Genomic DNA, 57,344 nt, shown 5'->3' with positions numbered 1-57,344 from the left:
AAATTGCCGCGAACCACCTTGCGGCTGCTGCAGCGCAGGCAATACATGCCGCGCACGGTTTGATTGAACATTGGTGCTCCCCGCCCAGTTAAGGCTACCGCTCACATGGTACCAACGGCCTGCCGTGCGAACGGGGCCGGAGCTCCTGGCGGGCGGTTCATTGCAACTGGCCAGGGGTGGAGCCGAAACGGCGCACGGGAATGGAGTCGCCATCGGCTTCGGGCGGACTCAGGAAACGGATCGCGCGCTGGGCCTGGTCATCCTCCACCATCAGGCCCTGCAACGCTGCGTCGAGCGCCGCAAAATCTCCGACCTCGCTACGGCGGCTACCCACCGCCACGGTGAACCGCAGCGCCATGGAGGTGGGGTCGTCGGCATCACGCATCAGCCCCAGGGCCACCAGCCGGGACAGGCGGGCCCTGAACGCTTCACCCGGCATCACGCCCTCCATCACAATGCCCAGCATGTTGCGGCCAAGCCGCCCCACGGTGTCGAAGTCGCGCGTGATGGTGCGTACCAGCCGCACGCTGCGGGCCAGCAGTTCTTCGGCCTCAATGATGTTCAGCCCGTCCGGGTCGGCCGGCTCCACAGAAACATAGATGATGGCCAGGTCACGCTTCAGCTCTGGCGCGGCGTTCCAGATGCGGGCCGCGCGGTCGCGAAAGGTTTTCCTGTTAAGGAAACCGGTGAGCGGATCGTGCTCTTCGGCCGCCTGCTCGCGCACTGTATCGGCGTGGCGCAGACGGCTCCAGGCGTTGATGCACAGCATCATGACCACCACCTCCACCAGGGCAGCGGCGACCGGAGTTTCGCCGGGCAACCAGGGCGCGTTGATAAGCCCCGAGCTTTCGGCAAGGGCGAGGGCCACGCAAACAAGGTAGGGCAGGTACACCAGCAGCCAGTAGCCGCCGAAGGCCACACCACGCCGCCAGGCACGCCAGGCGCAGGTGATGGTGAAGGCAAAAACGCTGAGTGTGATGGCGTGAAACATCGGCACCATGCGGTCGTACTGCTCAACGAAGGGGCTGGCCGTCATGTACATGAGGCACAGCGCAACCAGCACGCGCGCCATGCGGTGAAAGTTCCGCCCCTGCAGCCCGCCGAAGATGGACCGGGTGAACTGGAGGTTGAAGGCCAGGGCGCCCATCACAGACAACACAATCGCGTGGCTGGCAAAGGTTGTGGCGTGGGGCCACAGGTAACGCTGGGCCGCGCCGGTGTAGCAGAGGGTGGCCATGACGGTAAACACAAGGTAGCCGGCATACCAGGCATAGGTGCGGTCGCGATAGGCCAGCGCCATCTGGGCGCAGAAGAGAACCAGCGTGATGATCACCCCCAGCTGCAGGCCCACCCACAACATCTGCACCACATCTCGCCGGGACGCCTCTGCCGTACCTACCAGCACGGGACTCAGATTGACGGGCAAGCGGTGTACCACGCGGACAAAAATGTCCTGCGCGTCCGCGCCGGGCTGCGGCAACGGAAAACGCGGCCGCAGCGAATCGACAGGCCACCGCACATGCGCCACAAAATCGCCGGCCACAGCCATGCGCCATGCACCGCCCGCATCGCGCTGGAAGAACTCATACCGATCCACGATCACGGTGGGAAATTCCAGCAGCCAATCGGCGCCATTCACCACTCCCCCCGGCGCCAGCGTCATGCGCAGCCAAAGCGGCGAGGCCGCACTCACTGCATAACGCTTGCCGCTCACCAGGGGCTTGAAGAGCGCGGCATCCATGGCCGCAACCTGCGCAACGGTGGCGCTTGCGGGCAAGCCTTCAAGCACCTGCAGCGGGGCGGGGTAGGACGCCGGACTGCCGGCAGTGGCGGGCGGGGAATTCAGCCCGAGCAGAAACACCAGCCCCAACACACCGGTCCAGAGCAGCGGATTGCACTGCCGCCACGAAGCCGAACGGGTTGCGCGCTGTTCTTTCATGAAATCCATTCTTCACCCGAGATGCTATTAATACAGGAGCAACCAGAACTCGTCAATTAAGGGCTTAAAGCACCTTTTATAGCTCATCACAGGTGGTCGCCGTCGACGTAGTACCAACGACCTAACTCGAGAATAAAGCGGCTGCGTTCGTGCAGGCGCACGGCCGGACTGCCTGGGGTTTTCTGGCGGGCGACGAATTCGACCTCGGCGTGGGTGTCATCGATCTGGCGATGGCTGCGCACTTCGAGGCCCAGCCATTTCACGCCGGGGTCAAACTCGATGGAAGCGGGCCGATGGCTGGTGTGCCAGGTGGCGAGCAGGTAGTCGGCACGCCCGGCCACAAAGGCGGTGTAGCGCGAACGCATGAGGGACTCGGCGTCGGGCGCGGGCACGGTGTCGAAGTGACCAAGGTAGCGGCCACAGCAATTTGCGAACGGCAACGGCTTTTTGGCCGGACCGGTGCGGCCGCAGGGGCACGGCTGAGAGGGTGACGGGCCCGGCATCACCCGCGCATCAGCCGCAGGCGTTGTTGTTGGCGCGCGCCTTGCGCTCTTCCAGCGTTTCGGTGGGTGCGCCCTGCTTCACCCATTCGGCATAACCGCCGTCGATGTGGGCCACATTGCGCATGCCCATGTCCTGCAGGGTCTTGGTGGCCAGGGCGCTGCGCCAGCCTGCCCCGCAAAAGAGGATGAACTCCTTGCCTTCGTCGGCAAACAGGGGCTTGTGGTATGGCGACTCGGGGTCTACCCAGAATTCAAGCATGCCGCGCGGCGCGTGAAAGCTGTCCACCACAGTGCCGGCTGCCAGCTCGCGCACATCGCGGATATCGACGATCTGTACCTTGGGGTCGCCGAGTTTTGACCTGGCCTCTGCAACGGAATAGGTTTTGACCTGCGCCACGGCCTCGTCGACCAGTGCGCGGAATCCTTTGGTAATCGGCATGCTCTGTCTCCTGCTGTGGATAGCCACTGAATTAACAAGTTTACGGCGTGCACTCCATGCGCAGTGCGACAAATCCCGCAAACCCAGCAGGGGCCGCGGAACCGGCTTTGCCGGGCCGCAGGCGCCGCCCCCTGCAAGGGGGGAGGAAGCTACACGCAGTGAGCTTCAACGGGGGTGTGCTCAAAGTCCTCGTTGGATAATTATTTTTTGCACGTCGGAAGTGCCTTCATAGATCTGGCACACCCGCACATCGCGGTAGATGCGCTCCACCGGGAAATCGCTCACATAGCCGTAGCCGCCCAGCGTCTGGATGGCGGCGCTGCAAACCTCTTCGGCCATTTCGCTGGCAAAGAGCTTGGCCATGGCGGCTTCTTTCAGGCAGGGCAGGCCGGCGTCGCGCAGGCTGGCGGCGTGCCAGATCAGCTGGCGGGCCGCTTCGATCTTCGTGGCGCAGTCGGCCAGGCGAAAGCCTACTGCCTGGTGGTTGAATATGGCGGTGCCAAAGCTCTGGCGTTCTTTGGCATAGCTGAGCGCAAACTCAAACGCGCTGCGCGCCATGCCCACGCTTTGCGCGGCGATGCCGATGCGCCCGCCTTCGAGCGCACCCAGCGCGATCTTGTAGCCTTCGCCTTCGTTGCCGATCAGGTTCTCGGCCGGGATGCGGCAGTTGTCAAAATTGATTTGCGCGGTGTCACTGGAGTGCTGGCCCAGTTTGTCTTCAAGCCGCGCGACGACATAGCCCGGCGCGCTGGTGGGCACGATGAAGGCGCTCATGCCTTTTTTGCCGGCGCCCTTGTCGGTGACCGCAATCACGATGGCGGCGTGGCCGTTCTTGCCGCTGGTGATGAACTGCTTGACGCCGTTGATCACGTATTCGTCGCCGTCTTTGACTGCCGTGGTTCGCAGCGAGGAAGCATCGCTGCCCACATGCGGCTCCGTCAGGCAAAAGACACCGAGCATTTCGCCCTGCGCGAGTTTTGTCAGCCACTGCTTTTTCTGTTGTGCATTGCCGTAGCGCATGAGGATGGCATTGACCGGGCAGTTGGTGACACTGATGGCCGTGCTGGTGCCGCCGTCGCCGGCGGCGATTTCTTCGAGCACCAGCGCGAGCGTGAGGTAGTCCAGATTGGCGCCGCCGAACTCTTCGGGCACGCAGATGCCGTAAGCGCCGAGCGCGGCCAGGCCCTTGTGCGCCTCGACCGGGAAGTGGTGCTCTTTGTCCCATCGCGCGGCGTGGGGCCAGAGCTCGGCCTGCGCAAAGTCGCGCACCGCGTCGCGGATCATGGTTTGGTCTTGGGTCAGAATCATCGAAATCTTTCAGTGGAGTGCAGGGCTCACCATGTGCTGAAGCGGCGGCCGTCGTAGTCAAGAAAGGCGCCCTTGTGTGCGGCGGTCAGCCCAGCCAGGGTCTTGCGCATGCCCGAGACACTTTGAACCGTGGTGAGCGGCGCGTCCAGGCCGCCCATGTCAGTTTGAACCCAGCCGGGCGACAAGGCCACCATGATGGCGCGCGGGTAGTCATGCTGGGCAGACGCCACGGCCATGTTCAGCGCAGCCTTGCTGACGCGGTAGGTCCAGCTGCTGCTGGACGGTACCTCGCCAATGCAACCCATGCCGCTGGTGATGAAGGCAAAGCAGCCTCCCTTGCCTCCGCGTGCGGCTTCGACCATGGGCGCGACCTGCGGAATGGCCTGCATGGCGCCCAGCACATTGGTGTGCAGGGTGTGGTCAAACGCCTCACGCGTCGGCGGCGAGAGTGCATCGCCCTGCGGAAAGACGCCGGCCACGTAGAGGGCGATGTCGATCTCCTCGCCGTCCAGCAGCCAGGCCAGGCCGCTGATGCTGGCAGGCTGGGCCACGTCCAGCCGCAAGGCCTTGGCGCCCAGGGCCTTGAGGCGCTGCAGGCCTTCGTCGTTGCGCGCGGTGGCTATGACGTTGGCACCGTCGGCAAGGTATTGGCTGACGAATTCAAGGCCTATGCCGCGTGATGCGCCGATGACGAGGACTTTCATGGATTAGGGCCTGTTAACACTGTGTTTGCAAGCCCTAGCCCGCAAAATTGAAATACTTCGACCAGGACGGATCGAACGCATTGCTCAGCTCAACGTCGGCGAACGATGCGCCGCGCAAGCTGGTGTCAATCACGCCGAGTGCGGCAGGCAGGTCGCCCACGTAATAGTTGGCCAGGCGCCGGCCGTTCCTGACCACGGTGTGGGACAGAATACCGGCATGCTGAAGCTCCAGGCGGGTGGCAATCTGCTCCTGGACTTCGCGGGCACGCTCCAGTGCCGCATGGTCATCCACGGGCAGGCGCAGCTCGATCGCGTGGCCCAGGTCAGGCCGCGCTGCAATCGCATTGGCGCTCTGGTTGACCGCCACGATCGCCTTGTCGCCCTCCTGGTCATCTTCTTCGTCGCCCTCTTCGTCACCGTCCCCGTCGTTGCCAAAGACGACTGTCATGACAGACCACCGGTGTTCGCCGCTCGGGAACAAGCCTGTGTGCCCCAGTTCGTTCGTCCAGAACGCGTCGAGCACAGCGCCGAACTTGTCGAGCGTCGTGGAGCCGGCCACTTCGTCCGAGAACGCATCGACGAAGTCCACAAAACCCACCTTGACCGCGAAGTCGTACTCGCCCAGCACATGGTCGAGCATGATGAAGGTCATGTTGCGCGCATGGTCCTGCATGTCGCTGGGCAGTTCACGCGCAAACATGACTTCGATGCCCACCTGCCCTTCATCGGCGACGTGGCCGATCAGCACGTCGGAGGTTGCCAGCTCAAAGTTATCCATCCGCATGGGGAAGTCGGGGCTCTCCGTGCGGGCGCGAAAAGCGGTGAGGCTGTAGTGCTTCAGCGGCGGCGCGCGCTTGACGAAATCCAGCAGCAGCGGAAAGGTTTCGGTACTGCCGTGCGCGGTGGCGATCAGTTCGACCTGCTGGTCACCGTCGTCAGCCGACATTTCCAGCGCCAGCCCCTCCAGGTACTCCTCGAGAACTTCATTGATGTTCTCGACCTGGTCGCGTACCGGCTGGCGGACAAGCTCCGCCTCGCCCTCCTGGAATTTCAGCCAGAAGGCATCAATGCGCTGGGCGAGCTCAGCGGGTGAAAGCGTTTGTGGTGCTTCTTGCGTCATACCAGCTCGATCGCCATGGCTGTGCCCTCACCGCCGCCGATGCACAAGGTGGCAACGCCTTTCTTCAGGCCGCGGGCCTTGAGCGCGTGGATCAGCGTGACCAGGATACGGGCACCGGACGCGCCGATGGGATGGCCCAGCGCACAGGCACCACCGTTGACGTTGACGATGTCGTGGCTGATGCCGAGCTCTTTCATGGCCGCCATGGGCACCACGGCGAAGGCTTCATTGACTTCCCACAGGTCCACGTCTTTGGCGCTCCAGCCGATTTTCTTGAGCAGCTTGTTGACGGCGCCGACAGGGGCGGTGGTGAACCATTCAGGGTCTTGCGCAAACGTGGCGTGGCCGAGGATGCGCGCGATGGGCGTGGCGCCCAGTTCTTTGGCGGTCGATTCGCGCGCCAGCACCAGGGCGGCGGCGCCGTCGTTGATGGACGAGCTGGAGGCGGCGGTGATGGTGCCGTCTTTCTTGAAGGCCGGTTTGAGCGTGGGTATCTTGTCGAGCTTGACCTTGCCCGGGCCTTCGTCGATGGAGATCACCGTTTCACCGCTGCGGCCCTTGACGGTGATGGGCGTGATTTCGGCCTTGAAGGCACCGGATTCGGTGGCGGCCTTGGCGCGGTTGACGCTGGCGGTGGCAAAAGCGTCCTGCGCCTCGCGGGTGAACTTGTACTTGTCGGCGCACTGCTCGCCGAAGGTGCCCATGGCGCGGCCGGGTTCATAAGCGTCTTCCAGGCCGTCGAGCATCATGTGGTCATAAATGCGGTCGTGCCCGATGCGGATGCCGCTGCGGCCCTTGAGCAGCAGGTGGGGTGCGTTGGTCATGCTTTCCATGCCGCCGGAAACCATCACGTCGCGGCTGCCTGCGATGAGCTGGTCGTGCGCGAGCATGGTGGCTTCCATGCCGGAGCCGCACATTTTGGACAGCGTGACGGCACCCACGCTGGCAGGCAGCCCGCCCTTGAAACCGGCCTGGCGTGCAGGCGCCTGGCCCTGGCCGGCCATCAGACAGTTGCCGAACAGCACTTCGTCGACCTTTTCAGGCGCGATGCCGGAACGCTCGATGGCGGCCTTGATGGCGTAGCCGCCCAGATCATGGGCCGACAGGCTGGCGAAGTCGCCCTGGAAGCCGCCCATGGGGGTGCGGGCTGCGCCGAGGATGACGATGGAATCAGACATGAGGTTCTCCTTGAAAAAACTGAGGTAGTGAAAAAGCGAATGGAATGCGGCGGGCTTTACGGCTGCGCCGCAACGCGTGTGAAAGTGCCCAGGCCTTGCTGGTTGTAGTGCTCGAGGGTGATCTGGTTGCCGCTGAACGTGGCTTTGGAAAGCGAGCCCGGCGGCGCGCTGTCGTTGAGCGGCACAAAGGTATAGGTGTCGCCGTCCCAATGCTGCAGGGGAAAGACCAGCTGGGGCGCAGCACCTATGCGCAGCTCAAGCGCACCCTGCGCCGTGCGCACGACCTGCAGCGGGCCGAGGTAGTCGTTGCGCCAGGTGCCCGTGTTGGCCTGCAACGGTGGTGCGGGCTGCGCCGGGCGGGGCTTGCCCGCGAGTTCGCCCTGCGGCGTGAAGACCTCGGCCATCTGTGCGGCGGCAATGGCGTACCAATCCTTCTTCACGGCGCGGAACTCTACCAGGTCGTAGAACTGCGCCACCAGCCCCTCGGCCACACCGGTGGGCCAGGCATTGGTGAGCACCACGATGCCCAGATTGGCCGACGGCATGACGGCGAAGTTGGTGGACGCGCCCCAGGAAAATGCGCCGTTGTGGCTCAGCACGGGGCGGCCGGCTTCGGTGGTGCTTATTGCGAAGCCATAGCCGTAAAACACGGGACGCTTGCCCGGCGCGGAGGCTTCCTGGGTGAGGTTCTTGGGTGTGAGGGCCGGCGTCAACGCAGCAGCCGGCACCAGTTGCCCGCCAGGGCCGATGCCCCCTGACAGCACAAAAGACATCCAGCGCGCGACATCCCTGGCCGAAGAACTGACGCCGCCGGAGGGTTGCTGGCGGTCGGTGTTGAAACCCGTGGACCAGTTCTGGCGGCCGGGGATGTAGCCACGCTCGGGACCGATGACAAACACGCCGTTTTCCTTGACATGGCCTGGCGCGCGGTTCGACCTGGCCAGGAAATCCGCAAACCGCGAGCTGGTTGATGCCATGCCCAGCGGCTTGTAGAGCACCTGTTCCGAAAGGCTGGCCCAGTCCGTGCCGGCCGCCGCGGCGACCGCCATCGCGGCGCCGGTCATGCCGTAGTTGGTATAGGCGTAAGAAGCGCGAAACGGTGTCAGCGGCAACTGGCTGAAGCTGCGCAGGATGTCCTGCTGCGGGTAACCGAGCTCTTCGAGCATGTCGCCGGCATGGCCGGGCAAGCCGGAGCGGTGCGCGTACAGGTCGCCGATGGTGATGTTTTCGCTGACGTAGGCATTGCCCAGGGCAAAGCCGGGCAGGTGCTTGCGCATGGGTGTTTCCCACTTCACCTTCTCGGCGCCGACCTGCTGCGCGACAACCGTGGCGCCAATCGGCTTGGACATGGAAGCGAGCTGGAAAACGGTGTCGGCATCGACAGGCTGCGGGGAGCCGGCCGCACGCACACCAAAACCCTTGGCGTAAACGATGCGATCGCCCTCCACCACGGCCACGGCCATACCCGGAATCCCCGAGCGCCGCATCAACTGCTCAGCCATGCCGTCAATTTGGCCAATGGCGTAGGAAATCTGCTCAGACGCGGGCGGGCTCTGGGCGTAGGTGGGTGCAACCAGGGAGCCGGCAACGACAGCCATGAGCCATGCCAGAGGCAACAAGCGCGGGGAAAAGAGGCCGGACATCATCAACGTCTCCTTCAGGTCACAGGGTCTGAAAGGCATCCATCGCCATTCGCTTGTCCGTGCACCGTCGCCTCAAGGCGTCAGGCCGCTGAGGCCAGTGAGCACGGGCTCGGGCGGCAGTTGCATGAGGACTTCATCGTGGGGAGCACCGGGGCTGTGCAGCGCGACAAAACGTTTCTCGCGCTCATAAGGAAATACGTCGTGCACGTGGCCGGCCTGGATGCGTGCCTGGTGGCTTTGCCAGAAATGGGCGTCGAGCAGGTCGCCATGGTGCTTCATGAAGACTTCGCGCACCGCGTCATTGCCGAGCAGGAAGGGGCCGAAAGTTTCAGGAAACACGTCCTTGGGGCCGACGGTATACCAGACCTCGCCGCTCATCTCTTCTTCCTCGTTGCGCGCGGCTGGCACCTTGCGGAAGTTGCAGTCGGTGATGTATTCGATCTCGTCGTAGTCGTAGAACACGACCTTGCCGTGGCGCGTGATGCCGAAGTTCTTCCAGAGCATGTCGCCGGGGAAGATGTTGGCGGCTACCAGGTCCTTGATGGCGTTGCCGTATTCGACGACGGCGCGCTCGATCTGGTCCTGGGCTGCCGGCTCTTTCACGCCGGCATCAAAGGCTTCCTGCAAATAGATATTGAGCGGGATCATGCGCCGCTCGATGTAGACGTGCTTGATGATGACTTCGGTGGCACCGTCGCCGTCGCGGTCGCTGATTTCAAGCTGGCTGGGCGCGAATTTCTCGATCTCGGCGATCAGCTCATCATCAAAGCGCTCGCGCGGGAAGGCCACTTCGCTGTATTCCTGTGTGTCGGCCATGCGGCCTACACGGTCGTGCTGCTTGACCAGCAGGTACTTGCCCTTGATCTGTTCGCGCGTGGTGTCTTTTTGCGGCGGGTAGTAGTCCTTGATGACCTTGAACACGTAGGGGAACGAGGGCAAGTCGAACACCAGCATGACCATGCCCTTGATGCCGGGCGCGATGCGGAACTTGTCGGTGGAATGCCGCAGGTGGTACAGAAAGTCGCGGTAAAAAAGCGTCTTGCCCTGCTTGGCCAGGCCCAGCGCGTTGTAGATTTCAGCGCGCGGCATGTGCGGCATCATGCTGCGCAAAAACTGCACGTAGGCCGATGGGATGCCCATGTCGACCATAAAGTAGGCGCGAGCAAAGCTGAACAGGATGAGCAGGTCGTCTTCACCAAACAGCGCGGCGTCGATGACCAATTTACCGGCCTTGTTGTGCAGCACCGGCAGCGCAAACGGCACTTCGTTGAAGCCGTTGATGATCTTGCCGACGACGTACGCGCCCTTGTTGCGGAAAAACAGGCTGGTGAGCACCTGGATCTGGAAGTTGGCGCGCAGCTTGACGTCGGTGAGCCGCCCGCTGATGGCTTCAAGCACATAACCCGCGTCGCGCTCGAGGTTGTCAAACGGCAGGCGCAGGTCGAAGTCGCGCACCAGCTGCAGCAGCACCTCGCGCATGTTGTCGCGCGTGGGGTAGTAAGCGCGGTAGGTCGGCTGCGAAGCCAGCTCGTCGTTCTCGATGTATTCGGTGCTGACGGCGGGCCGCACGAAGATGAAGTCGTTCTGGAAGTAGCTGCGGTGCAGGATCTTGGTGGTGACCGAATTGAAAAACGTTTCGGCCAGCTCGGGCTGGTGGTGGTTGACCAGCAGGCCGATGTAATGGAGTTTGACCTGCTGCCAGACGTCCATGGGCTGCTCGCCGGCCTTGAACTCGCGCTCCAGGCGCATGGACGCTTCGCGCACGCGCAAGTCGTAAAACTCGATGCGTTCGCGCTGGGCACGCTGCTGGCCATGCCAGTCTGCGGTTTCAAAGCGGTGCTTGGCGCGCGCGGACTCGGTTCGGAACAGTTGGTAGTGGCGGTTGAAGCCGTCCATCATCGCCTTGGCGATGTCGTAGGCAATGCTCGAGTCCAGGCGCTGGGGGAACATGGCTTGCTTTGCGCCGTTCAGACCAGCTGCTGCTGTTCACCGCCGCCGACGCGGGCGTTCCAGGTGTCCCACACACGGTCGATGGCCTTGCCGTAGAACTTGTTGAGCTCGTCGGGGGCCGACACGCTCATCTGCAGGTCCTGCAGCAGGCCGTCATGCACACCGAAGGCCCAGCCATGCACGGTGACCTCCTGGCCGCGCGCCCAGGCATCAACCATCACGGTGCTGACGGAAACATTGACCACCTGCTCGATGACGTTGATATCGCACAGGGCTTTGGCACGCACTTCCTCGGGCAGGCTGTCGAGGAGCTGGCGGTGGCGGTGGCGCACATCCTGGATGTGACGAAGCCAGTTGTCGGCCAGGCCGATGCGCGCGCCTTCCAGCGCGGCCTGCACGCCCGAGCAGCCGTAGTGCCCGACCACCATGATGTCCTTGACCTTGAGCCGCTCGACGGCGAACTGGATGGCCGAGAGTGCGTTGAGGTCGGAGTGCACGACGATGTTGGCGACGTTGCGGTGAACGAACACCTCGCCGGGCTCAAGGCCGGTGATCTGGTTGGCGGGCACGCGGCTGTCAGAGCAGCCTATCCACATATACCTGGGCGTCTGCTGCTTGACAAGGCTGGTGAAGAAGCCTGGGCGCTCGGCTTCCATCTGCGCGGCCCAGGCGCGGTTATGGGCGAAGAGGTCTTGGAGCGAAGTGGTCATGGGCGTATTTTCGCCTGCCCGCGGGGATGCCGTCCGGCAAGCGGCTGAAAGTCATGTTTCATCGATCGCCCTCGCCTTCAACAGCGCTTTTTCGCCCAGGCATTTATCGGTCAGGGTGGCGAGCTCTTTGTCGCTGAACGGGGCCGAGGGTGTGGGGTTCGGCCCGGACTTCACGATGGATGCATCGACCAGCAAAGGGCCTTCTCCGGAAAAATCACAGACAAAACGGTATTTGCCGTCAGTGAGCGACGCGGTCAGCATCTTCCGGGTCTGGTGCAGCTTGCCGCTCTGGTAGCACCACCTGTCCACCTCACCGTCACCCTGGACCAGTCCGGTCAGGCAGCGGTCTCCTTCGCGTTCATAGAATACGCCCTTGCCTCCCGCAAGGAGTGGGCGCAGGTTCTTGAAGTCAGGCGTTGCGCCGTGCGAATACATCAACTGCTGGGCGGGATAAGGATTTCCGGCGCCATGGGCGTATTCAAACAGCGTGAGGTTTCCCATGCTGGCCCACTTGAACTGCTCACATCCTGTATGAAGCGTCTGGCCCTTGGCGGTGAAAGCCATGGGCTCGTCAAGGTCGATGCTGACGGTTGTGCCGTCCCGCAGGGTGAGACCGACAGCGTACGCCGCGAAGCGGCCCTTCAGGGCGAGCACGGCTTCCTCGGAGACCTCCCCCACCCTTGAGGCATCAAGAAAGACGTTCACGGCCTTTCCCCGCAGCGATTCGGGGACGCCGCATTCGAACGTCGCGTCGGCTTGCGGCACTGCTGCGTAGGGCGGGGGCTCATCTTTCTCGCACGCACCGAGAAGCGCGGCAAGCACGAGCACAAGGAGCCATCTCGCCGTCTGATGTGTCACTGGCATGGGTACTGGCCTTACATGGTCTCGGCGAACAATTCGCGCCCGATCAGCATGCGGCGGATTTCGCTGGTGCCGGCGCCGATTTCATAGAGTTTGGCGTCGCGCCAGAGGCGACCCAGCGGGTATTCGTTGATGTAACCGTTGCCGCCGTAGATCTGCACGCCTTCGCCGGCCATCCAGGTGGCTTTTTCAGCGCACCAGAGGATGACGGAGGCGCAGTCCTTGCGGACCTGGCGCACGTGGTCGGTGCCCAGCATGTCGAGGTTTTTGGCGACGGTATAGGCAAATGAGCGGCCGGCCTGCAGCACGGTGTACATGTCGGCGACCTTGCCCTGGATGAGCTGGAACTCGCCGATGCTCTGGCCGAACTGCTTGCGGTCGTGGATGTAGGGGACGACGTTGTCCATGACGGACTGCATGATGCCCAGCGGGCCGCCGGTGAGCACGGCGCGTTCGTAGTCGAGCCCGCTCATCAGCACTTTCGCGCCGCTGTTGAGGCCGCCGAGAATCTGGCTGGCCGGGACTTCGACGTTGTTGAAGACGAGCTCGCCGGTATGGCTGCCGCGCATGCCGAGCTTGTCGAGCTTTTGCGCAACGGAAAAACCCTTCATGCCTTTTTCAATCAGGAAGGCGGTCACGCCGCGCGCGCCGAGTTCGGGTTCGGTCTTGGCATAGACCACCAGGGTGTCGGCGTCGGGGCCGTTGGTGATCCACATCTTGCTGCCGTTGAGCAGGTAGTAGCCGCCCTTGTCTTCGGCTTTGAGCTTCATGCTGATGACGTCGCTGCCGGCGCCGGGTTCGCTCATGGCCAGCGCACCCACGTGCTCACCCGTGATGAGCTTGGGCAAATATTTTTTGCGCTGCTCATCGGTGCCGTTGCGCTTGATCTGGTTGACGCAGAGGTTGCTGTGCGCGCCGTAGGACAGCCCCACCGAGGCGCTGGCACGGCTGATTTCTTCCATGGCGATCATGTGGGCCAGGTAGCCCATGTTGGCGCCGCCGTATTCCTCACCCACGGTGATGCCGAGCACGCCGAGCGAGCCCATTTTTTGCCACAGGTCCATCGGGAACTGGTCGTTGCGGTCGATCTCGGCGGCGCGCGGGGCGATCTCGGCCTGTGCGAATTCGCGCACTGCGTCGCGCAGTGCGTCGATGTCTTCACCGAGCATGAAGTTGAGTCCGGGCATGTTGGTCATGGTGGGCTTTCTGAAGTCGTATGACGGGATTGGATTAGTAGGTCTTGGGCACGGGCACCAGCGTCTGCTGCATCAGCGCGCAGGCGCTTTCCTTGCCCGCTGCGCCGACGTGCGTGACTTCAGCGGTCGTGACGATGATGCGCTTGCCGGCCTTGACGACGCGGCCCAGGGCGCGCAGCTCGCCGTCCCTGAAACCGGCCATGAAGTTGATTTTGTATTCGACCGTGGTGACCTCGGAATCTTCCGCAGCCATGGTCAGCGCGGCGTAACCCCCGGCGATATCGGCCAGTGCGCCCATCGCGCCGCCGTGAAAGCTGCCCTGCTGCTGCGTCACGCGCTCCGAATAGGGCAAGACCACCTCGCACAGACCGGGCTCCACGCGCAGCAGGCGCGCGCCCAGGTGCTGCATCAGGCCCTGGCGCAAAAAGCTGGCTTCAATGCGGCGAAACAGTGTGGACGGTGCGGCGGTTGCATCCATGGAAGACCCTTTGAACGGATAAAAGGCGGCTCTTGTTTTAGTTGACGTTTACGTAAACGTCAATTATGCCTGCTGGCGGAAGCACTGTCCAAGGGCGGTGAAAGCTTCGCGCGCGACCTGAGAGTCCGTGCGATCGCGTCACGAAGGGGAAAGAGATGTGCATCGCCGGCAAATTGCGCTTCCCGCGAATTGCCCGTATGGACAATCACCATGCGGGCGACGGGATCGACAAAGATATTCTGGCCGCCGACACCCCAGAAAAAGGACCGGCCGCCGGCCGCCTGCGGAATCCAGACGTGCAACCCATAGAACGGGGCCCCCTTGGGCTGCGGCTTGTCCGGCCGCAGCATGACCATCTCGTCGATCCATGCGGCGGGCACGACCTGCCCGCCTGCCGCCTGCCCCCGGTTCAGCACCAGCGCCCCCAGCCGGCCGTAGTCGCGCAGGCGCGCGGCGAACTGGCCTTGAACGCCCTCCTCGCCGTGGAAGTTCTTGATCCAGAAGCCGCCGCCCTCGGCCCCGAGGCGCGACCATATCCTGTCCTCCAGATACGCGGTGTTGCTCATGCCGGTACGTTCGCTCAGCATGAGGCCGAGCAACGCGGTCACCGCGCCGTTGTAGCTGAAGGTTTTGCCGGCGGGCGATCGCTCCGTCTTCTCCTTCAGGTAGCGCCGCATGCTCTGGCGCGGCGAGACGGTGGGGTCGGTCGCGCGGTTGTCCGATATTGCGCCCGCCTCGTAGGCGGCATGAAGCTTGGCCGAGGTGGCCATTCGCAGCAGATCCTCCACCGTGTCGTCGGCAAATGCGCTGGCTCCGAAGTCGGGCAAGACCTGCCTGACGGTGGTGTCCAGCGCCAGCTTGCCTTCCGCGATCGCCACGCCGACCAGCAGCGACAGGATCGTCTTCGACATGGACGCCGAGTGCAGCGCGTCCTGGGCGCCGGTTCCCTGCAGGTATCGCTCATAGACGATCCGGTCCTCATGCAGGACGAGAAGTCCCGTCGTGCAGAAACGGGCCAGGTACTCCTCGAGCGAATGAGCTTCGGGATCCCCGGCAACGCGATACGTCACGTTCTCCAATGGCAGGCCATGGCCAAACACCGCCGGCGCAGCAGCCGCCCGCGCTTCGTTGAACGGAAATCGCTGCTGAGGGTTGAGGAATGAGCCGGTGCATCCCTGTTGGGCCGCCGCGAGGGCGGGCAGGCCCACCGCGAACAGGACCAGGGCCGCGCGGCGCAGGGAATCGATCGTCATGGGGCTAGTCGCAAAGCAGGTCACCGCTACGCCGCCTGCTTCGCCTTCTCAAGTTTCGCCAGCAGCGCCTTGGCCTCGCGCTCGTGCGTTTTCACCTCCTCGATGTTGCCCTGCAGCTCGGTCATCTGCTCCTCCAGCTGTGCACGGTGCTGCGCCAGGATGGCGAGGAACTTGCGCAGCTGCGGCCCGGTGTCGCGCGGGCTGTCATACATGTCGATGATGTCCTTGGCCTCGGTCAGCGACAGGCCCAGGCGCTTGGCGCGCAGGGTAAGCTTGAGCCGGGTACGGTCACGCGCGGTGTAGACGCGGTTGCGCCCGCCCGCGCCTTCGCGCTGGGGCTGCAGCAAGCCCATGTCTTCGTAAAAACGCATGGCGCGCGTCGTCAGGTCAAACTCTTTTGCCAGGTCGCTGATGGTGTAGGTGGTGGCCATGATGTGGTCTTTGCAAACGCGGGCGACAGCGCGAAACAGGCGCGGTCCCTACAATGGTTGTGTATGACGTTTACGTAAACGTCAAATATACCGCGAATGATGACATGAACCTCCTTGAGCAGCAACTGGATTACCCCTTTGGAGACACCCTGCCCGAGTCGGGCATGACCATGGAGGTGGCGCCGGGCGTCAAGTGGATACGCATGGCCCTGCCTTTTGCGCTGAACCACATCAACCTGTGGCTGCTGCGCGACGAGATGGACGACCCGGACCGGGCGGGCGCGAAGATCCAGGGCTGGACCATCGTGGACTGCTGCATCAGCCGGGACGAGTCGATAGCGCAGTGGGAGGCGGTTTTTGCCACCCAGCTTGAGGGCCTGCCGGTGCTGCGCGTCATCGTGACGCACATGCACCCCGACCACATCGGCCTGGCGCACTGGCTGTGTGAGCGCTGGACCACGCCCAAACACGTTTGCATGTTGTGGATCAGCGCCACCGACTACCTGTCAGCCCGCATTGGCTCGCAAAGCACCACCGGCTTCGGCGGCGAGAGCGCCGCGCGCTTTTTTGCCGCGCACGGACTGGTTGACCCGGAATCCGTCGAGAAAATACGCGGCCGGGCCAGCTACTACCCCGGCATGGTGCCGGCCGTGCCGGCCAGCTACGTCCGCATCATGGACGGCATGACGGTTCGGATCGGTGGGCGCGACTGGCGCTGCATCAGCGGCTACGGCCATGCACCCGAACACATCGCGCTGCACTGCGAAGAGTTGAACACCCTCATCAGCGGCGACATGGTGTTGCCGCGCATTTCGACCAATGTCAGCGTGTACGACATGGAGCCGGAGTCGAACGCGCTCACGCTGTTTCTGGAATCCATCGACAAATTCCTGCCGCTGCCTGAAGACACGCTGGTGCTGCCGTCACACGGCAAACCCTTTCGCGGCCTGCACACACGCATAGGCCAGCTGCACGACCACCATCGCGACCGGCTGGCCGAAGTCATGCAGGCCTGCACCGCCGCGCCCTGCAGCGCGGCCGACATACTGCCCATCATGTTCCCCCGCAAGCTGGACCTGCACCAGACCACCTTCGCCATGGGCGAAGCCGTGGCGCACCTGCATGCGTTGTGGTTTGGCGAAAAGCTCACGCGCCGGCTGGATGCCGATGGGATTTACCGTTTCAGCAGCGTTGGTCCGTAAACAGAGCCAGGCGGAGCTGCACTCACAAGCATGGCCGCTATGTTTTTAGTAGCTGCTCGCGCTCGTCCCTATTGGCCTGCAGCCCGATTCGGCACATAGGAATGAGTGATCGTGGGACCCCTTCTTTACCAGCCGGGGCCGCGGAACCGGCTTTGCCGGGCCGCAGGCGCAGCGCCCCCTCGGGGGGCAGCGCATTACACGAAGCCGAAGGCGAAGTGAAAAGCGTGGGGGCTTAACTACGCCACTTCCGGTTAGCCGTCACCAAAGCGGTGAGGTAACCGTGCAGCCATTCAAAGTTGACAGGTTTTTTCAGCAGGTGGGCGTGCTGCGGCAGGCCCCCGCGGGCCTCAATGGCGTCGGGCGGCAGGCCGCTGATCACCACGATTTGCATATCGGCCAGCTGCACGTTGCGTTTGAGCGCCTTAAGCATCTCAATGCCGTCCACGCCGGGCATGGACAGGTCCGTGATCAGCAGGTCGGGCCGCATGCTGGCGATATCCATCATGGCCTCCAGGGCAGATGGCATCCAGGTGCAGTCAACCGGCAGGTCCCAGTCTTCAAACTGGCAGCGGTACAGCTCGCGGGTGTCTTCGTCGTCTTCCACCATCAGCACCCGCAGGCGGCTTTTGGGGTCGGTGTCGACGCGGGACAGCTGTGGGCTGTTTTTGGCCAGGTAGGCGTTGATGGACTGCAGCGCAATGCGGCGGTGCCCACCCAGCGTCTTCCACGCCTCGATTTCCCCTTTTTCAACCAGGGACTGCACCGTCGCAACGGAGAGCCCCAGAAGCTTGGCTGCATAGCTGGTGCCGCAGTAATCCTCGCTGGAGAAATCCGCAGCCGTGATCGCGGCCTCGAAGGACTTGGGTTCACGCGCCATGGCAGACCGAACGGGGATTGGAGTGTTTCATTTTGGGCATTTTAATCAATTCGACTCAATCGCTTCACAGAAAATGATAGTAAGCATCAACTAACACCAGCGGGCACTGCCAGCGTCAGGGAGACAGCGGTGCGGTGGGCAGGGTGAAGAAGAACGTTGCCCCCTTGCCGGGCGCCGCCTCGGCCCACAACCTGCCGCCGTGCCGCTTGATCACGCGGCTGACGGTGGCCAGCCCGATGCCCGTGCCCGGAAACTCCGCGACAGCATGCAGACGCTGAAACGGCTTGAAGAGCTTGTCGGCATAAGCCATGTCGAAGCCGGCACCGTTGTCCCTGACGAAAAACTCCGGCAGCCCCGCGGCATCAAGCTGGCAGCCTACCGTGATTTCGCTGAGGGGTTGCTGGGCGCTGAACTTCCAGGCATTGCCGATCAGGTTTTCCATCACCACCCGGACCAGCCGGCTGTCGCCGTGCGCCTTCAGGCCTTTTTCGATGTTCACCGCAACCTTGCGCTCGGGGTCGCGCACCCGCCATTCGTCCAGGATGATGCGGGCAAGCTCCGACAGGTCCACCACCTTGTTATTCAGGGGGGTGCGCGACACCTGCGCCAGCGACAGCAGGTCTTCAATCAGTTGCCCCATCTGCGCCACGCCGGCCTGGATACGTGCCAGGTAGTGCGTCACCTTCTCGCCGGCATCGGCCCCCAGGTGTTTGCCCAGCAGGCGGCTGAAGCCGTCAACGGTGTTTAGCGGCGAGCGAAGGTCGTGCGACACGGAGTATGAAAACGCTTCGAGTTCCTGGTTGGACAGGCGCAGGGCGGCTTCAATGGCCTTGATCTCGGTGATGTCCGCGTCGATGCCCACCCAAAAGGCCACTTCACCGCGTTCGTCCAGCACGGGCGATGCGCGGTAGGACATGGTGTGCACGCCGTCCCGGGCCAGCACGCGGCGTATGCCCGAATATTGCGACCGCGTCTCCCGGGCGACCTGCCAGCGGGCCCTGATATCGGGGAGGTCGTCCGGATGAATGGCGGCAAACCATTGCGTGCCGGTCCAGTCCTCCATCTTGCCGCCCGCCAGGTCAAACCAGGCGCGGTTGAAGTAGGTGGCCGCGCCGTCCGGATCGCTGGTCCATACCACCTGGGGCGCCTGTTCGGCCAGCGCCTTGAAGAGGGCCTGCTGGCGTTCCAGCGCCAGCGTGCGGTCCGCCACTTTCTGCTCCAGCCCGGTGTTGAGCTGGCTGACCTCCTCGATCAGGCGGGAGTTCTGGATGGCGATGGACGCGAGCTGGGCCAGTTCGAGCGCCACATATTCGTCCTCCTGCGTGAACTCGCCCTGGTATTTGTCGGACAGCTGGAGCAGCCCGATGTTTTTGCCGTCGCGGCCCGTCAGCGGTACGGCCAGCCAGCCGCGCATGGCCGGATGCTTGTCGGCGTAGCTGCCGAAGCCGCGCCAGCGCGGATGCGCCTCCAGCTCTGCCTGTGTCATGCGCATGGACCGGTTGGTCTGGCAGACCAGGGCGTAAATGCCGGTGCCGTCGGGCGCCTCGATCATGTCCCGGTATTTCGCATATTTTTCGGAAAGCGACAGGGCGTTGATGGCCTGCCCCCAGTCGCTGTTCACGGTGAGGCTGACGATCGCCTGGTGCGCGCCTATCACCCCCCGGGCCTGTTCGGCCACCTCGTGCATGGTGCTTTCAAGCGTCTGGTGCCAGGTGATGGCCTGGGCCGCGTCAGCGGCGCGCTGCAAGGTGTACAGGTGTTCCTGGACCTCATTTTCAACCTTGACCTGGGCCGAGATATCCAGTGCCAGGACAAAACGCGCCGGGCGGCCGGCATACCGCACCGAGGTTGAAAAAGGGCGGGCGGTGAAAAACGACCCGTCCTTGCGGCGATGCTCCCAACGCTCCTTGACGATCAAAGGCGAGGCGGCGTGCTGGGTCCGGAGGTTTTGAGCTTCTGCTTCGCTGCGAATGTCGTAGATCGTCATCGACAGAAACTCTTCCATCGTATAGCCATAGCTCTTGACGGCGGCTTCGTTGACCATGAGGAAGCGATAGGTCTCGGCGTCAAAAACCCACATCGGGATCGGCGCCATTTCAAAGAGAGCCGAGTAGCGGTGTTCACTTTCTACCAGCGCCTGCTCTGCCAGCTTGCGCTGGGTGATGTCGCGCTGCACCGCGACCCAGTGGGTGTAGTGGCCTTTGGTGTCGGTGATCGGAACAATGTCGAGCTCCAGCCAGACCTCCTCGCCGCTCTTGGTGTAATTGATCAGCTCGGCGCGCACGGGCTGCCATTTTTCCAGTGCAGCCTTGATGCGGTCGAGCTCGTCCCGCTGCGTTTTGGGGCCCTGCATCAGGCGTGGCGTTTTTCCCAGCACCTCTTCGCGCGTGTAACCGGTACGGCGCTCAAAAGCGTCGTTGACAAAGATGATGCGCGGGCCGGCGCCATCGATGGGTGCGGCCTCGGTGATGAGCACAATGTCGTTGAGCCGGGATACGGCGGTTTCCAGAAGGCGCAGGTGCGCCTGCGCTTCGTGCTGTTCCGTGATGTCCTGCAGCACGCCGACCAGGCTCACAACCTTGCCGTCCCGCTGCAAAGCCCGGCCCTGCGTGCGCACCCAGATGCGCCGGCCCTTTGCCGTGATGAGGGGCAGCTCCAGGTCCCATGGCGTACCCTGCTTCAGGGCAGCCAGGGCGACCGAGCGGATGGTGCGCCGCGCTTCGGGTGCGTAAAAGTCGAGCGCCTCCTCAACCCCCAGGCCGGCCGCCGGATCGAGTTCGTGGATGCGGTAAATTTCTTCAGACCAGTAAGGCGTCATGGTGTCGACAGCGACCTCCCATCCACCGACTTTCCCCAGCGCGCCGGTGCGGTTCAGCAGCTCCGTGCTGCGGGCCACCACCAGTTCCGCGCGCTTGCGGTCGGTAATTTCCTGGATCACGCCGGAGCGGCGGCGCCCCGACGGGCCGCGGCCCGCGCCTTGCCCCTCCTGCCCGGTGTCCCCGGGCTGTGCTTCGTCAGCGCGGCCAAACAGGTGGACCCATCGAATCTCGCCGGCGGACGTGACGATGCGGAACTCAATGTCCAGCGGCTGGTTGGTCCGAACGGACAGATCGCGCCGTTCCTTGAAGGCCTGGCGGTCCCCGGGATGGACCAGTTGCATGAATCTGCCGTGGCTCCTGTCAAAGGTCGTGCGGTCAACGCCGAGCACCTCGTACACCTCATCGGACCACCAGCTTTCATCGGTGCCGGTGTCCAGCTGCCAGTAGCCGATGCGGCCCAGGCGCTGGGCGTCCCGCAGTTTCTGCTGGATGGCTTCGCTGTTTGCCAGTTCAGCCTCCAGGACACTCCGATGTTGCTCAAGCGACTCGGCCATGCGGTTAAAACCTGTGGATATCCTCGCAAACTCCCCGAAGTCGTCAGGCCGGCCTGGCGGTATCCGCACATCCAGCCGGCCGTTCTGGAGCTGCCGGATGGCCTCAAGGATGTTTCGGGTGGGCTCCACGATGGCACGCCCGCCAATGACCCAGGCGACGCCGCCGCCCACAAATGCCACCAGCAACAACACCACCAGTTCCAGCCACAGCTGTTCCCGGCTGGCGCCCACGACCAGTTCGCGGTCCAGGCTGACCGCCACAAAAAAAGCGGCGTGCACGTCGGGGCTGCTGGGCATGAAAGCCCACAGGCGGCGCTGCCCGGTGCCGTCCGGCCCATCGCTGGTTCCGGTACGCATCTGCTGCACGGCCGCCTTCAGCACGGGGCTTCTGGCCACCTGCCCGATTCGTATGGGGAGGTCGGGCTTGCCAGCCAGCAGCACGCCACCACGGTCGTGTATGCCCAGCGCGCCGCCGGGCGGCAGCTGGACGTCGATGGTGGACTTCGCCATCTCGGCCAGGTCTACCGACGCAAAAGCCACAATGTCAACGCGCCCGTCCTTGTCCAGCAGCGGCAACGCAAATGTGATGGAAGGCCGGCCCGTGGCACGTCCCACAATGTATTCACCCACCACAAAGCTGCGCTGCTCAACAGCATTGCGGAAATAGGCACGGTCGCCCAGGTAGCCGAGCCGCACGCCTTCCTGCCCGTTGCACAGCGCATAGCCGTCCGTTCCCACAATGCCGAAATTGGCGTAAAGCGGAAACAGCTTGTTGAGCTCTACAAGGTAGCGGTTGCAGCGGTCGGCGTTGCCGTCCCGCAGGCTGGGCACATGAACAATCGCCGTCAGTATCTGCCGGGCCGATTCCGCCAGGCGCTGCTGGCTGGATGCGGCCAGCGATGCGGCGAATTGCAGGTCGGTTTGGGCGCGCTCGACGGCTGTGTCGGCGTTGTAGACGGCCTTGAAAATGGACAGGCCAAACATCGGCACGATCGCCACCAGCACGAGCATGACAAGGCGGGTCCGCAGCGTGATTTGAAGCTTCATGGCATCAGCGCCGCAGGTACCGGCACCGGGTGTTTCTGGGCCACCGGTGCGTCACGGGATGTCAGCCGGCCGCGATGGATTCATTGACGCCCAGCCAGTACGCCTGCAGGCGGTTGAGCTTTTCGGTCAGCCCCCCAAAATCGACGGGTTTACGGACAAACCCGTTGGCCCCGCTCTGGTAACACGCCACGATGTCGGACCGCTCGCTGGAAGATGTCAGCATGACGACCGGCACCAGCGCGGTCAGGGGATTGGCCCGCACGCTGCGCAGTACGTCCAGGCCGGACAGCTTGGGCAGCTTCATGTCGAGCAGGATGAAAGCCGGCTGCCTTTGCGTGTCGCGCCCCGCATGGGCACCCTGGCCGAACAGAAAGTCCAGCGCCTGCACACCGTCCCGGGCGACGGCAATCTCGGCTGTGACGCCCTGCTCCTCCAGCGTCAGCACGGTCAGTTCCAGGTGGTCCGGATTGTCTTCAACTACGAGTATGAGTTTGTCGTTCATGTGGACTTCAGGTGCGCAGTGTCAATCCCTGTCGTTTTCTGGTTTTTGGTGTTTTCTCATATTACCAAGTAAAGAAACGCCGCAGTACTGTGATTTGTACCCCCTTTGACGTCGCTCAACGGACGTGCAAAACGCAGCAGCGCCGGCCTACCAGCGGGGAATTGCTTCGTCCTTGAGCTGGCCGCGCAGCTCGGCGTAGTCGGGCACCACCGCGCGCACGGTGTCCCAAAAGCGCGGGCTGTGGTCCATGACACGCAAATGGCTCAATTCATGAACCACCACGTAGTCGATCACCGACTGCTTGAAATGGATCAAGCGCCAGTTCAGCCGGATGGAGCCATCCGCGCTGGCGCTGCCCCAGCGGGTGCCGGCGCTGGAAAGGCTGAGCTTGTGCCACTGCACGCCCAGGTGCGGCGCGAAATGGTTGAGCCGCTCGGTAAAGATGCGCTTGGCCTGGCGCATCAGCCAGGCCTGCACGGCGTCGCGGATCTGCTCGGGCGTGGCATGGTGGGGCAGGCCCACGTGCAGCGTCAGCTGCGCCACACCGGGCAAGGTGCCGTTGGACGCATCGTCGTTGCCCTGCAACAAGACTTCGGCAGCCGCGGTGCCGGTTTTGAGTTCGGCGCCGACGCCGCCGAAAGCGTGCCGCGGATCGATCACCACAATGACCTGGTCACCCAGGAAAGGCAGCGTGGTGCCGTCCTTCCAGTCAATGCGTGCGGACTCCAGGCGCTCATGGCGCACGCGGGTTTCCTGCAGCTTGGCCAGGATCCAGCCGGATTTTTCCAGCACCGCCTTGTCGATTTCATACAACGGCACCCATTTGGGCGCGCTCACCGTGAGGCCGTCGGCGCCCGCAGAAAAGCCGATGGTCTTGCGTTTGCTGCGGCGGAACTCATAAGCCACCAAAATGCCGTCCAGCACGGTCTCACGGGTGGCGCGCGGATGGCGGAAGGTGGCGGGTGCCAGCGCCTGCTGCAAGGTTTGGGCGGGTAGTTGCGGCCCCACGAACTCACCATTCGCTATGTTTTCGATAGCTGTCGGCGCAGTATTTATGGGGGCTACAGGCCTTTTTTGCCTGTTTTTTCTGGCTTTTGAGCCGCCGGGAACGCCAGCAAGCGGCGCCGGCGCGGAATCAAACAGGTCGAGCGTGAACTGAAGAAGCCGTTGCATCATGGCAGTTTAGCTTGACAGCATGGGCAGGCTGGCCGCTCAGGTATTGGGTACGACGGGTGTGGCGGGCGTGGCGACCACTTCACCGGCATAAGCCTCGGGGTCAAGGCGCCGCATTTCGGCTTCGATCCAGGTTTCCACCTCGCGCATCAACTCGTCGGGCTGCCGGCCGGTGCTGTCGATCGGCTTGCCGATGGAGATGTCAACGATGCCCGGGGTTTTGATGAAGGCCTTGCGCGGCCAGCATTTGGCCGAGGTCACGGCAATCGGGATCACGGGAGCGCCGGTTTCAATGGCCAGGCGCGTACCGCCGGATTTGTAAGTGCCCTTCTGGCCGCGCGGGATGCGCGTGCCTTCGGGGAACATGATGACCCAGGTTCCCTGCGCCATCAGGCGCTTGCCCTGCACCACGACCTTGTTGAAAGCCTGCGACCGCTGGCTCCGGTCGATGTGGATCATGTCCATGCGCGCCATGGCCCAGCCGAAGAACGGCACGTAGAGCAGCTCTTTCTTGAACACATAGGCCAGCGGGTGCGGCATCAGCGTGGGCATGCACAGGGTCTCCCAGGTGCTCTGGTGCTTGAGCAGCAGCACGGCTGCGCTGGTCTGGCCCGTGGGGAGGTTTTCCATGCCGGTCACCCGGTTCTTGATGCCCAGGATGAACGTACCGCCGCTGACCGCCACGCGCAGCCAGCCCGCGCACATCCAGTACATGGTGTTGCTGCTGACGAACACCGAGGCAATCACCACGAAAGTAGCCCAGGGGATCACCGTGATGGCCATCCACAGCAGGTGAAGAATTGATCGAATCAGGCGCATGTCAAGGTTTCCGGTATCAGGCAGGTTTTGGATGCTGGTGTACAGCAGTTTTCACGATGTTTTAAGGCTCTAACCCTTATCTGGTCAGCGCGGGCAGCTAGCATTTTTATAGCGTCACCTACAAGGCCACTTGCAGGGGCCGGGCGCTGCGTTCCAGGATGAAATCGGCAAATGCCGATAAATCGGTGTGCAGCTGGGTGCCTTCGGGCAGGCCCTCGGGCCGCCCGCCGCTGCGGTAGCGCGCCGACTTGCCCGTCAGCACCAGGTGCGGTTCGCACCCGGCAGCCGCACCGGCCTGCAGGTCGCGCAAAGAATCCCCTGCGGTGGGCACGCCTTTGAGCGGCACGCCGAAACGCGCACCGATCTGCTCAAAAAGGCCAGGCAACGGCTTGCGGCAGGTGCAGCTTTCCTCAGGGGCATGCGGGCAGTAAAACACCGCATCGATGCGCCCGCCGACAGCGGCCAGCAGCTTGTGCATCTTGGCGTGCATGGCGTTGAGCGCCGCCACGTCGAAAAGGCCGCGCCCCAGCCCCGACTGGTTGGACGCGATCACGACGTGCCAGCCGGCGTGGTTCAGGCGCGCAATGGCCTCCAGCGAACCCGGCAGCGGCAACCATTCGTCCGGTGCCTTGACGAAGTCGTCGCTGTCGCTGTTGATGGTGCCGTCGCGGTCGAGGATGACGAGTTTCATGGTGAATAAGGCTGGTAGCTAGATAAACAGTACTTCATTTGTGATGCATCACTTCACTTTTTTTGCCCCGACGCAAGCGACGTTATTTGCCGGGCCATCCGCTTATCCGAATACAAGTACATCAGGGCCAGCAAATGAAAGCCCAGGCGCATAGGCAGTAAGGTAAGGTGCATCGCCAGTATGCGCGGATTGAACTGGGAAATCACCAGAGCCGAAATACCGGTTTCGATGACCAGACAGCCAACAATAAGTATCCAATAGTCCATGTTCGTCAGCGTGAAACGATAGGACTTGGCGCACTGCCAACTGGCCATCAATGCGCCAAACAAGGGCGCAACGTCAAAAATGGCACTCCCATAATCGAAACCAAACAACATCAGCGCCAGATACGCCAGCACATAAGCGAGGACCACTACGCCGGCGAACGTGCCAAGCACAAGCTCAAACCGCAGAGCCGGACGCACTTGCGCCATCTCAGGGTTATTTGGCGATTCTGGCGTCGTCATCGCTGTTACACCGCCAGGCGCGACAGGTCGGCCACTTTATTCATGGCCTGGTGCAGCGTCGCCAGCAGCCCGAGGCGGTTGGCGCGCAGCGCCGGGTCTTCGGCATTGACCATCACGCCGTCGAAGAAGGCATCCACCGGCGCCTTCAGGGCGGCCAATGCCTGCAGCGATGCTGCGTAGTCACCGGCGGCAAAAGCGGCTTCGGCTTTGGGCGCCACTGTTTTCAATGCATCCGCGAGGGATTTCTCGGCAGCTTCCTGCAGCAGCTCGGGTTTGACGGCTGCTTCAACCGTGCCTTCAGCCTTCTTCAGGATATTGCCGACGCGCTTGTTGGCCGCAGCGAGAGCCGGTGCTTCGGGCAGCGCGGCAAAGGCGCGCACAGCCGACAGGCGTTTGGCCACATCGCCCAGGCGCTGGGGTTTGAGGGCCAGCACGGCATCGACTTCTTGCGCGCTGTAGCCCTGCTCGCGCAGGGAACCGGCGAGGCGGTCGTAGATGAAATCGACCAACGCGATGGACGCGTCCTGGATCTTGTCACCGAACACCGGCTGGGCGCCCTGAACCAGCTCAAGCAGGTCCAAAGGCAGGTCTTTCTCGACCAGCATGCGGATCACGCCCAGCGCATGGCGGCGCAGCGCGAACGGGTCCTTGTCGCCGGTCGGCAGATTGCCGATGCCGAACATGCCGACCAGCGTTTCCAGCTTGTCGGCCAGCGCGACGATGACGCCGACGGTGTTGCGCGGCAGTTCGTCGCCGGCAAAACGCGGCTTGTAGTGGTCCTCAATCGCGTCGGCCACATCGGCACTGAGACCGTCGTTGAGCGCGTAGTAGCGGCCCATGGTGCCCTGCAGCTCGGGGAACTCGCCGACCATGTCAGTCACCAGGTCGGTCTTGGCCAGCTCGGCGGCGCGCTGTACATCGGCCACATTGGCATTCAGGCGATTGGCAATGGCCTCGGCAATGGCGCGTACGCGCTGCGTACGCTCACCCTGCGTGCCCAGCTTGTTGTGATACACCACCTTGCCCAGACCTTCAACGCGCGAAGCCAGCGTCTTCTTGCGGTCCTGGTCGAAGAAAAACTTGGCATCGGCCAGGCGCGGCCGCACCACGCGCTCGTTGCCGCCAATCACGGCGCTGGCATCTGTTGGACTGATATTGCTCACGACCAGAAACTTGTTGGTGAGCTTGCCCGAAGCATCGAGCAGCGGGAAGTACTTCTGGTTGGCCTTCATCGTGAGGATCAGGCATTCCTGCGGCACCCCGAGGAATTCTTTTTCGAATTCGCAAATCAACACATTGGGGCGCTCGACCAGCGCGGTCACTTCGTCGAGTAGCGCGTCGTCTTCAATCGCCCTGGCGCCACCGCCAACTTTGGCTGCGGCTGCAGCAAGCTGCTTGACGATTTCGGCTTTGCGCGCGGCAAAACTGGCGATCACCGCGCCGTCTTTTTGCAGGGTAGCGGCGTAGCTGTCGGCATCCTTGAGCACCACCGGGTCGACGGCCGCTTCAAAGCGGTGGCCATGCGTGGCGTTGCCGGCTTTGAGGCCCAACGCCTCGATAGCGACCACCGAGCTGCCATGCAGCGCGACCAAGCCGTGCGCGGGACGTACAAACTTCACATCACTCCAGCCATCGGCCAGCTGGTAGGTCATGACCTTGGGAATCGGCAATTTGGCAATGGCTTCGAGCAAGGCTTTCTGCAACCCCTCAACCAGCGTCGCACCCTTGACGTTGCTGTCGTAAAACAGCGCCTCTGCCTTGCCGTCGGGCGCACGCTTGAGTCCGGCCACGGCCGACGCATCGGCGCCCAGCGCCTGTAGCTTCTTGAGCAGCGCGGGTGTGGCATTGCCCGAAGCATCCAGCCCCACCGCCACCGGCATGAGTTTTTGCGAAACAGCCTTGTCGGTGGCCTGTGCGGCCACCGCCGTGACATGCGCGGCCAGGCGGCGCGGGGAGGCAAATGCCGTGAGGGCCGAATCTGCCGCCGTCAGGCCCTGGGCCTTGAGCTGCTCGAACAGCACGCCGGCAAAGGCATCGCCCAGCTTTTTGAGCGCCTTGGGCGGCAGCTCTTCGACAAACAGTTCAACAAGAAGGTTTTGGGAGGCGTTCATTGGTTTTTTCGGGAATGTCGGAGCGCAAAAATGGCCAGGGCTGCAACCATCAGCGGCAGCCAGATGGTTTGGATCTCATTGAGCAACACGTCGGCGCCGCGTTGCGTGAAGAACCGGGAAAAGGAGACGGGCGACACCTCAACGGGCCGCCATGGGCTGAAAAACCGCTGGTCGGAAAACGGCCAGTAGAGAGGAATGGCCACGCCGCCATTGGTCAGGGTGTCCAGCAAGGGATGCGAGAACACGCAAAGCGCGATCCACGCATAGCCCTGCCATGGCGCCAGTTTCCAGTGCCGCGCCAGCCACCAGCCGATGATGCCCACAACGAGCGCAAAGCCCAGGGTGTGGGTAAAGCCGCGATGCCCCCAGATCCCGCCGTAATGGATGCCGAGCTTGAAGGCGATGCCGTCAAAGTCGGGGAGGATGGCCGCGACCATGCCCGCCGCCAGCATGGAAGGCGGTATCCGCTTGCTACCGAGGGCCACTGCAGCAGCAACGGGAACGGCGATGTGGGAAAAGATGGTGGGCATCGAAGATCAGCTCACCGTTTTGGCGTGGCATCGGCGTAGTGCAACACCGTGGGAAACGGATCGTAAAAATGGTGAAGCAGCTTGCGCCATGCCTGGTAGGGCTCTGACTGGCGGAACCCCTCGGTGTGGTCTTCCAGGGTGTTCCAGCGCACCAGCAGCATGTAGTGATGGTCGTTTTCCAGGCAGCGCTGCAACTCATGGCCCTGGTAGCCGCCCATTGACGCGATGATGGCCTGCGCCTGGGCAAAAGCCGCCTCGAAAGCGGACGCTTCGCCGGGCTTGACCTGCAACTGGGCGATTTCCAGAATCATCAAGCCGCCTTCTTCGCCATCTGCTCGACCCACTCGCGCGGCGCCATCGGGAAGCCCAGGCGCTCACGGCTTTCGTAATAGCTTTGCGCCACGGCGCGGGCGAGGTTGCGGATGCGGCCGATGTAGGCGGCGCGCTCGGTCACGCTGATGGCGCCGCGGGCGTCCAGCAGGTTGAAGCTGTGGGCAGCTTTCAGCACCTGCTCATAGGCCGGCAGGGCCAATTGCACATCGATCAGGTGCTTGGCCTGCTTTTCGTGCGCGGTGAAGGCGGTGAAGAGGAAATCGGCGTCGCTGTGTTCGAAGTTGTAGGTCGACTGCTCAACCTCGTTCTGCTTGTAGACGTCGCCGTAGCTGAGCTTTGAGCCATCAGGCCCTTCGGTCCAGGTCAGGTTGTAGACGTTGTCCACGCCTTGCAAATACATGGCCAGGCGTTCCAGGCCGTAGGTGATTTCGCCGGTGGCGGGTTTGCAGTCGATGCCGCCGACCTGCTGGAAGTAGGTGAACTGCGTGACTTCCATGCCGTTGAGCCAGACTTCCCAGCCCAGGCCCCAGGCGCCCAGCGTCGGGTTTTCCCAATCGTCTTCGACAAAGCGGATGTCGTTTTTCTTCAGGTCAAAGCCCAGCGCTTCCAGCGAGCCGAGGTAGAGCTCAAGGATATTGGCGGGTGCCGGCTTGAGCACGACCTGGTACTGGTAATAGTGTTGCAGGCGGTTGGGGTTCTCGCCGTAGCGGCCGTCCTTGGGGCGGCGGCTGGGCTGCACATAGGCGGCTTTCCAGGGCTCGGGGCCCAGCGCGCGCAGAAACGTCGCGGTGTGCGAAGTGCCTGCGCCGACTTCCATGTCGTAGGGCTGCAGCAGCGCGCAACCCTGGTCAGCCCAATAGGACTGCAGCTTCAAAATAATTTGCTGGAAAGTAAGCATAAGAGTGGAGTTTTGCCAAACGCGGGGCACCTGGATTGCAGGCCCGGGGAGCGGCGCCTCAGGTGGCGGCCGCCAAGCCGGTCATTTTACGCGGCGGCGCGCGGGCGCCTTGGTGAGCGCCTTACCGGTCGGCATCACTGGCGGCATCTGGGTGGGCGGCACATACCAGCCGGGGCCGGTCTTGAAGGCCTCGACCAGAAAATCCACCATCACACGGACCTTGGCGCTCAGGTGCCGCCGGCTGGGGTACACCGCCAGCACGTCGATTTCAGGCATGCGGTAGCCGGGAAGCAGGGGCACCAGCCGGCCTTCGCGCAGGTCTTCCCCAACCAGGAAAGCCGGCTGCCAGATGATGCCCAGCCCGGCCACGGCCGCTTCGCGGGCGGTATCGCCGTTGTTGGCGTGCATGATGTAGTTGACCTTGACCGCGTGCGGGCGGCCCTCGTTGTCGGTGAAATGCCATTCGTTGGCGGTGGCGGCATAGGTGTAGCCCAGGCAGCTGTGGCCCGCGAGGTCGGCGGGCACGGCCGGGCGGCCGTGCTTTTTCAGATAGTCCGGCGCGGCACAGAGGATGTTGCAGGAAGTCGCGAGCTTGCGGGCTGCATGGGTGGCCGGCCCCGTGCGCGAGATGCGTATGGCGAGGTCGTAGCCTTCTTCCACGATGTCCACCACGCGGTCGCTGAGGGCAATGTCGAGTTCCACCTCGGGATAGCTTTGCATGAAGCGCGGCCACAGCGGCGCCAGGTGACGGATGCCAAAGCTCACAGGCGCATTGATGCGCAGGCGCCCGCGCGGCTGCAGGGTTGCCGACGAGGCCAGCGCCTCCGCGTCGGCAACCTCTTCAAGAATCGACTTGCTGCGCTCATACAGCGCTTCGCCGCTTTCGGTGAGCGAGAGCTTGCGGGAGCTGCGGTTGAGCAGGCGCGTGCCGAGGTGGGCTTCCAGCTCATTGATATAGCGGGTGACGTTGGCCGGCGAGGTGTCCAGCGCATCGGCCGCACGCGTGAAACTGCCGCGGCCAACCACGGCGGCAAACACCTCAAACGCACGCAGCCGGTCCATTTCAATCCCAATCATTCATAAAAGATGAATGATTAAATCAGTTTTACGGCCTTCTTCCAATAGAAGATGAAACTTACATTGGACTCATCGGCAGGCAGGAAGCCCACCGAACCAGGAACCCCCTACCCAAGACAAAGGAAATCGACATGACCACGCAAACCACTTCATTCACACCCCGCTTCGCCAACAAGACCGTGCTGGTCACGGGTGGCAACAGCGGCATCGGCCTGGCCACCGCCTTGCAATTCGCCGGGCAAGGCGCGCGGGTCGTCATCACCGGCCGGGACCAGGTGTCACTGGACCAAGCCAAAGCCCAACTGGGCACAGGCGCCATCGCCCTGCGCAACGACGCAGGCGCCAGCGGCTCGGCCAAGGCACTGGCCAGCGCATTGGCCGCCGAAGGCATCACGCTGGACGCCGTGTTCATCAATGCCGGCCTGGCCAAATTCGCCCCGCTGGAAAGCGTGGACGAAGCACTCTGGGACGACACCTTCAACGTCAACGTGAAAGGCGCGTTCTTTGCGATCCAGGCGCTGTCGCCGCTGCTGAACACGGGCGCCGCCATCATCCTGAACGGCTCGATCAATGCCCATATCGGCATGCCCAACTCCAGCGTCTATGCCGCCAGCAAGGCGGCGCTGATTTCGCTGGCAAAAACGCTGTCAGGTGAACTGGTCGCGCGCGGCATCCGCGTCAATGTGGTGAGCCCCGGCCCGGTTACGACGCCGCTGTACGGCAAGCTTGGCGTGCCCGCAGACCAGCTCGGTGCGCTGGCCGCCAGCATCCAGGCGCAAGTCCCGATCAAGCGCTTCGGCACGCCCGATGAAGTGGCGAGCGCCGTGGTGTATTTGTCATCGCCCGAAGCGGCTTTTATTGTCGGCACCGAGCTGATCGTCGACGGCGGCATGAGCCAGCTGTAAGCACTTCCCGCGTACGCCGCGAGAACGAAAAAGGGCGATGCCGCTGCCGGCATCGCCCTTTTCTTCCTGTTGTAACTGCGTGAACTCAGTACTGCCAGAAGATGCGCTGCAGTTCCTTGCTGTCAATGTTCTTCGTCAAGGCCACGGCGGCCAGGATGCGGGCCTTTTGCGGGTTCAGGTCATGCGCGACCACCCAGTCGTACTTGTCGTCAGGCTGCTCGGCGTTGCGCAGCACAAAGCCTTCGGGCACACGCGAGGAGCGCACCACCTGGATGCCTTTGGCGCGAACTTCCTGCAGCGCGGGAACCACACGGTCGGCCACGGAACCGTTGCCGGTACCGCCGTGGATCAGGGCCTTGATGCCGGTCTTGCCGACGGAGTCCACCGCGGAGCGCGGCACGTTGCCATAACCATAGACAATGTCGACCGGCGCCAGCGCTTCGAAATCATCAATGTTGAATTCGGACTGCGCGGTGTGGCGCTTCACAGGGGCACGGAACCAGTAATTCTGGCCTTCTACCACCATGCCCAGCGGGCCCCACTGGCTCTTGAAGGCCTCAGTCTTGATGTTGATGGTTTTGGTGACATCACGGCCGCTCTGGAGTTCGTCATTCATGGTGACCAGCACGCCTTTGCCGGCGGCGTCCTTGCTGGCGGCCACGCTCACGGCGTTGAAAAGGTTGAGCGCACCGTCGGCCGACAGCGCCGTACCTGGGCGCATGGAACCGACCACCACGATGGGCTTGCTGGTGCGGATCACGAGGTTCAGGAAGTAGGCGGTTTCTTCCAGGGTGTCGGTACCGTGGGTGACCACGATGCCGTCCACGTCAGACTGCTTGACCAGCGCCGAGATGCGCTTGCCCAATTTCATCAGGTTGTCGTTGGTGAAACTTTCGGAAGCAATTTGCGAGACCTGCTCGCCCTTGACATTGGCCACGTTGGCCAGCTCGGGCAGGCCAGCCAGCAACTTGTCGACCGGCACCTTGGCGGCGGCATAAGTCGCGCTGTTCAGGGCCGAAGCGCCGGCGCCGGCAATGGTGCCGCCGGTGGCCAGGATCACGACGTTGGGTTTGGCGGTGGTTTGCGCCAGTGCGGGCGCGCCGAGCGAGGTAAATGCCACCAGGCCAAGCGCGGCGCCCATGTGACGAAATGTTGAGGCTATTTGCATGTATGTCTCCAAGGAAATGGAATTTGTCTGATTTTTTGCGCACAGCGAGCAAAACAAGCGGTTTCACCAGCCTGTGCGGCGATTTCCCCAGCCTTGCGGCCAAAGGTGGCTCATCGTAGCGACGCTGGCAGCCCCCAGCGATGCATAATGTAACGAGGGGTATGACTAAAACTCACACCCCTCAGCAGCATGGCCCCATGCATCTCCGTCGACCCGGCAGCGACATACCCGCAGCGACATGAACCTCAGGCAACTTGAAGTCTTCCAGGCGGTGATGCAGACCGGCAACATGAGCGCCGCGGCGCGGCTGATCTGCATCACGCCCTCGGCCGTCAGCAAGACGATTGCACACACGGAATTGCAACTGGGCTACAAGCTTTTTACCCGCGGCAAGGGCACGCTGGCCCCCACGCCCGAAGCGCGCGTGCTGTTTGAAGAGTCTTCGCAAATCCACCAGAAGCTGGACGGGCTCAAGCGCATTGCCGTCAACCTGCGGCAGTCGGCCGGCGGCCAGGTGCGGCTTGCGGCCATTCCGTCCGTCAGCCATGAGTTTTTGCCGCTGGTGCTGGAAAGGCACATGGCGCGCTACCCGCGCGTTCGCGTCGAGGTGCGCACGCTGCACCAGGACCAGATGGTGCAGGCACTGCTGACGCGCAGCGTGGACTTTGCCCTTGGTTTTTATGAACACCCGCACCCGTTGCTGACCAGCTCGACGCTGGTGAGCGGCCCGCTCTACCTGGCCGTCACGCGCGACATCTGGCAGCGGGCCGTGAAGGCAAGGCGCCAGAACCCGATGTCTTTCCTGGCCAGCATGCCGCTGATCCGCCTGGTGGGTGAGGATCCGATGTGCCAGTCGATCGACGACCTGGCGCGCCACCTGGGCCTGACCGCCCCTGAAGGGTTGCAGGTGCACACCTCGCGGCTGGCGCTGGAGCTGGTCAAGCGCGGCATGGGCTGGACGGTGGTGGACTTCCTGACGGCCAGCAACCTCGACCCGCAATCATTGACAGCGGTGCCGCTGCATGATTTTGCCCAGGCGCCGCTCCAGATGTATTTTGCGAGCAGCACACCGCCGGGTCAGGATGCGATTCGGATGTTAGAAATGCTGCCGGAGCTACTGCACGGCGTGATGGCTGCAACGCACTGAACACAGCCGACTCACCGCGGCTCCTCCAAGCCAGCAGGAGCCGCGGAACCGGCTTTGCCGGGCCGCTGGCACCGTCCCCTGCAAGGGGAAAAGGGGCTACACGCAGTGAGCCCCGATAGGGGTGTGCCCTGTCCTACCGACGGCGTCGGAACGCGAGCGCCAGGCCGGCCACGCCCAGCCCGAAGCCCCACAGCGGCCAGAGGCCGTAGCGGGACACCCACTGGGCATACGGTGTGATGCCGTTGCGGCCCTGGACGTCGCCGTTCAGCACGCCGCGCGTGTGGCGTTCCAGCGAATGCGTGACTTTGCCCTGGTGGTCGATGATGACTGTGGCGCCGGTGTTGGTGGCACGAATCATCGGTCGGCTGAATTCCAGCGCGCGCATGCGCGAAATTTGCAGGTGCTGGTCAATCGCCACGGTGTTGCCGAACCAGGCGATGTTGCTGACATTGACAAAAATCGTCGGGGCGAGCGCAGGATCGATGAAGCGTGCGCCCAGCTCTTCGCCAAAAAGGTCTTCGTAGCAGATGTTGGGCGCCAGCCGCTGGCCTTTCCATTCGAAGGAAGCCTGCCCGACCGCACCCCGGTTGAAGTCGCCCAGCGGGATGTGCATCATGTCGATAAACCACCTGAAACCCGTCGGTATGAACTCGCCGAACGGCACCAGGTGATGCTTGTCGAAACGGTATGGCTCTGCTTGCCCGGGCTTGAAGCCCAGCACAGAGTTGGCGTACCCGGCCTGGGAGCTGCCAATCGGCAGGCCGATCAATGCCGCCTGGTTGCCGGCGGCAAACCTTGCCTGCAGCGCTTGCCAATAGCCTTCCGGCAATTGCTGGGGCAGCACGGGGATGGCGGTTTCAGGCGCCACCACCAGCGGCGCTTTCGCATCGCGCAGCTGCTGGCCGTACCAGCGCAGCGCTGTGGCCACGCCTGTGCCGGGCTGGAATTTTTCGTTCTGGGGAATGTTCCCCTGCAGCAGCGTAACGCCCAGCGCCTCGGCGGGCTGGACCGGGGCATCGCCGGGCCAGGCGCTTTGCACCGGCAGGTAACCCGCCACTATGCAGACAACCAGGATGCCGGTCACGTTGAGCCATTGCACATGGGATGAGCGCAGGGTCATGGCCAGCCATGCTGCAACCAGCGCGGCCAGGAAAGTCAGCCCATGCACGCCCACCCACGCGGCCAGTGGCCTGGCCCAGCCGTCGACGTGGGCATAGCCGCCCTCGCCCCAGGGAAAGCCGGTAAAGAACTCGACCCGGGCCAGCTCCGCCAGCAGCCAGAGAGCTGCAAACACTGCGGCGCGTGGCAGCCTGCGTCTGGGCGCCAGCTTCACGAAAAATGCGCTGGCCGCTGCGTAGTAAAGCGACAGGAAGGCGGCAAGCAGCACAATGGCCAGCACGGTCAGTGACGCGGCCAGCCCGCCGTAGTAGTGCATGGAAATGAACAGCCACCAGAAGGTGCTGCACAACATCGCCGTGCCGAAAAGGCCGCCCATCCACGCGGCACGTTTCCAGGAGCGGCAGCTGTCAAGTTGCGCGGCAAACAGGAAAAGCGCCAGCAGTTGCAGCCACCACAGCGGCTGGCCCTGTGCAAAACCAAAATCAAAAGGCCAGGCCATGCTTGCTGCATGGGTGCAACCAGCTATCAAAATAATAGCAACCTGGAACGGGGAAATGCCTTTGCGCGGCGGCGGGTTGCGTGCGTGCTCAAGCAGCGCAGGCAAGGTCGGGAGATGGGACATCATGCTTTGAATCGAATCCCGTCCCATAGTCAGCCCGCCCTTTTTCTTGAATTCGTTGTCAGACGCCGGCGCTGACCGGCGACACCTTGAACCAGCGCACGGCCCCACCTTTGGTGTGCAGTACGGTGAACTGCAGGCCTGCCAGCGCGTAATGCTCGCCGCGCTTGGGAACATGGCCCATCTCATGCGCCACCAGCCCCCCGATCGTATCGAAGTCGGTTTCGGGCAGCGTCACACCAAAAGCTTCGTTGACACGCTCGATGGAGGTGTCGCCGCTGACGCGGTAGGTGTGGTCGCTGAGGCCGAAGATGTCGCCCTCGTCTTCGGCGATGTCGAATTCGTCCTCGATCTCGCCGACGATCTGCTCGAGCACGTCTTCAATGGTGATGAGACCTGCCACACGGCCGAATTCGTCAATGACGATGGCCAGGTGGTTGCGGTTGCCGCGGAATTCACGCAGCAGGTCGTTCAGCCCCTTGCTTTCCGGCACAAAGACGGCGGGCCGGAGCAGGGCCTTGATGTTGAGTTCGGGCGCGCGCTGCAGCTTGAGCAGATCCTTGGCCATCAGGATGCCGAGGATGTTTTCCTTTTCGCCTTCGTAGACGGGAAAGCGCGAGTGGGCGGTGTCGATCACCAGGTGCAGCAGTTCGTCGAACGGCGCGTCGATGTTGATCACGTCCATGCGCGGGGCTGCCACCATGACATCGCCCGCCGTCATGTCGGCCATGCGGATGACCCCCTCGAGCATCTCGCGGCTCTGGGCTCCGATGACGTCATTGTCCTGGGCTTCCACCAGGGTCTCGATCAACTCGTCCTTCGAGTCGGGGCCTGGGTGGAGCATTTCAGCGAGCTTCTGCAAAAAGCCGCGTTTGTCTTCTGGCCTGGAAGACCGACTGGGGGGAACGTCGGACACGTGATGGGCGGTCGGTAGTTGTGAAGGGGCTAAGGATAGCTGAAATCCTTGACGGTGCGCAGGCGTAATTTGCCGTCGCGTGCCGAAGCGGTTGGCTTTTTGTATTTCTTGTTTGGGTTTGTGTCCATTCAGGGCCACGCGGCGGCGGCGTGGATGATTTTTGGCGCACAACCAATGGGAATGAGCGCAAGCAGCTATCGAATTAATAGCAAGAAGCCGGTTGTTGCACCGGCCTCACGAGCCCCCCCCCAAACCGAAGCCATCACATCGGCATGCGGTCCCGACCATCCCGCACGCCCTGCCGCACTTCCTGGACCATCGCCAGCAGGTCCCAGAACTGCTTGGCCTGAACCTTGAGGCGGTAGTCGGTCTGGGCGATCTGTTCTTCGACCATTTCGGTCATGCGCGAGTCCAGGTCGGCCGGCGGCAGCTTCAGGTAGGCCTCGCTTTCAGAGCCGTCGCGTTCGATCGTGGCGCCGGCCTTGCGTGCGATGTTGAGCATGGCGGTGTTTTCGCTCAGCGCGTGGATGAACATCATGTCGACACCGTTGTTGCGGGCGTGCATGACCGCGCGGTCAAACAGGCGCGAGCCGTAGCCGCGGCCACGCGCCTGGGCCAATACAGACACGCCGAACTCGGCGCAGCTCTTGAGGTTGGGGTCGGTGGTATGCGCCAGGTGGGCCATGGCGATCAGTTCCAGCTTGCGGTTGTAGATGCCGAAAATCTCGTCGCGCTCGAAGTTGAGCCCGTCTACATAGCGGTGAATCTGCTCATCGTTGGCCGAATAGCCAAAGCGCAGGTAACGGTCGTGGGGGCTCAGTGCCAGCAAATGGGTGGCGATGCGTTCCCCGTGGCTGGGGCCGATCGAGCGGATGGGAACCATGACGGGCTGGACGTGACGCGCTGGAGGTGCCGCGGAGGCGCGCTCTTCCACGGGAGGCCGGAAGAATTCCTTGCCTGCGTTATAGGATGCTCTTAAAAGGGTGCTGGGTGTAACCATGATCTCAATATAAGGGTTTTCCCTAGAATCAACAGTCTAGGGGCTTCTGAACCAGCGTCAATAGAGGGCCGCTTCAAAAAAACACCTTTATGTGGATTTTTCCCAATAAATACGGGCGCAGGCAGCTATTAAAAATATAGCAAACTGACACTTCCAGTCGCTCCGGCGCGTGGATTGTTGCGATACAACAACACTTTATACGCGCATCCGGGCAAGTCACGCACATGGAAATGCCGGTTCCCCGGCTTCGCCCCGGTTCAGCTCACAAAGGAACGGCCGTCGTCGCCTTGACCCGGTCCAGCACAAAACTCGTTTTGCAATCCTGCACGCTGGGATGTTTGAGCAGGGTGTCCATGATGAAGCGGCTGTAATGCGCCATGTCCTGCACCAGCACGCGCAGCAGGTAGTCCATCTCACCAGTCAGCGCTGCGCACTCGGCCACTTCAGGCCAGGTCTGCACGCTGGCCCGGAACAGGTCCATGGGGTTGCGTTTGTGGCTTTCGGTGTGCTTTTCCAGCCGTACGTTGATGTAAGCCGTGAGCCCCAGCCCGACAGCTTCAGGTTTGACGAGCGCCACATAGCGGTCGATCACGCCGCTTTCTTCAAGCCGCTTCACGCGCCGCAAAACCGCACTGGGTGAAAGCCCCACCTGCTCGGCGAGCAGGTCGAAGGTAGCGCGACCATCGGCCTGCAGGCTGCGCAAAATTTGCCGATCAAGCTTGTCAAGTACTTCCATTCGGATTATTTTGCAGCTTTACTGCGCCAATAGCAATGCAAACGCCCCATTTCGCAGTAAAACTGACCGCCAGCGCCGCTAAAGTTACTTTATACGCACACCTATCTGGAGACACGCATGAATGCACGCGACGACACCGCCCTGAACTTTGAACAGGGCGCGGCTTGGGACAACCCCATGGGCACCGACGGTTTTGAGTTCATTGAATATGCGGCACCCGACCCTGTCGCCATGGGGGCATTGTTCGAGCGCATGGGCTTCACGCCGATTGCCAAACACCGCCACAAGAATGTCACGCTGTACCGCCAGGGCGGCATCAACTTCATCCTGAATGCTGAGCCCGACTCGTTTGCCCAGCGCTTTGCGCGCCAGCACGGCCCCAGCGTCTGCGCCATCGCTTTTCGCGTGCAGGACGCCAAGGCCGCCTATGAACGCGCAATCTCACTGGGCGCTTGGGGGTATGCCCACACATCGGCGCCTGGTGAGCTGAACATTCCGGCCATCAAGGGTATTGGCGATTCGATCATCTACTTCATCGACAAATGGCGCGGCAAGAACGGCGCGCAACCCGGCGACATCGGCAACATCGGCTTTTACGACGTGGACTTTGAAGCCTTGCCCGGCGTGCAGGGTGACGCGCTGAACCCCGCCGGCCACGGCCTGACGTATATCGACCACCTGACGCACAACGTGCACCGCGGCCGCATGGACGAATGGGCCGGCTTTTACGAGCGGCTCTTCAATTTCCGCGAAATCCGCTACTTCGACATCGAAGGCCAGGTCACCGGCGTGAAGAGCAAGGCCATGACCAGTCCCTGCGGCAAGATCCGCATCCCGATCAACGAAGAGGGCAACGAAAAGGCCGGCCAGATCCAGGAGTACCTGGACCGCTATCAGGGCGAAGGCATCCAGCACATCGCCATGGGCAGCAACGACCTGTTCGCAACCGTGGATGCGCTGCGCACCAGCGGCGTGAAGCTGCTGGACACCATCGACACCTACTACGAACTGGTCGACAAGCGCATTCCCGGCCACGGTGAAAACGTGGCGGATTTGAAGAAGCGCAAGATCCTGGTGGACGGCAAGAAAGGCGCGCTGCTGCTGCAGATCTTCAGCGAAAACCAGCTCGGCCCGATCTTCTTCGAGTTCATCCAGCGCAAGGGCGACGACGGTTTCGGCGAAGGCAATTTCAAGGCGCTGTTTGAAAGCATCGAGCTGGACCAGATGCGCCGCGGGGTTTTGTCGGGCGCCAAGGCAAGCGCACAATAAAGTTTTTCCATCCCCCAACCTCACGGAGATTGCCATGTCACTTTGCCCGCAACTGCCCCATCGCCTGGCCGCATTGGGTGTCGCCACCGCCGCATTGTTTGCGGTGACGGGGGCATCTGCCCAGACGGCGGTCAGCGTGGTTCCGGCCTCCAGCCTGGACAGCGTGCAAAAAGCCGGCGTGCTGCGCATCTGCACGCCGGGCGACTACAAACCCTTCAGCTTCCAGAAGCCCGACGGCACGTTTGAAGGTATCGACGTGGACCTGATGGCTTCGCTCACGGCCAGCCTGGGCGTCAAGCCCGAGTGGGTCAAGACCAGCTGGTCCAATTTGATGCCCGACATGGTAGGCGGCAAATGCGACATGGCTGTTGGCGGCATCTCGGTGACTACCGAGCGGCAAAAGCGCGCCTTCTTCAGCACGCCCTACATGGTCAACGGCAAGACGCCAATTGCGCGCTGCGCCGACGTGGCCAGGTACCAAAGCGTGGCCGACATCGACAAGCCCACCACGCGGGTGATCTTCAATCCGGGCGGCAGCAATGAGCGTTTTGCCCGCGCCAACTTCAAGCAGGCGCAGATGCGGCTCAACCCCGAGAACTTGACGATCTTTGACGAAATCCTGGCCAACCGCGCCGATGTCTTCGTCACCGAATCGGCCGAGGCGATCACCCAGCAGAGGCTGAAGCCGGGCCTGTGCGCGATCAACCCCGACAAGCCGCTGCAGTACGGCGAAATGGCTTACCTGCTGCCACGCGGTGACGTGACGTTCAAGGCCTACGTGGACCAGTGGCTGCACCTGGCCAAAGCCAGCGGTGACTACCAGCGCGTGGAGAGCCAATGGCTGAAGTAGAGAGCAACACGGACAGCAACACGCCACCCCCGGCGGTCTACGGCCAGTCTGACCGCCCGCCGCGGGGCGACTACGCACGTGGCGGCCAGGTCAATGCGGACTACACCTGCCCGCAAAACTACGCGGCCTACACCGCAGAAGATCACGAGACTTACCGGCGCCTTTACGCGCGGCAGTCGGCATTGCTGCCTGGCCGGGCCTGCAGCGCCTTTATCAAGGCCCTGCCCAGCCTGGGCGCAAGTGATGCCATCCCGCGTTTTGAAGACGTGAACGAGCGGCTCTTCAAGGCCACCGGCTGGCAGCTGGTGGGCGTGCCGGGGCTGATCCCCGAGGTGCCGTTTTTCACGCTGCTGGCCAATCGCAAGTTTCCGGTGACGGACTGGATACGCACGCCGGCGGAGTTCGACTACATCGTCGAGCCTGACATCTTTCATGATTTGTTCGGCCACGTGCCGCTGCTGTTCGACCCGAGCTACGCCGACCACATCCAGGCCTACGGCAAGGGCGCGTTGAAAGCACATACGCTGGAGCATGGCGCGCAGCCGATTCCCGGCGCGGTCGAGATGCTGTCGCGCCTGTACTGGTACACCATCGAGTTTGGCCTGATGCGCGACAAAGAAGGCAACGATGAAGTCCGCGCATACGGCGCCGGCATTTTGAGCAGCCCCGGCGAACTGGCCTGGAGCGTGGAATCTGCAGAGCCCAGGCGCATTTCACTGCGGGACAATGCCGACCTGCTGCGCTGTATGTCGTCGACCTACAAGATCGACAGCTTCCAGCAGCAGTATTTTGTGATCGACAGTTTTGATGCGCTGCTACGGCTGACGGAGCCGGATTTCACGCCGTTTTACAAGACGCTGGCGCAACATGCAGCACAGCAAAAGGCCCTTAGCCCTGCTTGAGCTGGCACGGTACTATCCGCACCTCTCTCTGAGTAAGCCGCCTGACACAATCCCTGATCACCTGATCAAAAATGATCACTGGTGGTTTCCATGATGTGCGGCTACCGAGAAAATCAGACCTGACCGGCATGAGCGCGCAGCGGCAGCTTGCATCCTGTCGTGTCGCTGCGAGGCGTTTTCGCACGCGAAGGACCAACAATGCCGCGCCGCCTTGCGGCATCCGTCCTGCCGGCCCTTAATCGCACAACGCGAGGTTTATGTGAACTATTGATTGATGCTCACTCCTCTGAATGAGCGACAATTCAACACTGATACAACACTGCGAGGCAACAGAGGTGCCCGTAGCACATCAGGTGTTTATTACACGCACTTCCTCCTACAAAATGAGGAGGTAAAAAATTGTTACACCGCTTACGATGCACTCCCTGATGGAATTACCAGCACACATGAACCGAAGCACGAAGGTGCTGCTGGTTATGGATGTGGTGGAGTCCGTCAGAATCATGGAGCAGGATCAAGATGGTTTTGTGCGGCGGTGGCAAGAACTGGTACAGCAGATTGAGCAGCAGATTCTGCCGCTGCATGGCGGGCGCATCGTCAAAAGCCTGGGGGACGGTTTAATGCTGGAATTTGCCGGCGCCCAAGGGTCTGTCAAAGCAGCCTTCGCTATTCAGCACTTCTGCCAAGGGGCCAATGCGGCCTTCCGCCCAGAGCAACAGATGCATCTGCGCATGGGCGGCCATTTGGCGAGCTTTGTGACCGACCAGCATGACATTTACGGCACAGACGTGAATTTGACAGCACGCGTCTGTACGTTGGCGGGGCCGGGTGAGATAGTCGTGACGTCCGATCTGCGTGATCAAGTCTCGTCCGTGCTGGACGCAGATGTTGAAGACTTGGGCGAATGCCACCTCAAACACGTCAAAGAGCCGATCAGGGCGTACCGGATCGGGCCGCCAGGCAATGCACCGGTAATATCATCTGGTACCGCAGTCCAGTTGAACTTGCGACCAACTATCGCGGTAATCCCCTTCGCGATGCGCAGCAGCGAACCGGGACATGAACTTCTTGGCGAGGCCTTGGCCGACGAAGTGATTGCCGCTTTGTCCCGCACCTCCGAACTTCATGTGATCTCGCGTCTTTCGACCACTGTGTTCCGGGAACGTCCGGAGGCAATGGAAGACATACGGACCCACTTGGGCGCTACGTATATCTTGTCTGGCACGTGCCGCAGCGCCGGAACACAGCTGGCGTTGTTCGTTGAATTGATCGAAGCAAAGACAGGCCACATTCTCTGGGCGGACAGTCTGAAGGGTCAAGTACACGGCTTATTTGCGGCAGACGATGAACTGATCGCACGACTGGTTTCTGCCATTAGCTCGTCAGTCATGTCGCAACAACTTGAGAAGGCACGAAGGCAATCTTTACCCAATCTTGAAGGATATACGCTGTTACTCGGTGCTGTCGCACTCATGCACAGAAACTCCCCCTCAGATTTCGAGCGAGCCCGGCAGATGCTGGAGCATCTGATTGACCGTAGCCGTCGGCATCCAATGCCGCACGCGTGGTTAGCCAAGTGGCATGTACTTCGCGTGCAACAGGGGTGGTCCACAGACTCTGCCAAAGAGGCTCAACTCGCGTTGGATTGCACCAAGCAGGCAATGGATAGTGAGCCGGATTGTGCTTTCGCCCTCACCGTAGAAGGATTCATATACACGAACCTTCTACGACAGCTAGACGCAGGCTCCCAACGCTACGAACAGGCGCTTGGCATCAATCCTAATGATTCGCTAGCGTGGCTGCTCAAAGGGACGATGCACGCGTTTAAAGGAGAAGGAGATATGGCCGTAGTGGGGACCGAAAGAGCCCTAAAGCTTTCACCGCTTGATCCACTTCGGTATTTTTACTTCTCCCTGGCGGCCACCGCCGCCAATTCAGCGGGTCAGTACGCCAAGGCTCTAGAGCTAATCACTCTATCGCTTCGAGCCAACCGCACGCATACGTCCAGCCTGCGAACCTTGGCAGTTGCCCAAGTGAACTTAGGGCAGCTTGACCAAGCAGAAAAGACCGTGGCCGAGCTGCTGAGATTAGAACCAGCTTTAACAGTGCGCAGCTATTTAGCACGCAGCCCAAGCAGTCAGTATGAGATAGGGAAAACTTGGTCCGCAGCCCTTCAAAAAGCTGGCCTGCCATATTGACAACACTACTTCAGGGAGTTTTTTATGAGTATTTTTAGTTTGCTTGGCGGTACCGGCGGCACAGGTGGTACTGGCGGAACCGGAGGCACAGGCGGCACAGGCGGCACAGGTGGTACTGGCGGGACCGGAGGTACGGGCGGGACCGGTGGTACGGGTGGCACGGGCTCCAACCCCCTGCTTTCGGACGCCCTCATCAGGAGTCGGGCAGCACTGGTCGGCCCATTCAAGGGTGCCGTATTCCCGATTGACCTTCCAGTGCCGCTGGACAAACCAGAGCGCCTCGTCCAGTGGGATGTGATGCCCAGATTGCAGGTTTGCGGCTTGGAACTGTTGTCGGGTTTGCACTTTCAGGTCAATCAGTCTGCAAAAGAAATCGCCGTCGAATTTGTAGACCTGACGAAAAAGCCGCTATCCAACATGAAGCTTGCCACCTTCGTCAGGCCCGACGTGGCAGTCTTCCGGCAACAACTTCAATTGGTTGAAAATTACGCCCAACTGCGGGAGGACAGAGGGGTGGAAATTCTGGCGCAAATGTCCAGCTTAACTCCCTTCTGGGGCTCAGTCGTAGGACTAACCGATCACCGGCACAAATGGACGATGGAGCTCGTGACGCTAATGCTTGCCTTGGCAATTGACGTAGAAATGCGCCTCAAGCATGCTTTCGCTTGTCCACGCCCTATTGAGCTTTCGCCACAAATACAACCCATGATTCCTACGCCTGGGCACGCAAGTTGGCCAAGCGGGCATGCGACTGAAGCCTTCCTAATTATCACGGTGTTACTCACGCTACTGCCGTCAGGCCACAAATACAAAGAACAATTGGAACGGCTCGCAGCCCGTATAGCGGTCAACCGAACAGTGGCAGGCGTTCACTATCCCGTAGACAGCGCCGCTGGCCGTTTGCTCGGAACTGCTCTCGCAGAATTTTTTATCGCACGTTGCCAAGGCGCCAAAAGTTCGGCTGTATGGGGCTTCGATGGACGGAAATTCCAGGGGAAAAAGGGCGAGCCCGTCGACTTTGACATGCGCGTCTCCATGACAGACAACCTCAGTGGCTACTATCGATACAAGACCACCAGGCAAGCGATACAAAAATCACCAATACTTGCTTTTATGTGGGCCAAAGCTGCAGCCGAATGGCTGCCTCTCAAATAGGTCGGCCATGAACTGGAGCAAATTGCCCAAGGGCGAATTTACCGGCATTGACTGGGCGTTGCCCAATGCCACCAATGGTTTTGACCCTTACCTGGTTTGGGCCGAAACCGATAGCTTTGCCGGCTATGGCGATACACAGCCCAAGTGGTTGCCCATTGCTATTGAGCTGACGCGGGGTACCACGGTGTCCCAGCTTATTGCCGCTGCCTCCCCCAAGTGGCTCCATGTGCCACCTGTGTATGTCGGCACGGTCGCGCCGGCTGGCCTGAGGTTTTGCACCGCGCGGGTCAGGCCTGCGTTTTTCAAGGCAATTCAGCCGGGTGGCAGCCTTCACCCGCTGGTCCTAAGGCTTGAGCTGGGGCTGCCTGCAGCTGAATACGCTGACGATTCGGCGGGGAGCTCGCACACCAATCCACCTCCACATTCGCGCGGCGCGGCGTACCAAGCTGAAGCCAGTGCTGAGCGCCTGCTTTCGGGCAAGGTGTTCGGACTGATTGACGATAGCCTGGCATTGGCTCAGGCGAATTTTCTCCATCAGGGCAAGGCCCGTACCCGCTACTTCTGGCGGCAAGACGCACGGGGCAAAGGCCGCACACCCACCGGGTTGGGCTATGGGCACGAACTAACCGCCGCCGACATCAATGCAGCCATGCAGGCCAATGTCTATGACGGCTTGGTGGATGAAAGCGCGGTGTATGTCGCACTGGGGCTTTCTACCCTGGGCCAGAAACAGCCCAAGACCGAGCGCTTTTTTCACGCGCTGGACACGTCAATCAGTCACGGCTCACATGTCATGGATCTGGCAGTGGGGCCGCGCAAGCTGCTGGCCCAGGTGGCCAACTTGCCGCCTGCGTATGACGCGCCGCCTAGCTGGGCGCTGGCCAACGACGATGCCAGCCGCGCGCCGCTGGTTGCAGTGCAACTCGACTACGACACCGTGCAAGACACCTCGGGCGGCTCAATGAATGTGCATGTGCTGGACGGGTTTATGTACATCCTCTCTCGCTGCACCCCCACGGCCAAGGTGACGGTGAACGTGAGTTTTGGCACGCTGGCCGGGCCGCATGACGGCACGTCGCTGCTTGAGGCAGCCATGGACCAGCTGATCACCCTCCTTCATGGCCGCCTGCAGATTGTTCTGGCTGCTGGCAATAGCTACCAACTGCGCATGCATGCCAATACAACGCTGGCGAAAAACAAGTCCGCCACGCTGCATTGGTGCGCACTGCCCGACGATACAACGCAAAGCTTTGTGGAGCTCTGGATTGAAGAGAACCGCGAAGGCCTGGAGATTGAAATTACGCCGCCAGGGCAAGCTGCCTTGCCGGCATTGAAGTTTGGCCAGTCCCGAATGTGGGCCAACAGCGACAAGCAGCCCCTTTGCGCGCTGATTTACCCAAAGACGGTGGCCACTGGCCGGCGTGGCACCTGCGCCCTGCTGGCGGTGTCACCCACCTTCAGCTTCGAGAAGAAAGACGTCACCGCGCCCAGCGGAGTATGGCAAATCAAGCTGACGAACACCGCCACAAAATCGGTCACGGTGGATGCCTACGTGGAGCGAGACGATGTGGTCATCGGCACCCATACCGGAGCGCGCCAATCGTACTTTGAGGACGAGTGGTACGACACCAGCGGCAACCCCGGATCCTTTGTCGATCACCCCAACAATCCAAGCCTGATCCGGCGCAGCGGCAGCTTCAACAGCATTGCCACGGGCAGTAAAACTGTGTCGGTCGGCGGCACACGTATCACGGGGTCGAAGTGGGCGCACTATTCCCCGCAAAAACCAGACCCCGATGCTGCGCGGCCGCAGCGACCCGGCGTCGTCAAAATCCCGGATGCAGCCGCCTCCAGCGACGAAAACCCGGCCATGGTGGGTGTCAGTGCCGCAGGGACGCGTAGCAGTGCCGTGGTGCGCTTGCAGGGTACGAGCGATGCGTCGCCGCAAGAGGCTCGCAGGATTTTTAACGAACTCTAGGCTCTCGGCAAGGACTCACCAACGGCTCGGCAGCTTTTTGAGCAGCGTGATGCGTTTGGTGCCCATTTCGATGTAACCGCCTTTTTCCAGGTCCTTTAAAAGGCGGCTGACCATTTCGCGGGAGGCGCCGACGCGGCTGGCAATCTCCTGATGGGTGATTGATTCAAGAGTGACAGCCTCATTGGTAGGGTCGCGCTCCACCGCATCGCTATGTCCTTCAAGCACGGCAATCAGCCGTCCGTACACATCGAGCAGCGCCATGTTGCGCGCCGCTTCTGTAGCAGCACGCGCCCTGCGAATCACCTGAACCACGAGATTGATGGCAAATCCTGGCTCATCACCCAAGTGTTCGCTCACATCGGTACGACTGAGCACCGCACAGGTGCAAGGCTCAAGGGTAATAACTGAAGCCGAACGGGGTCCGCCGTCCAGCGACATTTCCCCAAAATAGTCGCCCGAATGAATCCTGCCGTAGGTGATTTCCCGGCCGCTTTCGTCCATGGCGAACACCTTGACACTGCCCTTGAGCAGAACAAACAGGTTGTCGCCGATTTCCCCTTCGTTGATGACAACGGCTTTTTTGGGGTAAGTTCGCACCACGCCTCGCAGGGCGAGCGTGCGCAATTCGGGAATCAAATGGGCATACAGCCCCTCATCGGAAGGTGGTGGTGAACTCATGATCACCCGTAATCTAGCACGTCGCCGGGACGTACGGGGCATCTATCAGTGGATTTGTCCGAGTGGCAGGGGGGCAATAGGCGGCAAGATCGCCACGCGATTGACCAGTTCACGAACGCCGCTGGATGCGGTCTTGGCGCAAAGGCTGCGCACATGGCTGCGCACAGTGGAAACCGCAACTTTCATCTGGAGGGCGATTTCCGGCGTGCTCAAGCAGCGGCACAGGAAAACCAGCACCTGCTCCTCCGTATGCGTGAGACCGTGACTGCGGGCAAAGGAGCCAAAAACACCCGACTCGCTCACGCCCACTCGAGACAAAAAGAGGGCAATGCGCTCACAGGGACTGCCCGCATTGCGATGCAGTGGCACCACAGCCAGGGTAAAGTCCACGCCGTCGGCCACCAGCCTGATCAGGCTGCGTTTTCCGGCAACTGCTTTGCCCATGGCAATCTGGAAGGCCTTGGCATCTGCCTGCATGAGGACCTTCAACTCTCCCCTGTCCACCCCCAAAACAACAGAGCGCTCAAGTTCGCGCCGCGCGATTTGATTCGCGTGCAAAATCCGCCCTTGGGCGCTGACAACGAACACCCCGTGCGCCAGCTCATCAACCAGCAGGGCCAGCAGCGCAGGCGTGGAATCAGACTCGGGTTCCAGCAGGGGCGGCAGCGGTCGGACAGCCTCCAACAGGCTGGTATTGGGCATTGCATAGAGTGTCAAGGGCTTGCTCCATCCTACAAATAGATGAGCATAAAAAGCCCAGCTCAATGTAGATAGTGAATATGCCGGGTCTTTTTTGTGAGAAATTCACATCGATAACGCCGGTTGCGGACTGGGAAGGCTTAAGGGCTGACGGCAAGCGTCGATTACGCCGGTTCAAGCCGGATCACTGTCCAGCATGGCCAGGGTAGCGTTCATGACGCCCGGCAAAAATGCCATCTGCACATGGGCCGCGCCGCGAACCAGGCGATTGTCGGCGCCAGGCAAGGTGGCCGTGGAGGTCGGAAACACGATGTTGTCGCAGTTGGAGTACCAGCAGGTAAACAGCGTATGCCGATGGGCGGGCATCTCATGGTCCAGCTGGGCCTGCCAGTCGGACAGGAGGCGCATCTGGCGCCCATTGTGGCCATGCCCGAACCGGGCCAGCCAGGTTCCGCGGTGCGGTGTGCCGATGGTGACGACATGATGTACCCGGGCTTCGGCCTTCATACGCTTGAGCCAGGCCCTGGCGGCCAACCCACCCATGCTGTGGCATACCAGCAAGGGGGCAAGGCCTGTGGCTTGGGTGACCCGCACCACTGCGTCGTCAATTTGGGGGGCGTAGCCGTCTATGGAGCCGAACAGGGGTTCGAGATTGACAGCGACAAAGGCGCGTCCACTGCCTCGAACCCGCTTGAGCCAGGGGGTCCACAGGCCACGATTGCAGAAGAACCCATGCACAAACACCACGCCGCGGCGACCTCGGGCTGTCTCGGCCGGCAGGACCCTGTCCGGGACCGCATTGGAACGAAAGGGCTGGCGCCAGCAGAACACGCGGGGAGCCGTCAATGTCTCACCCAGCCATGCGCGCAGAAGTTCTGTCCAGGTGGGCTGGGGCGCCGGATCTGCCTTGTTGATGTACCGAAGGAGTAAAAACTCAAGCGCGAGGAAACCGGTGTACCCCAGTGCAATCAGCAGGAAGCCGGTGACGGCCAGCGCGGGAGAGCTGCTGCGGAACCAGAACAGCCAGCCGAAAGCCGCGGCGACCAAGGTCAGGGTGATGAATCTTTGCAGTTGAGCCAGCATGAATGGGTCGGCGCGAGATCAAACCCGCAGTATCTCAGGCCAGTGTGACATCCTTGCCCGACAGTTTTTTGGCGAGGCCTTGCGCCAGGCGATTCACGGCGCCGTAGATGGACAGTTGCGGGTTGGCGCCAATGCTGGTGGGGAAAAGCGACCCATCGTGAATCGAAAGATTTTCGAGTTGCCAGTGCACACCGTCGGGCCGGGTAACGCCCTGTCGTTCAGCGCCCGCAAGACTGCAGCCGCCCATGACATGGGCGCTCACAACCCGCGTGAGCATCGGCTTCATGGGCAAGGCACTGACCGCAGTTCGCGCCTCAGCCCAAGAGGTATAAGGCCTGGCCATTTCGTGCAGCGGCAAAACCTGTTTGGCACCCGCTGCAAACTGGATTTCCATCATCGACAGCAGAGCCCTGCGCCCGCCCTCCATGACGTAGTCCGTCAGCGGATAGTCCAGCACGGCGGAGTTGTCGCTGCGCAGCTTCACCTGGCCGCCTGGCGACTCGTCATGAAAGCCGTCACGGAGCAAGGCCAGCAGCGTGTGGTTGTAGGGAAAAGACTTGAGCAGGTCGTGCTGACCCTGGCCGAAGCCAGGGACGGTCGACGCAAAGATGATCGGGTGCAGGGGCGGCGCTTCCAGCTTGTAGCCAATCGGCCCGTCAATCGCCTGGGTTTCCAGGAAATGATCGGAGTAAATGGTTTGCGGCGCACCGTTCCAGGCCTCCACCTTCTGGTCAAACACACTGGACGACATCACGACCGGGTGCAGGAATGTCCGGGCACCCAGCACACTATGCGGATCAGGCGCTCCAGAGCGCAACAGGACAGCCGGCGAGTTGATGGCACCGCCAGCCAGCACATAGTGTTTTGCTCTTATTTTGATAGCTGATTGCGCAAGTTCTGATTGGGCTGAAGCCCCATTTGGCCCTACACCCCGGCATATCAGCGCGGTGACCCGGCCATTGGCCAGCTCAAGGCTTTCTGCGCGGGTTTCAGTGAGCAGTTGCGCTCCACGCTCGAGCGCGGCAGGAATGGTGGTGACCAGCATGGACTGCTTGGCATTGGTGGGGCAACCCAACCCGCACGAGCCCAGGTTCCAGCAACCCTTGACGTTGCGGGAGATGGCCGAAGCGGGAATGCCCAGTTTGGCGGCGCCTCTGCGCAACAGGTCGTTGTTCTCGTTCGGCGGGACCAGCCAGGGGGTGATGTTCAGCCGCTGCTCGGCCTGCGCAAAATACGGTGCAAGCGCTCCCACGGTGTAGCCACCCAGGCCAAACCTGTCCTGCCAGAATTGAAGCGTGGAAGCGGGTGTACGGAAAGAGCTGGTCCAGTTCACCGTGGTGGAGCCACCCACGCAGCGCCCCTGCAGGATGTTGATGGCTTTGTCTGCTGTTTTGCGGGCGGCGCTTTCCTGGTAGAGCGAAGGATAGGCCTCTGACTCTTTCTGGTTGAAATCCGAGCTGCTTCTAAGCGGGCCTTCTTCAATGATCACCACCTGCAAGCCGGCCTTGGCCAGCAGCTCGGCCGTGACTCCGGCGCCTGCGCCGCTGCCTATGATGGCGACGTCACAGGTGATTTTTTCAGGCACCGGGCCGAGCGCGCCACCCATGACTTTCCAGCCGCGCGCAATGCCTTCGCGGATCGGGTCTTTCAATTGACTCATGCTGCTTTCGGTGTCTTCAGATTTTGACGGGGCCGGGATAGCCCAACATCGCCCAGCTGGACGGTTCGGAAAAATACGCGCCGGCCGTGATGTCGTGTAGGGCGGCATAAGCCTGCTGGCGCAGCGCGAGGCTTGACAGACGCATATCCTGAAGCGCCTGCTGGATCTCCGCAACAGAGGCTTCGGGCCAAGGCCGGCTCAAGCGGGCCAGCGCGTGCCGACCGGCAGCACTGGCCAGCAACGCCAGCAGTTGTGACAACTCGCCTTGCGCATGAGGCGGAAGGGATTGCACCAGGATATCGACCCGGCTGAGCAAGCCTTGCAGCGCAATCTCGCGCGGGCCGGCGTCTGCGGGCAAAGTGGTATCCAGAACAGCGCGGCCTACAGCGGAAAAGACTTCACGTCCCGAGTGAGTCAAGACCCCACTGGTCAGGCCAGGCTGCAGCAAAGCAGCAGCGCCGCCAGCGACAACCAGCACGGCCGCTGACGCGGCACCGAGCTTGAGAAGCGTTCTTCTTTGCATCCGGGAAGTTTCTCATGCGCATTTAGGTTTCTATAGGGGGCCGTACCTAGATAAACTCCGGGTTTGTATGGACGCATCCGCACAACAAATTCATCACGCACTGCAAACCGTTGCGCAGCTTCGGCAGCAGCACGCGGCAGACCCACCGCTGGCCAGGGCGAGCGCGGAGGTCAAGCGGTTTCAGGCGCGCCGTTTTCAGGCCACTTACTCGGACCTGCTGCACAGCCCGCGCTATAAAACTGCCGCCACCTTCTTCCTGCAGGAGCTGTACAGCGACAAAGACTACGCCGAACGCGACCAGCAGTTTGCGCGTATCGCAAGCACCATCGCCAAACTCTTCCCGCAACCTGTTGTCAGCACGGCTGCCGCGCTGGCGGAAGTGCACGCGTTGACGGAAAAACTCGACGACCTGATGGCGCGGGAATGGCTGGCGGACTCTGCAGCCATCCCGGAAAGCAGCGATTGCGGGAGATACATCCGGTGCTGGCGACGGGTCGGGGATGTAGCCGCACGCACCCGGCAACTTGAAGTTGTCCTGCACCTTGGGGACGAACTCAACCGCCTGACGCGGACATTCGGCCTTCGCACGCTGCTCAAGATGATGAGAGGGCCGGCTGCCGCGGCGGGGTTGAACTCCCTGCAGCACTTTCTGGAAACCGGCTTTGACGCCTTTGCCAACATGCGTGGAGCCGACGAGTTCCTGCGCTTGATCAAGGACCGCGAGACGGCCTGGATTCATACCCTGTTCACTGACGAAGCTGTCACCTGCGAGACCAGATTGGGCCATTTGCTGGCCGCGGGGCCGTAATGTCACGTCGGCATTAGGACAAGCCCCATACGGATTCCACAGCACGGCTTTCACAATGGGCCGCAAGGAGTGTGTATGAACAAGCATTGGCTCAACAGTTATCCCGCAGGCGTTTCACACGAGATCGACACCGAGCAGTTCCGCTCGTTGAATCATCTGCTGGAAGACTCGTTCAAGAAAAACGCGGCCAAACCTTTTTCGGTTTGCATGGATCGCTGGATGACGTACGGACAGCTCGATGAACTGTCGTCGGCTTTAGGCGCCTGGCTGCAAAGCCTGGGTCTTGAGAGCGGGGCGCGGGTTGCGATTATGCTGCCAAATGTTCCGCAGTTTGCAGTCACCATGGCGGCCATCCTGCGGGCAGGCTATACCTGCGTCAACGTCAATCCGCTGTACACCGCCCGTGAACTGGAGCACCAGTTATGCGACTCCGGGGCCACTACCATCGTCATTCTGGAGAACTTCGCTGCGACACTGGCCGAAGTGATTGAGCGCACACCAGTGAAGAACGTCGTCATGGCGTCCATGGGTGATTTGCTGGGCTTCTGGTATGGCCAATGGATCACCTTCGCAGTCCGCCACCTGGCCAAGCTGGTGCCCGCCTACAAATTGCCGCTTGCAAACGGGCGCATCGTGACAGCCTTCAATCGCACGATCGCAGAAGGTAGCCGCCTGCCCCTCAGGCCTGCGCAGACCACACTGGATTCAATCGCCTTTTTGCAATACACCGGCGGGACAACCGGATTGTCAAAAGGCGCCGTGCTCACGCATCGCAATATCGTTGCGGCCATTCTGCAGGCCGAAGAATGGTTCACGCCGGCTCTAGAGCGGATAGGCGATGTCAGCAAGACAAACAATATCGCAGCGTTGCCGCTGTATCACATCTTCGCGTTGACGCTATGCCTGCTTTCGATTCGTTGGGGAGCTCATCTAACACTCATTCCGAATCCGCGTGACTTCGGTAAATTCATCGAGGTGCTCAAGAAGCGTCCGTTTCACATGTTGCCGGCCGTCAACACGCTTTTTAATGCGCTGCTTCAGCACCCTCAGTTCAAGACGGTAGATTTCTCGGCCCTTTGTGTTTCGCAGGCGGGTGGCATGGCCGCGTCCGAAGGTACGGCGAAACACTGGTTGCAGGTCACAGGTTGCCCCATGATTGAAGGCTGGGGCATGAGCGAGACTTGCGCCATCGGCACCAACAATCCGGTGATGAACAAGGAGTTCACCGGCACCATCGGCCTGCCGTTGCCCAGCATCGAAATCGCCATCAAGGATGACGATGGTCTATCGCTCGCACTTGGCGAATCCGGCGAGATCTGTATCAAAGGTCCGCAAGTCATGACGGGCTATTACCAGCAGCCTGAAGAGAACAAAAAGGCGTTCACCTCCGATGGCTTCATGCGCACCGGTGATATTGGCATCATGGACGAGCGCGGCTACACCAAAATCATCGATCGCAAGAAGGACATGATCATCGTTTCGGGATTCAATGTGTTCCCCAATGAACTTGAGAACGTCATTTCCCTGTGCCCAGGCGTTGTTGAGTGCGCAGCCATTGGCATTGCCGACGAAAAACAGGGCGAAGCTATCAAGGTTTTTGTGGTGAAAAATGACCCTACACTGACCGAAGACGATGTGAGCGCCTATTGCAAACAGCACCTTACCGGATACAAACGACCCAAATATATTGAATTTCGCGATGACTTGCCCAAAACCAACGTTGGAAAAATCCTCAGGCGTGAACTGCGAACGGCGACCTGAAGCGCTGCAGGGCTCGGTAGCTTCTGATGGCCAAGCCTGATTTACCCCCGGGAATGCAGGTTTTTGAGCGCGGCTGGCTCTCTGCAAACAATATTCTTTTCACCGACGGTGAAAAAACCTTGCTGGTTGATAGTGGTTATTGCACGCACGCGCCGCAAACGCGGTCGTTGATTGAGTCCGTCCTTGGGTCCCGCCCTCTCGATATTCTCGTCAACACGCACCTGCACAGCGATCACTGTGGCGGCAATGCTGCTTTGCAGGCGCGTTATCCCGATCTGCATACCCTTATTCCTCCTGGCCATGCGCAACAAGTAGCCGACTGGGATCCCGTGGCGCTGACTTATTTTCCGACCGGTCAGCTGTGCCCACGGTTCACCTTCACTGATGCGATGAAGCCGGGAGGTTCCATGCAGTTCGGGTCCGAGATGTGGCAGATTCATGCGGCGCCTGGGCATGACCCGCATTCGCTGATTTTTTTCCACCCCAATAGTCGTGTACTTATTTCAGCCGATGCTTTGTGGGAAAACGGCTTCGGTGTGGTGTTTCCCGAGCTGGAAGGTGCCAATGCATTCACGGATGTCGCCGCGACTTTGGACGTAATTGAGCAGTTGAAGCCCAAGACCGTCGTTCCCGGGCACGGCCGTGTCTTTGCATACACACCAGAGGTGCTAGCGCTAGCACGTCAGCGGCTGAATTCATTTGTCAACAATCCGCCCAGACATGCGCACCATGCTGCCAAGGTTCTGCTGAAGTTCAAATTGCTCGAAATTCAACGCCAGAATTTCAACGACTTCGCAAAATGGGCCCTGGAAACGCCTTATTTCATGCAAATCAAAGCCAAATTTTTCGCGGACATCCCTGCCCGCGCGTGGATTGAGCAATTAAGCAACGAACTGGTGACTGCCGGCGTGGCCAACAGAGACGGTATGCATATCGTGAATGCCTGAATCACTGCGGGCCAGCGAGTTTTGACATTCATTTTTATCGCTGCTGTGTCGATGGCCTCTTGGCGAGCACCTAGACGCCTGCTTTAAGCACTTTGCACAAATACAAAAACAAAAGCCCGCATGAATTCATGCGGGCTTTTTAAACTCTGTGGCCTGGTCAATACCAAGCGCACAAAAGAAAACGCCCGGTTGATCAAAAATCAACCGGGCATTCCTTGCTGTAAGAGCCTGACGATGTCCTACTTTCACACGGGAATCCGCACTATCATCGGCGCTAAGTCGTTTCACTGTCCTGTTCGGGATGGGAAGGAGTGGTACCAACTTGCTATGGTCATCAGGCATAACTTGTTGACAGATTGTCCAAAGAACAATCCATCGAATTCATAGAGTAAATCAGCTTGTATTTAGATTCGCACAGCTGCTGAGCTGTGCTTTTTGAATGCGTCAACTTGGCATAACAACTTCGAATTAATCAAAGTTATAGGGTCAAGCCGCACGAGCAATTAGTATCAGTTAGCTTAACGCATTACTGCGCTTCCACACCTGACCTATCAACGTCCTGGTCTTGAACGACTCTTTAGGGGGCTCAAGGCCCCGGCAGATCTAATCTTGAAACGAGTTTCCCGCTTAGATGCTTTCAGCGGTTATCTCTTCCGAACTTAGCTACTCGGCAATGCCACTGGCGTGACAACCGATACACCAGAGGTTCGTCCACTCCGGTCCTCTCGTACTAGGAGCAGGCTTCCTCAAATCTGCAGCGCCCACGGAAGATAGGGACCAAACTGTCTCACGACGTTTTAAACCCAGCTCACGTACCTCTTTAAATGGCGAACAGCCATACCCTTGGGACCGGCTACAGCCCCAGGATGAGATGAGCCGACATCGAGGTGCCAAACACCGCCGTCGATATGAACTCTTGGGCGGTATCAGCCTGTTATCCCCAGAGTACCTTTTATCCGTTGAGCGATGGCCCTTCCATACAGAACCACCGGATCACTATGTCCTGCTTTCGCATCTGCTCGACTTGTCAGTCTCGCAGTTAAGCACGCTTATGCCATTGCACTATTATCACGATGTCCGACCGTAACTAGCGTACCTTCGAACTCCTCCGTTACACTTTGGGAGGAGACCGCCCCAGTCAAACTGCCTACCATGCACTGTCCCCGATCCAGATAATGGACCTAGGTTAGAACCTCAAACACACCAGGGTGGTATTTCAACGTTGGCTCCATGCGATCTAGCGACCACACTTCAAAGCCTCCCACCTATCCTACACAGATCTGTTCAAAGTCCAATACAAAGCTACAGTAAAGGTTCATGGGGTCTTTCCGTCTTTCCGCGGGGAGATTGCATCATCACAAACATTTCAACTTCGCTGAGTCTCAGGAGGAGACAGTGTGGCCATCATTACGCCATTCGTGCAGGTCGGAACTTACCCGACAAGGAATTTCGCTACCTTAGGACCGTTATAGTTACGGCCGCCGTTTACTGGGACTTCAATCAAGAGCTTGCACCCCATCATTTAATCTTCCAGCACCGGGCAGGCGTCACACCCTATACGTCGACTTTCGTCTTAGCAGAGTGCTGTGTTTTTAATAAACAGTTGCAGCCACCGATTTTTTGCAGCCTCATTGGGCTCCCCAAGTAAATGGTTCACCTACTAAAGGCACACCTTCTTCCGAAGTTACGGTGTCAATTTGCCGAGTTCCTTCTCCTGAGTTCTCTCAAGCGCCTTAGAATACTCATCTCGCGCACCAGTGTCGGTTTGCGGTACGGTCGTGTGTAGCTGAAGCTTAGTGGCTTTTCCTGGAAGCAGGGTATCACTCACTTCGTCTGCAAGCAGACTCGTTATCACCCCTCATCTAAGCCCGGCGGATTTACCTACCAGGCACGACTACAGGCTTGAACCAACATATCCAACAGTTGGCTGAGTTAACCTTCTCCGTCCCCACATCGCACTACACATCGGTACAGGAATATTGACCTGTTTCCCATCAGCTACGCATCTCTGCCTCGCCTTAGGGGCCGACTCACTCTACGCCGATGAACGTTGCGTAGAAAACCTTGCGCTTACGGCGAGGGGGCTTTTCACCCCCTTTAACGCTACTCATGTCAGCATTCGCACTTCTGATACCTCCAGCAGGGTTTACACCACCACCTTCACAGGCTTACAGAACGCTCTCCTACCACTTGCAATAAATTGCAAATCCGCAGCTTCGGTAACTGGCTTAGCCCCGTTACATCTTCCGCGCAGGACGACTCGATCAGTGAGCTATTACGCTTTCTTTAAATGATGGCTGCTTCTAAGCCAACATCCTGACTGTTATAGCCTTCCCACTTCGTTTCCCACTTAGCCAATTTTAGGGACCTT

At 61.2% G+C, this 57,344-nt stretch carries 50 protein-coding genes and 2 rRNA genes (2 of these 52 only partly in view); 12 read left to right on the top strand and 40 right to left on the bottom strand.

Annotated features, from left to right (window positions below; translation table 11 throughout):
* From AC1DVV_RS17630 to AC1DVV_RS17555, 16 genes are all read right to left on the bottom strand, one after another.
* Nucleotides 1–71, bottom strand: partial view of a hypothetical protein gene (locus tag AC1DVV_RS17630; RefSeq protein ID WP_477666823.1) — the beginning only. The gene continues 226 nt to the left of window position 1, outside the view; only the first 71 of its 297 coding nucleotides appear in the window; it begins with the start codon at nt 69–71; its stop codon lies beyond the left edge, outside the window.
* Between the two features lie 86 nt (nt 72–157).
* The gene (locus AC1DVV_RS17625) at nt 158–1,939 is read right to left on the bottom strand and encodes a sensor domain-containing diguanylate cyclase (protein ID WP_477666824.1); all 1,782 of its coding nucleotides are present in this window, start codon (nt 1,937–1,939) and stop codon (nt 158–160) included.
* 86 nt (nt 1,940–2,025) lie between these two features.
* Entirely contained in the window at nt 2,026–2,442 is a 417-nt protein-coding gene (locus AC1DVV_RS17620) for a YchJ family protein (protein WP_477702429.1), read from the bottom strand.
* A gap of 10 nt (nt 2,443–2,452) precedes the next feature.
* Nucleotides 2,453–2,881, bottom strand: coding sequence for a rhodanese-like domain-containing protein (locus AC1DVV_RS17615; RefSeq protein WP_477702430.1), 429 nt, complete (start codon nt 2,879–2,881; stop codon nt 2,453–2,455).
* A 180-nt stretch (nt 2,882–3,061) separates the two neighbouring features.
* On the bottom strand, nt 3,062–4,189 hold the full coding sequence (locus tag AC1DVV_RS17610) for an acyl-CoA dehydrogenase family protein (RefSeq protein WP_477689826.1): 1,128 nt from the start codon (nt 4,187–4,189) through the stop codon (nt 3,062–3,064).
* Nucleotides 4,190–4,215: 26 nt separating this feature from the next.
* The gene (locus AC1DVV_RS17605; protein ID WP_477666828.1) at nt 4,216–4,893 is read right to left on the bottom strand and encodes an SDR family oxidoreductase; all 678 of its coding nucleotides are present in this window, start codon (nt 4,891–4,893) and stop codon (nt 4,216–4,218) included.
* A 34-nt stretch (nt 4,894–4,927) separates the two neighbouring features.
* A complete protein-coding gene (locus tag AC1DVV_RS17600; protein ID WP_477702431.1) occupies nt 4,928–6,013 on the bottom strand; it encodes a DUF695 domain-containing protein in 1,086 nt (361 codons plus the stop codon).
* On the bottom strand, nt 6,010–7,191 hold the full coding sequence (locus tag AC1DVV_RS17595) for an acetyl-CoA C-acyltransferase (protein ID WP_477649773.1): 1,182 nt from the start codon (nt 7,189–7,191) through the stop codon (nt 6,010–6,012). The genes AC1DVV_RS17600 and AC1DVV_RS17595 overlap by 4 nt, the downstream gene beginning before the upstream one ends.
* A gap of 56 nt (nt 7,192–7,247) precedes the next feature.
* Nucleotides 7,248–8,837: a serine hydrolase gene (locus AC1DVV_RS17590; RefSeq protein WP_477702432.1), complete on the bottom strand. Its 1,590-nt coding sequence runs from the start codon at nt 8,835–8,837 to the stop codon at nt 7,248–7,250.
* A gap of 69 nt (nt 8,838–8,906) precedes the next feature.
* The gene (gene aceK, locus AC1DVV_RS17585; RefSeq protein ID WP_457282832.1) at nt 8,907–10,784 is read right to left on the bottom strand and encodes a bifunctional isocitrate dehydrogenase kinase/phosphatase; all 1,878 of its coding nucleotides are present in this window, start codon (nt 10,782–10,784) and stop codon (nt 8,907–8,909) included.
* Nucleotides 10,785–10,801: 17 nt separating this feature from the next.
* The gene (gene can / locus AC1DVV_RS17580) at nt 10,802–11,494 is read right to left on the bottom strand and encodes a carbonate dehydratase (RefSeq protein ID WP_477666831.1); all 693 of its coding nucleotides are present in this window, start codon (nt 11,492–11,494) and stop codon (nt 10,802–10,804) included.
* A 51-nt stretch (nt 11,495–11,545) separates the two neighbouring features.
* A complete protein-coding gene (locus tag AC1DVV_RS17575; protein WP_477666832.1) occupies nt 11,546–12,358 on the bottom strand; it encodes a hypothetical protein in 813 nt (270 codons plus the stop codon).
* Nucleotides 12,359–12,369: 11 nt separating this feature from the next.
* Nucleotides 12,370–13,551, bottom strand: coding sequence for an isovaleryl-CoA dehydrogenase (locus AC1DVV_RS17570; RefSeq protein ID WP_457282829.1), 1,182 nt, complete (start codon nt 13,549–13,551; stop codon nt 12,370–12,372).
* Nucleotides 13,552–13,585: 34 nt separating this feature from the next.
* Nucleotides 13,586–14,029 (bottom strand): PaaI family thioesterase, encoded by a 444-nt coding sequence (locus AC1DVV_RS17565; RefSeq protein WP_457282828.1) that lies wholly within the window; start codon nt 14,027–14,029, stop codon nt 13,586–13,588.
* Between the two features lie 59 nt (nt 14,030–14,088).
* Entirely contained in the window at nt 14,089–15,282 is a 1,194-nt protein-coding gene (locus AC1DVV_RS17560; protein WP_477666833.1) for a serine hydrolase domain-containing protein, read from the bottom strand.
* Nucleotides 15,283–15,308: 26 nt separating this feature from the next.
* A complete protein-coding gene (locus AC1DVV_RS17555; protein ID WP_477666834.1) occupies nt 15,309–15,713 on the bottom strand; it encodes a MerR family transcriptional regulator in 405 nt (134 codons plus the stop codon).
* 104 nt (nt 15,714–15,817) lie between these two features.
* Here AC1DVV_RS17555 and AC1DVV_RS17550 point away from each other — a divergent pair, with 104 nt between their 5' ends.
* Nucleotides 15,818–16,915: an MBL fold metallo-hydrolase gene (locus AC1DVV_RS17550; protein WP_477666835.1), complete on the top strand. Its 1,098-nt coding sequence runs from the start codon at nt 15,818–15,820 to the stop codon at nt 16,913–16,915.
* Between the two features lie 232 nt (nt 16,916–17,147).
* On the opposite strand, the gene AC1DVV_RS17545 is transcribed toward AC1DVV_RS17550, so the two are convergent.
* The 12 genes from AC1DVV_RS17545 to AC1DVV_RS17490 all read right to left on the bottom strand — a co-directional run bounded on the left by AC1DVV_RS17545 (nt 17,148) and on the right by AC1DVV_RS17490 (nt 30,837).
* Entirely contained in the window at nt 17,148–17,792 is a 645-nt protein-coding gene (locus AC1DVV_RS17545; protein ID WP_457282824.1) for a response regulator, read from the bottom strand.
* A 115-nt stretch (nt 17,793–17,907) separates the two neighbouring features.
* On the bottom strand, nt 17,908–22,212 hold the full coding sequence (locus tag AC1DVV_RS17540; RefSeq protein ID WP_477702433.1) for a PAS domain S-box protein: 4,305 nt from the start codon (nt 22,210–22,212) through the stop codon (nt 17,908–17,910).
* Between the two features lie 61 nt (nt 22,213–22,273).
* Nucleotides 22,274–22,714 (bottom strand): response regulator, encoded by a 441-nt coding sequence (locus tag AC1DVV_RS17535; RefSeq protein ID WP_348049366.1) that lies wholly within the window; start codon nt 22,712–22,714, stop codon nt 22,274–22,276.
* Between the two features lie 147 nt (nt 22,715–22,861).
* Nucleotides 22,862–23,887, bottom strand: coding sequence for a M48 family metallopeptidase (locus AC1DVV_RS17530; protein ID WP_477702434.1), 1,026 nt, complete (start codon nt 23,885–23,887; stop codon nt 22,862–22,864).
* A 39-nt stretch (nt 23,888–23,926) separates the two neighbouring features.
* Nucleotides 23,927–24,706 (bottom strand): lysophospholipid acyltransferase family protein, encoded by a 780-nt coding sequence (locus tag AC1DVV_RS17525; protein ID WP_477666838.1) that lies wholly within the window; start codon nt 24,704–24,706, stop codon nt 23,927–23,929.
* 118 nt (nt 24,707–24,824) lie between these two features.
* Nucleotides 24,825–25,397, bottom strand: a complete 573-nt coding sequence (gene gmhB, locus AC1DVV_RS17520; protein WP_457282820.1) for a D-glycero-beta-D-manno-heptose 1,7-bisphosphate 7-phosphatase — start codon at nt 25,395–25,397, stop codon at nt 24,825–24,827.
* A gap of 53 nt (nt 25,398–25,450) precedes the next feature.
* A complete protein-coding gene (locus AC1DVV_RS17515; protein WP_457282819.1) occupies nt 25,451–25,903 on the bottom strand; it encodes a hypothetical protein in 453 nt (150 codons plus the stop codon).
* A 5-nt stretch (nt 25,904–25,908) separates the two neighbouring features.
* Nucleotides 25,909–28,014 carry a glycine--tRNA ligase subunit beta gene (gene glyS, locus AC1DVV_RS17510; RefSeq protein WP_477702435.1) on the bottom strand — a complete coding sequence of 702 codons (2,106 nt, stop codon included), beginning with the start codon at nt 28,012–28,014 and terminating at the stop codon, nt 25,909–25,911.
* A complete protein-coding gene (locus AC1DVV_RS17505; protein WP_477702436.1) occupies nt 28,011–28,544 on the bottom strand; it encodes a metal-dependent hydrolase in 534 nt (177 codons plus the stop codon). The genes glyS and AC1DVV_RS17505 overlap by 4 nt, the downstream gene beginning before the upstream one ends.
* A gap of 11 nt (nt 28,545–28,555) precedes the next feature.
* Nucleotides 28,556–28,855 (bottom strand): antibiotic biosynthesis monooxygenase family protein, encoded by a 300-nt coding sequence (locus AC1DVV_RS17500; protein ID WP_477702437.1) that lies wholly within the window; start codon nt 28,853–28,855, stop codon nt 28,556–28,558.
* Complete coding sequence (gene glyQ, locus AC1DVV_RS17495) at nt 28,855–29,775, bottom strand: glycine--tRNA ligase subunit alpha (RefSeq protein ID WP_348049382.1); 921 nt, start codon at nt 29,773–29,775, stop codon at nt 28,855–28,857. The genes AC1DVV_RS17500 and glyQ overlap by 1 nt, the downstream gene beginning before the upstream one ends.
* A gap of 81 nt (nt 29,776–29,856) precedes the next feature.
* Complete coding sequence (locus AC1DVV_RS17490; protein WP_477666969.1) at nt 29,857–30,837, bottom strand: LysR family transcriptional regulator; 981 nt, start codon at nt 30,835–30,837, stop codon at nt 29,857–29,859.
* Nucleotides 30,838–30,983: 146 nt separating this feature from the next.
* On the opposite strand from AC1DVV_RS17490, the gene AC1DVV_RS17485 reads away from it, so the two are divergent.
* The gene (locus AC1DVV_RS17485) at nt 30,984–31,757 is read left to right on the top strand and encodes an SDR family oxidoreductase (protein ID WP_457282814.1); all 774 of its coding nucleotides are present in this window, start codon (nt 30,984–30,986) and stop codon (nt 31,755–31,757) included.
* 85 nt (nt 31,758–31,842) lie between these two features.
* On the opposite strand, the gene AC1DVV_RS17480 is transcribed toward AC1DVV_RS17485, so the two are convergent.
* Nucleotides 31,843–32,898, bottom strand: a complete 1,056-nt coding sequence (locus AC1DVV_RS17480) for an asparaginase (protein WP_457282876.1) — start codon at nt 32,896–32,898, stop codon at nt 31,843–31,845.
* Between the two features lie 265 nt (nt 32,899–33,163).
* Between AC1DVV_RS17480 and AC1DVV_RS17475 the strand changes: the two genes are divergently transcribed.
* Entirely contained in the window at nt 33,164–34,072 is a 909-nt protein-coding gene (locus AC1DVV_RS17475; RefSeq protein WP_457282813.1) for a LysR family transcriptional regulator, read from the top strand.
* A gap of 133 nt (nt 34,073–34,205) precedes the next feature.
* On the opposite strand, the gene lnt is transcribed toward AC1DVV_RS17475, so the two are convergent.
* The 4 genes from lnt to AC1DVV_RS17455 all read right to left on the bottom strand — a co-directional run bounded on the left by lnt (nt 34,206) and on the right by AC1DVV_RS17455 (nt 38,462).
* Nucleotides 34,206–35,816 (bottom strand): apolipoprotein N-acyltransferase, encoded by a 1,611-nt coding sequence (lnt, locus tag AC1DVV_RS17470; protein WP_457282812.1) that lies wholly within the window; start codon nt 35,814–35,816, stop codon nt 34,206–34,208.
* Nucleotides 35,817–35,871: 55 nt separating this feature from the next.
* The gene (locus AC1DVV_RS17465) at nt 35,872–36,654 is read right to left on the bottom strand and encodes an HlyC/CorC family transporter (RefSeq protein ID WP_254806495.1); all 783 of its coding nucleotides are present in this window, start codon (nt 36,652–36,654) and stop codon (nt 35,872–35,874) included.
* A 334-nt stretch (nt 36,655–36,988) separates the two neighbouring features.
* Nucleotides 36,989–37,726, bottom strand: coding sequence for a GNAT family N-acetyltransferase (locus AC1DVV_RS17460; RefSeq protein WP_457282811.1), 738 nt, complete (start codon nt 37,724–37,726; stop codon nt 36,989–36,991).
* Nucleotides 37,727–37,988: 262 nt separating this feature from the next.
* Nucleotides 37,989–38,462, bottom strand: a complete 474-nt coding sequence (locus AC1DVV_RS17455) for an Lrp/AsnC family transcriptional regulator (protein WP_477707222.1) — start codon at nt 38,460–38,462, stop codon at nt 37,989–37,991.
* Nucleotides 38,463–38,579: 117 nt separating this feature from the next.
* On the opposite strand from AC1DVV_RS17455, the gene hppD reads away from it, so the two are divergent.
* The 6 genes from hppD (at nt 38,580) to AC1DVV_RS17425 (ending at nt 46,814) form a co-directional block, all read left to right on the top strand.
* Nucleotides 38,580–39,731, top strand: a complete 1,152-nt coding sequence (gene hppD, locus AC1DVV_RS17450) for a 4-hydroxyphenylpyruvate dioxygenase (RefSeq protein WP_457282809.1) — start codon at nt 38,580–38,582, stop codon at nt 39,729–39,731.
* A 34-nt stretch (nt 39,732–39,765) separates the two neighbouring features.
* Entirely contained in the window at nt 39,766–40,581 is an 816-nt protein-coding gene (locus AC1DVV_RS17445) for a transporter substrate-binding domain-containing protein (RefSeq protein WP_457282808.1), read from the top strand.
* The gene (gene phhA / locus AC1DVV_RS17440) at nt 40,569–41,483 is read left to right on the top strand and encodes a phenylalanine 4-monooxygenase (RefSeq protein ID WP_457282807.1); all 915 of its coding nucleotides are present in this window, start codon (nt 40,569–40,571) and stop codon (nt 41,481–41,483) included. The genes AC1DVV_RS17445 and phhA overlap by 13 nt, the downstream gene beginning before the upstream one ends.
* Before the next feature lie 428 nt (nt 41,484–41,911).
* Entirely contained in the window at nt 41,912–43,681 is a 1,770-nt protein-coding gene (locus AC1DVV_RS17435) for a tetratricopeptide repeat protein (RefSeq protein WP_457282806.1), read from the top strand.
* A 24-nt stretch (nt 43,682–43,705) separates the two neighbouring features.
* Nucleotides 43,706–44,836: a phosphatase PAP2 family protein gene (locus tag AC1DVV_RS17430; protein ID WP_477702731.1), complete on the top strand. Its 1,131-nt coding sequence runs from the start codon at nt 43,706–43,708 to the stop codon at nt 44,834–44,836.
* A gap of 7 nt (nt 44,837–44,843) precedes the next feature.
* Nucleotides 44,844–46,814 carry a S8/S53 family peptidase gene (locus AC1DVV_RS17425; protein ID WP_477702732.1) on the top strand — a complete coding sequence of 657 codons (1,971 nt, stop codon included), beginning with the start codon at nt 44,844–44,846 and terminating at the stop codon, nt 46,812–46,814.
* A 15-nt stretch (nt 46,815–46,829) separates the two neighbouring features.
* On the opposite strand, the gene AC1DVV_RS17420 is transcribed toward AC1DVV_RS17425, so the two are convergent.
* The 5 genes from AC1DVV_RS17420 to AC1DVV_RS17400 all read right to left on the bottom strand — a co-directional run bounded on the left by AC1DVV_RS17420 (nt 46,830) and on the right by AC1DVV_RS17400 (nt 51,457).
* Nucleotides 46,830–47,492, bottom strand: coding sequence for a Crp/Fnr family transcriptional regulator (locus AC1DVV_RS17420; RefSeq protein WP_457282803.1), 663 nt, complete (start codon nt 47,490–47,492; stop codon nt 46,830–46,832).
* Between the two features lie 45 nt (nt 47,493–47,537).
* Nucleotides 47,538–48,257 (bottom strand): helix-turn-helix transcriptional regulator, encoded by a 720-nt coding sequence (locus tag AC1DVV_RS17415; RefSeq protein WP_457282802.1) that lies wholly within the window; start codon nt 48,255–48,257, stop codon nt 47,538–47,540.
* A gap of 108 nt (nt 48,258–48,365) precedes the next feature.
* On the bottom strand, nt 48,366–49,274 hold the full coding sequence (locus tag AC1DVV_RS17410) for an esterase/lipase family protein (RefSeq protein WP_457282801.1): 909 nt from the start codon (nt 49,272–49,274) through the stop codon (nt 48,366–48,368).
* 34 nt (nt 49,275–49,308) lie between these two features.
* Entirely contained in the window at nt 49,309–50,934 is a 1,626-nt protein-coding gene (locus tag AC1DVV_RS17405) for a GMC family oxidoreductase (protein ID WP_477702734.1), read from the bottom strand.
* Between the two features lie 16 nt (nt 50,935–50,950).
* Nucleotides 50,951–51,457 (bottom strand): hypothetical protein, encoded by a 507-nt coding sequence (locus tag AC1DVV_RS17400; RefSeq protein WP_457282799.1) that lies wholly within the window; start codon nt 51,455–51,457, stop codon nt 50,951–50,953.
* A gap of 67 nt (nt 51,458–51,524) precedes the next feature.
* On the opposite strand from AC1DVV_RS17400, the gene AC1DVV_RS17395 reads away from it, so the two are divergent.
* From AC1DVV_RS17395 to AC1DVV_RS17385, 3 genes are all read left to right on the top strand, one after another.
* Nucleotides 51,525–52,265, top strand: coding sequence for a DUF8198 family protein (locus AC1DVV_RS17395; RefSeq protein ID WP_457282798.1), 741 nt, complete (start codon nt 51,525–51,527; stop codon nt 52,263–52,265).
* Nucleotides 52,266–52,340: 75 nt separating this feature from the next.
* The gene (locus tag AC1DVV_RS17390; RefSeq protein WP_457282797.1) at nt 52,341–54,026 is read left to right on the top strand and encodes an AMP-binding protein; all 1,686 of its coding nucleotides are present in this window, start codon (nt 52,341–52,343) and stop codon (nt 54,024–54,026) included.
* Between the two features lie 26 nt (nt 54,027–54,052).
* Nucleotides 54,053–54,973 carry an MBL fold metallo-hydrolase gene (locus tag AC1DVV_RS17385; RefSeq protein ID WP_477707221.1) on the top strand — a complete coding sequence of 307 codons (921 nt, stop codon included), beginning with the start codon at nt 54,053–54,055 and terminating at the stop codon, nt 54,971–54,973.
* A gap of 226 nt (nt 54,974–55,199) precedes the next feature.
* On the opposite strand, the gene rrf is transcribed toward AC1DVV_RS17385, so the two are convergent.
* Nucleotides 55,200–55,312, bottom strand: a 5S ribosomal RNA gene (gene rrf, locus AC1DVV_RS17380).
* A gap of 143 nt (nt 55,313–55,455) precedes the next feature.
* A 23S ribosomal RNA gene (locus AC1DVV_RS17375) occupies nt 55,456–57,344 on the bottom strand; it runs 991 nt beyond the window's last position.

This window comes from Polaromonas sp. P3_B4, assembly GCF_056402835.1.
This window is presented reverse-complemented; position numbering and strand designations above follow the sequence as displayed.

Coding starts and splice junctions, on each gene's coding strand:
- AC1DVV_RS17625 (WP_477666824.1), bottom strand. CDS start 1,939: ATGAAAGAACAGCGCGCAACCCGTTCGGCTTCGTGGCGGCAGTGCAAT.
- AC1DVV_RS17620 (WP_477702429.1), bottom strand. CDS start 2,442: ATGCCGGGCCCGTCACCCTCTCAGCCGTGCCCCTGCGGCCGCACCGGT.
- AC1DVV_RS17615 (WP_477702430.1), bottom strand. CDS start 2,881: ATGCCGATTACCAAAGGATTCCGCGCACTGGTCGACGAGGCCGTGGCG.
- AC1DVV_RS17610 (WP_477689826.1), bottom strand. CDS start 4,189: ATGATTCTGACCCAAGACCAAACCATGATCCGCGACGCGGTGCGCGAC.
- AC1DVV_RS17605 (WP_477666828.1), bottom strand. CDS start 4,893: ATGAAAGTCCTCGTCATCGGCGCATCACGCGGCATAGGCCTTGAATTC.
- AC1DVV_RS17600 (WP_477702431.1), bottom strand. CDS start 6,013: ATGACGCAAGAAGCACCACAAACGCTTTCACCCGCTGAGCTCGCCCAG.
- AC1DVV_RS17595 (WP_477649773.1), bottom strand. CDS start 7,191: ATGTCTGATTCCATCGTCATCCTCGGCGCAGCCCGCACCCCCATGGGC.
- AC1DVV_RS17590 (WP_477702432.1), bottom strand. CDS start 8,837: ATGATGTCCGGCCTCTTTTCCCCGCGCTTGTTGCCTCTGGCATGGCTC.
- aceK (WP_457282832.1), bottom strand. CDS start 10,784: ATGTTCCCCCAGCGCCTGGACTCGAGCATTGCCTACGACATCGCCAAG.
- can (WP_477666831.1), bottom strand. CDS start 11,494: ATGACCACTTCGCTCCAAGACCTCTTCGCCCATAACCGCGCCTGGGCC.
- AC1DVV_RS17575 (WP_477666832.1), bottom strand. CDS start 12,358: ATGCCAGTGACACATCAGACGGCGAGATGGCTCCTTGTGCTCGTGCTT.
- AC1DVV_RS17570 (WP_457282829.1), bottom strand. CDS start 13,551: ATGACCAACATGCCCGGACTCAACTTCATGCTCGGTGAAGACATCGAC.
- AC1DVV_RS17565 (WP_457282828.1), bottom strand. CDS start 14,029: ATGGATGCAACCGCCGCACCGTCCACACTGTTTCGCCGCATTGAAGCC.
- AC1DVV_RS17560 (WP_477666833.1), bottom strand. CDS start 15,282: ATGACGATCGATTCCCTGCGCCGCGCGGCCCTGGTCCTGTTCGCGGTG.
- AC1DVV_RS17555 (WP_477666834.1), bottom strand. CDS start 15,713: ATGGCCACCACCTACACCATCAGCGACCTGGCAAAAGAGTTTGACCTG.
- AC1DVV_RS17550 (WP_477666835.1), top strand. CDS start 15,818: ATGAACCTCCTTGAGCAGCAACTGGATTACCCCTTTGGAGACACCCTG.
- AC1DVV_RS17545 (WP_457282824.1), bottom strand. CDS start 17,792: ATGGCGCGTGAACCCAAGTCCTTCGAGGCCGCGATCACGGCTGCGGAT.
- AC1DVV_RS17540 (WP_477702433.1), bottom strand. CDS start 22,212: ATGAAGCTTCAAATCACGCTGCGGACCCGCCTTGTCATGCTCGTGCTG.
- AC1DVV_RS17535 (WP_348049366.1), bottom strand. CDS start 22,714: ATGAACGACAAACTCATACTCGTAGTTGAAGACAATCCGGACCACCTG.
- AC1DVV_RS17530 (WP_477702434.1), bottom strand. CDS start 23,887: ATGCAACGGCTTCTTCAGTTCACGCTCGACCTGTTTGATTCCGCGCCG.
- AC1DVV_RS17525 (WP_477666838.1), bottom strand. CDS start 24,706: ATGCGCCTGATTCGATCAATTCTTCACCTGCTGTGGATGGCCATCACG.
- gmhB (WP_457282820.1), bottom strand. CDS start 25,397: ATGAAACTCGTCATCCTCGACCGCGACGGCACCATCAACAGCGACAGC.
- AC1DVV_RS17515 (WP_457282819.1), bottom strand. CDS start 25,903: ATGACGACGCCAGAATCGCCAAATAACCCTGAGATGGCGCAAGTGCGT.
- glyS (WP_477702435.1), bottom strand. CDS start 28,014: ATGAACGCCTCCCAAAACCTTCTTGTTGAACTGTTTGTCGAAGAGCTG.
- AC1DVV_RS17505 (WP_477702436.1), bottom strand. CDS start 28,544: ATGCCCACCATCTTTTCCCACATCGCCGTTCCCGTTGCTGCTGCAGTG.
- AC1DVV_RS17500 (WP_477702437.1), bottom strand. CDS start 28,855: ATGATTCTGGAAATCGCCCAGTTGCAGGTCAAGCCCGGCGAAGCGTCC.
- glyQ (WP_348049382.1), bottom strand. CDS start 29,775: ATGCTTACTTTCCAGCAAATTATTTTGAAGCTGCAGTCCTATTGGGCT.
- AC1DVV_RS17490 (WP_477666969.1), bottom strand. CDS start 30,837: ATGGACCGGCTGCGTGCGTTTGAGGTGTTTGCCGCCGTGGTTGGCCGC.
- AC1DVV_RS17485 (WP_457282814.1), top strand. CDS start 30,984: ATGACCACGCAAACCACTTCATTCACACCCCGCTTCGCCAACAAGACC.
- AC1DVV_RS17480 (WP_457282876.1), bottom strand. CDS start 32,898: ATGGGCGCCGCGCTTGGCCTGGTGGCATTTACCTCGCTCGGCGCGCCC.
- AC1DVV_RS17475 (WP_457282813.1), top strand. CDS start 33,164: ATGAACCTCAGGCAACTTGAAGTCTTCCAGGCGGTGATGCAGACCGGC.
- lnt (WP_457282812.1), bottom strand. CDS start 35,816: ATGATGTCCCATCTCCCGACCTTGCCTGCGCTGCTTGAGCACGCACGC.
- AC1DVV_RS17465 (WP_254806495.1), bottom strand. CDS start 36,654: ATGCTCCACCCAGGCCCCGACTCGAAGGACGAGTTGATCGAGACCCTG.
- AC1DVV_RS17460 (WP_457282811.1), bottom strand. CDS start 37,726: ATGGTTACACCCAGCACCCTTTTAAGAGCATCCTATAACGCAGGCAAG.
- AC1DVV_RS17455 (WP_477707222.1), bottom strand. CDS start 38,462: ATGGAAGTACTTGACAAGCTTGATCGGCAAATTTTGCGCAGCCTGCAG.
- hppD (WP_457282809.1), top strand. CDS start 38,580: ATGAATGCACGCGACGACACCGCCCTGAACTTTGAACAGGGCGCGGCT.
- AC1DVV_RS17445 (WP_457282808.1), top strand. CDS start 39,766: ATGTCACTTTGCCCGCAACTGCCCCATCGCCTGGCCGCATTGGGTGTC.
- phhA (WP_457282807.1), top strand. CDS start 40,569: ATGGCTGAAGTAGAGAGCAACACGGACAGCAACACGCCACCCCCGGCG.
- AC1DVV_RS17435 (WP_457282806.1), top strand. CDS start 41,912: ATGGAATTACCAGCACACATGAACCGAAGCACGAAGGTGCTGCTGGTT.
- AC1DVV_RS17430 (WP_477702731.1), top strand. CDS start 43,706: ATGAGTATTTTTAGTTTGCTTGGCGGTACCGGCGGCACAGGTGGTACT.
- AC1DVV_RS17425 (WP_477702732.1), top strand. CDS start 44,844: ATGAACTGGAGCAAATTGCCCAAGGGCGAATTTACCGGCATTGACTGG.
- AC1DVV_RS17420 (WP_457282803.1), bottom strand. CDS start 47,492: ATGAGTTCACCACCACCTTCCGATGAGGGGCTGTATGCCCATTTGATT.
- AC1DVV_RS17410 (WP_457282801.1), bottom strand. CDS start 49,274: ATGCTGGCTCAACTGCAAAGATTCATCACCCTGACCTTGGTCGCCGCG.
- AC1DVV_RS17405 (WP_477702734.1), bottom strand. CDS start 50,934: ATGAGTCAATTGAAAGACCCGATCCGCGAAGGCATTGCGCGCGGCTGG.
- AC1DVV_RS17400 (WP_457282799.1), bottom strand. CDS start 51,457: ATGCAAAGAAGAACGCTTCTCAAGCTCGGTGCCGCGTCAGCGGCCGTG.
- AC1DVV_RS17395 (WP_457282798.1), top strand. CDS start 51,525: ATGGACGCATCCGCACAACAAATTCATCACGCACTGCAAACCGTTGCG.
- AC1DVV_RS17390 (WP_457282797.1), top strand. CDS start 52,341: ATGAACAAGCATTGGCTCAACAGTTATCCCGCAGGCGTTTCACACGAG.
- AC1DVV_RS17385 (WP_477707221.1), top strand. CDS start 54,053: ATGGCCAAGCCTGATTTACCCCCGGGAATGCAGGTTTTTGAGCGCGGC.